At 69.0% G+C, this 53,760-nt stretch carries 59 protein-coding genes and 3 tRNA genes (1 of these 62 only partly in view); 29 read left to right on the forward strand and 33 right to left on the reverse strand.

Annotation, left to right across the window (positions count from 1 at the left end):
• Positions 1 to 249 precede the first annotated feature (249 nt).
• Positions 250 to 1,554 carry a DUF4032 domain-containing protein gene (locus RWO82_RS04910; protein ID WP_314424129.1) on the reverse strand — a complete coding sequence of 435 codons (1,305 nt, stop codon included), beginning with the start codon at positions 1,552 to 1,554 and terminating at the stop codon, positions 250 to 252.
• Between the two features lie 79 nt (positions 1,555 to 1,633).
• Positions 1,634 to 2,737, reverse strand: coding sequence for a sn-glycerol-3-phosphate ABC transporter ATP-binding protein UgpC (locus tag RWO82_RS04915; protein WP_314424132.1), 1,104 nt, complete (start codon positions 2,735 to 2,737; stop codon positions 1,634 to 1,636).
• Between the two features lie 231 nt (positions 2,738 to 2,968).
• Here RWO82_RS04915 and RWO82_RS04920 point away from each other — a divergent pair, with 231 nt between their 5' ends.
• Positions 2,969 to 3,976 carry a thioredoxin domain-containing protein gene (locus tag RWO82_RS04920; RefSeq protein ID WP_314424134.1) on the forward strand — a complete coding sequence of 336 codons (1,008 nt, stop codon included), beginning with the start codon at positions 2,969 to 2,971 and terminating at the stop codon, positions 3,974 to 3,976.
• A gap of 15 nt (positions 3,977 to 3,991) precedes the next feature.
• Here RWO82_RS04920 and RWO82_RS04925 read toward each other — a convergent pair whose 3' ends face one another.
• The gene (locus RWO82_RS04925) at positions 3,992 to 4,204 is read right to left on the reverse strand and encodes a hypothetical protein (protein ID WP_314424135.1); all 213 of its coding nucleotides are present in this window, start codon (positions 4,202 to 4,204) and stop codon (positions 3,992 to 3,994) included.
• Positions 4,205 to 4,343: 139 nt separating this feature from the next.
• Between RWO82_RS04925 and RWO82_RS04930 the strand changes: the two genes are divergently transcribed.
• From RWO82_RS04930 to RWO82_RS04945, 4 genes are all read left to right on the forward strand, one after another.
• Positions 4,344 to 4,416, forward strand: a tRNA-Thr gene (locus RWO82_RS04930).
• A gap of 83 nt (positions 4,417 to 4,499) precedes the next feature.
• The gene (locus RWO82_RS04935) at positions 4,500 to 4,892 is read left to right on the forward strand and encodes a hypothetical protein (protein WP_314424138.1); all 393 of its coding nucleotides are present in this window, start codon (positions 4,500 to 4,502) and stop codon (positions 4,890 to 4,892) included.
• Between the two features lie 47 nt (positions 4,893 to 4,939).
• Complete coding sequence (locus tag RWO82_RS04940) at positions 4,940 to 5,221, forward strand: DUF1905 domain-containing protein (RefSeq protein WP_314424141.1); 282 nt, start codon at positions 4,940 to 4,942, stop codon at positions 5,219 to 5,221.
• 150 nt (positions 5,222 to 5,371) lie between these two features.
• The gene (locus tag RWO82_RS04945; protein ID WP_314424144.1) at positions 5,372 to 5,686 is read left to right on the forward strand and encodes a hypothetical protein; all 315 of its coding nucleotides are present in this window, start codon (positions 5,372 to 5,374) and stop codon (positions 5,684 to 5,686) included.
• 58 nt (positions 5,687 to 5,744) lie between these two features.
• On the opposite strand, the gene RWO82_RS04950 is transcribed toward RWO82_RS04945, so the two are convergent.
• Positions 5,745 to 6,089, reverse strand: a complete 345-nt coding sequence (locus RWO82_RS04950; RefSeq protein WP_314424147.1) for a hypothetical protein — start codon at positions 6,087 to 6,089, stop codon at positions 5,745 to 5,747.
• 122 nt (positions 6,090 to 6,211) lie between these two features.
• Between RWO82_RS04950 and RWO82_RS04955 the strand changes: the two genes are divergently transcribed.
• The gene (locus RWO82_RS04955) at positions 6,212 to 7,165 is read left to right on the forward strand and encodes an aldo/keto reductase (RefSeq protein ID WP_314424150.1); all 954 of its coding nucleotides are present in this window, start codon (positions 6,212 to 6,214) and stop codon (positions 7,163 to 7,165) included.
• Between the two features lie 33 nt (positions 7,166 to 7,198).
• Here the strand turns inward: RWO82_RS04955 and RWO82_RS04960 are convergent, their stop codons facing one another.
• Genes RWO82_RS04960 through RWO82_RS04985 form a run of 6 tightly spaced genes read right to left on the reverse strand, consistent with a single transcriptional unit; the run spans position 7,199 to position 12,052 of the window.
• Entirely contained in the window at positions 7,199 to 7,909 is a 711-nt protein-coding gene (locus RWO82_RS04960) for a response regulator transcription factor (protein WP_314424152.1), read from the reverse strand.
• A complete protein-coding gene (locus tag RWO82_RS04965) occupies positions 7,906 to 9,183 on the reverse strand; it encodes a histidine kinase (protein ID WP_314424155.1) in 1,278 nt (425 codons plus the stop codon). The genes RWO82_RS04960 and RWO82_RS04965 overlap by 4 nt, the downstream gene beginning before the upstream one ends.
• Positions 9,184 to 9,221: 38 nt before the next feature.
• Entirely contained in the window at positions 9,222 to 10,031 is an 810-nt protein-coding gene (locus RWO82_RS04970; RefSeq protein ID WP_314424158.1) for an ABC transporter permease, read from the reverse strand.
• A complete protein-coding gene (locus RWO82_RS04975) occupies positions 10,028 to 10,939 on the reverse strand; it encodes an ATP-binding cassette domain-containing protein (protein ID WP_314424160.1) in 912 nt (303 codons plus the stop codon). The genes RWO82_RS04970 and RWO82_RS04975 overlap by 4 nt, the downstream gene beginning before the upstream one ends.
• 60 nt (positions 10,940 to 10,999) lie before the next feature.
• Entirely contained in the window at positions 11,000 to 11,395 is a 396-nt protein-coding gene (locus tag RWO82_RS04980; RefSeq protein ID WP_314424163.1) for an MmcQ/YjbR family DNA-binding protein, read from the reverse strand.
• Positions 11,396 to 11,398: 3 nt separating this feature from the next.
• A complete protein-coding gene (locus tag RWO82_RS04985) occupies positions 11,399 to 12,052 on the reverse strand; it encodes an SOS response-associated peptidase family protein (RefSeq protein ID WP_314424166.1) in 654 nt (217 codons plus the stop codon).
• 80 nt (positions 12,053 to 12,132) lie between these two features.
• Between RWO82_RS04985 and RWO82_RS04990 the strand changes: the two genes are divergently transcribed.
• A complete protein-coding gene (locus tag RWO82_RS04990) occupies positions 12,133 to 13,074 on the forward strand; it encodes a DMT family transporter (protein WP_314424168.1) in 942 nt (313 codons plus the stop codon).
• Here RWO82_RS04990 and RWO82_RS04995 read toward each other — a convergent pair whose 3' ends face one another.
• Positions 13,075 to 13,641, reverse strand: a complete 567-nt coding sequence (locus RWO82_RS04995; RefSeq protein WP_314424170.1) for a nitroreductase family protein — start codon at positions 13,639 to 13,641, stop codon at positions 13,075 to 13,077.
• A complete protein-coding gene (gene msrB / locus RWO82_RS05000) occupies positions 13,638 to 14,042 on the reverse strand; it encodes a peptide-methionine (R)-S-oxide reductase MsrB (protein WP_314424172.1) in 405 nt (134 codons plus the stop codon). Before msrB ends, RWO82_RS04995 begins: the two co-directional genes overlap by 4 nt.
• 70 nt (positions 14,043 to 14,112) lie before the next feature.
• Here msrB and RWO82_RS05005 point away from each other — a divergent pair, with 70 nt between their 5' ends.
• The 4 genes from RWO82_RS05005 to groL all read left to right on the forward strand — a co-directional run bounded on the left by RWO82_RS05005 (position 14,113) and on the right by groL (position 17,803).
• Entirely contained in the window at positions 14,113 to 15,096 is a 984-nt protein-coding gene (locus RWO82_RS05005; protein ID WP_314424175.1) for a DUF2332 domain-containing protein, read from the forward strand.
• Between the two features lie 18 nt (positions 15,097 to 15,114).
• Positions 15,115 to 15,372, forward strand: coding sequence for a DUF3263 domain-containing protein (locus RWO82_RS05010; protein WP_314424178.1), 258 nt, complete (start codon positions 15,115 to 15,117; stop codon positions 15,370 to 15,372).
• 123 nt (positions 15,373 to 15,495) lie between these two features.
• The gene (locus RWO82_RS05015; protein ID WP_314424181.1) at positions 15,496 to 16,074 is read left to right on the forward strand and encodes a LytR C-terminal domain-containing protein; all 579 of its coding nucleotides are present in this window, start codon (positions 15,496 to 15,498) and stop codon (positions 16,072 to 16,074) included.
• A gap of 109 nt (positions 16,075 to 16,183) precedes the next feature.
• Complete coding sequence (gene groL, locus RWO82_RS05020) at positions 16,184 to 17,803, forward strand: chaperonin GroEL (protein ID WP_314424183.1); 1,620 nt, start codon at positions 16,184 to 16,186, stop codon at positions 17,801 to 17,803.
• Positions 17,804 to 17,917: 114 nt separating this feature from the next.
• On the opposite strand, the gene RWO82_RS05025 is transcribed toward groL, so the two are convergent.
• The 6 genes from RWO82_RS05025 to RWO82_RS05050 all read right to left on the reverse strand — a co-directional run bounded on the left by RWO82_RS05025 (position 17,918) and on the right by RWO82_RS05050 (position 24,543).
• Positions 17,918 to 18,205: a WXG100 family type VII secretion target gene (locus tag RWO82_RS05025; protein WP_314424186.1), complete on the reverse strand. Its 288-nt coding sequence runs from the start codon at positions 18,203 to 18,205 to the stop codon at positions 17,918 to 17,920.
• A 124-nt stretch (positions 18,206 to 18,329) separates the two neighbouring features.
• Positions 18,330 to 20,024 carry a HAMP domain-containing sensor histidine kinase gene (locus tag RWO82_RS05030; RefSeq protein WP_314424189.1) on the reverse strand — a complete coding sequence of 565 codons (1,695 nt, stop codon included), beginning with the start codon at positions 20,022 to 20,024 and terminating at the stop codon, positions 18,330 to 18,332.
• 68 nt (positions 20,025 to 20,092) lie between these two features.
• Entirely contained in the window at positions 20,093 to 20,779 is a 687-nt protein-coding gene (locus RWO82_RS05035; RefSeq protein ID WP_201471433.1) for a response regulator transcription factor, read from the reverse strand.
• 102 nt (positions 20,780 to 20,881) lie between these two features.
• Complete coding sequence (locus tag RWO82_RS05040) at positions 20,882 to 22,522, reverse strand: DNA repair helicase XPB (RefSeq protein WP_314424194.1); 1,641 nt, start codon at positions 22,520 to 22,522, stop codon at positions 20,882 to 20,884.
• Positions 22,523 to 22,544: 22 nt separating this feature from the next.
• Positions 22,545 to 24,260 (reverse strand): helicase-associated domain-containing protein, encoded by a 1,716-nt coding sequence (locus RWO82_RS05045; protein ID WP_314424197.1) that lies wholly within the window; start codon positions 24,258 to 24,260, stop codon positions 22,545 to 22,547.
• Between the two features lie 10 nt (positions 24,261 to 24,270).
• A complete protein-coding gene (locus tag RWO82_RS05050) occupies positions 24,271 to 24,543 on the reverse strand; it encodes a multidrug ABC transporter ATPase (RefSeq protein WP_314424200.1) in 273 nt (90 codons plus the stop codon).
• A gap of 132 nt (positions 24,544 to 24,675) precedes the next feature.
• Here RWO82_RS05050 and RWO82_RS05055 point away from each other — a divergent pair, with 132 nt between their 5' ends.
• Entirely contained in the window at positions 24,676 to 25,056 is a 381-nt protein-coding gene (locus RWO82_RS05055) for a cold-shock protein (protein WP_241796708.1), read from the forward strand.
• The gene (locus RWO82_RS05060) at positions 25,040 to 25,732 is read left to right on the forward strand and encodes a DUF3027 domain-containing protein (protein WP_314424204.1); all 693 of its coding nucleotides are present in this window, start codon (positions 25,040 to 25,042) and stop codon (positions 25,730 to 25,732) included. Before RWO82_RS05055 ends, RWO82_RS05060 begins: the two co-directional genes overlap by 17 nt.
• Positions 25,733 to 25,821: 89 nt before the next feature.
• Here the strand turns inward: RWO82_RS05060 and serC are convergent, their stop codons facing one another.
• Positions 25,822 to 26,934, reverse strand: coding sequence for a phosphoserine transaminase (serC, locus tag RWO82_RS05065; RefSeq protein WP_314424206.1), 1,113 nt, complete (start codon positions 26,932 to 26,934; stop codon positions 25,822 to 25,824).
• A 97-nt stretch (positions 26,935 to 27,031) separates the two neighbouring features.
• Between serC and RWO82_RS05070 the strand changes: the two genes are divergently transcribed.
• The 4 genes from RWO82_RS05070 (at position 27,032) to RWO82_RS05085 (ending at position 29,753) form a co-directional block, all read left to right on the forward strand.
• The gene (locus RWO82_RS05070; RefSeq protein ID WP_314424209.1) at positions 27,032 to 27,733 is read left to right on the forward strand and encodes a metal-dependent transcriptional regulator; all 702 of its coding nucleotides are present in this window, start codon (positions 27,032 to 27,034) and stop codon (positions 27,731 to 27,733) included.
• Positions 27,734 to 27,986: 253 nt separating this feature from the next.
• A complete protein-coding gene (locus RWO82_RS05075) occupies positions 27,987 to 28,817 on the forward strand; it encodes a M23 family metallopeptidase (RefSeq protein ID WP_314424213.1) in 831 nt (276 codons plus the stop codon).
• 329 nt (positions 28,818 to 29,146) lie between these two features.
• Complete coding sequence (locus RWO82_RS05080; RefSeq protein ID WP_314424216.1) at positions 29,147 to 29,644, forward strand: HNH endonuclease; 498 nt, start codon at positions 29,147 to 29,149, stop codon at positions 29,642 to 29,644.
• A gap of 35 nt (positions 29,645 to 29,679) precedes the next feature.
• A tRNA-Arg gene (locus tag RWO82_RS05085) sits at positions 29,680 to 29,753 on the forward strand.
• A 17-nt stretch (positions 29,754 to 29,770) separates the two neighbouring features.
• Here RWO82_RS05085 and RWO82_RS05090 read toward each other — a convergent pair.
• The 7 genes from RWO82_RS05090 to idi are packed head-to-tail and all read right to left on the reverse strand — an operon-like array spanning position 29,771 to position 35,446.
• Positions 29,771 to 30,655 carry a prenyltransferase gene (locus RWO82_RS05090; protein ID WP_314424219.1) on the reverse strand — a complete coding sequence of 295 codons (885 nt, stop codon included), beginning with the start codon at positions 30,653 to 30,655 and terminating at the stop codon, positions 29,771 to 29,773.
• Positions 30,652 to 31,008 carry a lycopene cyclase domain-containing protein gene (locus RWO82_RS05095; protein ID WP_314424222.1) on the reverse strand — a complete coding sequence of 119 codons (357 nt, stop codon included), beginning with the start codon at positions 31,006 to 31,008 and terminating at the stop codon, positions 30,652 to 30,654. The genes RWO82_RS05090 and RWO82_RS05095 overlap by 4 nt, the downstream gene beginning before the upstream one ends.
• Positions 31,005 to 31,349: a lycopene cyclase domain-containing protein gene (locus RWO82_RS05100; protein WP_314424288.1), complete on the reverse strand. Its 345-nt coding sequence runs from the start codon at positions 31,347 to 31,349 to the stop codon at positions 31,005 to 31,007. Before RWO82_RS05100 ends, RWO82_RS05095 begins: the two co-directional genes overlap by 4 nt.
• Positions 31,349 to 32,944, reverse strand: coding sequence for a phytoene desaturase family protein (gene crtI, locus RWO82_RS05105; RefSeq protein ID WP_314424225.1), 1,596 nt, complete (start codon positions 32,942 to 32,944; stop codon positions 31,349 to 31,351). Before crtI ends, RWO82_RS05100 begins: the two co-directional genes overlap by 1 nt.
• Positions 32,941 to 33,846: a squalene/phytoene synthase family protein gene (locus tag RWO82_RS05110; RefSeq protein ID WP_314424228.1), complete on the reverse strand. Its 906-nt coding sequence runs from the start codon at positions 33,844 to 33,846 to the stop codon at positions 32,941 to 32,943. The genes crtI and RWO82_RS05110 overlap by 4 nt, the downstream gene beginning before the upstream one ends.
• Positions 33,843 to 34,922, reverse strand: a complete 1,080-nt coding sequence (locus RWO82_RS05115) for a polyprenyl synthetase family protein (RefSeq protein WP_314424231.1) — start codon at positions 34,920 to 34,922, stop codon at positions 33,843 to 33,845. The genes RWO82_RS05110 and RWO82_RS05115 overlap by 4 nt, the downstream gene beginning before the upstream one ends.
• Positions 34,923 to 34,924: 2 nt before the next feature.
• Entirely contained in the window at positions 34,925 to 35,446 is a 522-nt protein-coding gene (idi, locus tag RWO82_RS05120; RefSeq protein WP_314424234.1) for an isopentenyl-diphosphate Delta-isomerase, read from the reverse strand.
• 144 nt (positions 35,447 to 35,590) lie between these two features.
• Here idi and RWO82_RS05125 point away from each other — a divergent pair, with 144 nt between their 5' ends.
• Complete coding sequence (locus RWO82_RS05125; RefSeq protein WP_314424290.1) at positions 35,591 to 36,166, forward strand: MarR family transcriptional regulator; 576 nt, start codon at positions 35,591 to 35,593, stop codon at positions 36,164 to 36,166.
• Positions 36,167 to 36,212: 46 nt separating this feature from the next.
• Here the strand turns inward: RWO82_RS05125 and RWO82_RS05130 are convergent, their stop codons facing one another.
• Entirely contained in the window at positions 36,213 to 36,560 is a 348-nt protein-coding gene (locus tag RWO82_RS05130; RefSeq protein ID WP_314424237.1) for an Lsr2 family protein, read from the reverse strand.
• Between the two features lie 112 nt (positions 36,561 to 36,672).
• Positions 36,673 to 37,530 carry a LuxR C-terminal-related transcriptional regulator gene (locus RWO82_RS05135; RefSeq protein ID WP_314424240.1) on the reverse strand — a complete coding sequence of 286 codons (858 nt, stop codon included), beginning with the start codon at positions 37,528 to 37,530 and terminating at the stop codon, positions 36,673 to 36,675.
• Positions 37,531 to 37,641: 111 nt separating this feature from the next.
• Here RWO82_RS05135 and RWO82_RS05140 point away from each other — a divergent pair, with 111 nt between their 5' ends.
• Together RWO82_RS05140 and RWO82_RS05145 are read left to right on the forward strand one after the other, a co-directional pair.
• Positions 37,642 to 37,989, forward strand: coding sequence for a DUF485 domain-containing protein (locus tag RWO82_RS05140; RefSeq protein ID WP_314424243.1), 348 nt, complete (start codon positions 37,642 to 37,644; stop codon positions 37,987 to 37,989).
• The gene (locus RWO82_RS05145; RefSeq protein ID WP_314424245.1) at positions 37,986 to 39,623 is read left to right on the forward strand and encodes a cation acetate symporter; all 1,638 of its coding nucleotides are present in this window, start codon (positions 37,986 to 37,988) and stop codon (positions 39,621 to 39,623) included. The genes RWO82_RS05140 and RWO82_RS05145 overlap by 4 nt, the downstream gene beginning before the upstream one ends.
• Positions 39,624 to 39,736: 113 nt before the next feature.
• On the opposite strand, the gene RWO82_RS05150 is transcribed toward RWO82_RS05145, so the two are convergent.
• The gene (locus RWO82_RS05150) at positions 39,737 to 40,258 is read right to left on the reverse strand and encodes a methylated-DNA--[protein]-cysteine S-methyltransferase (RefSeq protein ID WP_314424246.1); all 522 of its coding nucleotides are present in this window, start codon (positions 40,256 to 40,258) and stop codon (positions 39,737 to 39,739) included.
• A 235-nt stretch (positions 40,259 to 40,493) separates the two neighbouring features.
• Between RWO82_RS05150 and RWO82_RS05155 the strand changes: the two genes are divergently transcribed.
• Positions 40,494 to 44,159, forward strand: a complete 3,666-nt coding sequence (locus RWO82_RS05155; protein WP_399540716.1) for an AAA family ATPase — start codon at positions 40,494 to 40,496, stop codon at positions 44,157 to 44,159.
• Entirely contained in the window at positions 44,156 to 44,356 is a 201-nt protein-coding gene (locus RWO82_RS05160) for a hypothetical protein (protein ID WP_314424247.1), read from the forward strand. The genes RWO82_RS05155 and RWO82_RS05160 overlap by 4 nt, the downstream gene beginning before the upstream one ends.
• A gap of 102 nt (positions 44,357 to 44,458) precedes the next feature.
• Here RWO82_RS05160 and mscL read toward each other — a convergent pair whose 3' ends face one another.
• The 3 genes from mscL to RWO82_RS05175 are packed head-to-tail and all read right to left on the reverse strand — an operon-like array spanning position 44,459 to position 45,799.
• Positions 44,459 to 44,887: a large conductance mechanosensitive channel protein MscL gene (gene mscL, locus RWO82_RS05165; RefSeq protein ID WP_314424250.1), complete on the reverse strand. Its 429-nt coding sequence runs from the start codon at positions 44,885 to 44,887 to the stop codon at positions 44,459 to 44,461.
• A 25-nt stretch (positions 44,888 to 44,912) separates the two neighbouring features.
• Entirely contained in the window at positions 44,913 to 45,185 is a 273-nt protein-coding gene (locus tag RWO82_RS05170) for an FmdB family zinc ribbon protein (protein ID WP_314424253.1), read from the reverse strand.
• A 17-nt stretch (positions 45,186 to 45,202) separates the two neighbouring features.
• Entirely contained in the window at positions 45,203 to 45,799 is a 597-nt protein-coding gene (locus RWO82_RS05175; protein WP_314424256.1) for a 5-formyltetrahydrofolate cyclo-ligase, read from the reverse strand.
• Positions 45,800 to 45,839: 40 nt separating this feature from the next.
• Here RWO82_RS05175 and galU point away from each other — a divergent pair, with 40 nt between their 5' ends.
• From galU to RWO82_RS05195, 4 genes are all read left to right on the forward strand, one after another.
• Complete coding sequence (gene galU / locus RWO82_RS05180; protein WP_314424258.1) at positions 45,840 to 46,727, forward strand: UTP--glucose-1-phosphate uridylyltransferase GalU; 888 nt, start codon at positions 45,840 to 45,842, stop codon at positions 46,725 to 46,727.
• Positions 46,728 to 46,771: 44 nt separating this feature from the next.
• On the forward strand, positions 46,772 to 47,383 hold the full coding sequence (locus RWO82_RS05185; RefSeq protein WP_314424295.1) for a GNAT family protein: 612 nt from the start codon (positions 46,772 to 46,774) through the stop codon (positions 47,381 to 47,383).
• 97 nt (positions 47,384 to 47,480) lie between these two features.
• Entirely contained in the window at positions 47,481 to 48,326 is an 846-nt protein-coding gene (locus tag RWO82_RS05190) for a hypothetical protein (protein ID WP_314424260.1), read from the forward strand.
• A 53-nt stretch (positions 48,327 to 48,379) separates the two neighbouring features.
• Positions 48,380 to 48,452: transfer RNA gene (locus tag RWO82_RS05195), tRNA-Ala, on the forward strand.
• 206 nt (positions 48,453 to 48,658) lie between these two features.
• Here the strand turns inward: RWO82_RS05195 and RWO82_RS05200 are convergent.
• Positions 48,659 to 49,441, reverse strand: a complete 783-nt coding sequence (locus RWO82_RS05200; protein WP_399540715.1) for an IclR family transcriptional regulator — start codon at positions 49,439 to 49,441, stop codon at positions 48,659 to 48,661.
• Between the two features lie 58 nt (positions 49,442 to 49,499).
• Between RWO82_RS05200 and hutH the strand changes: the two genes are divergently transcribed.
• The 3 genes in view from hutH to hutI are tightly spaced (each overlapping or abutting the next) and all read left to right on the forward strand, a layout consistent with a single transcriptional unit that may run on beyond the window.
• Positions 49,500 to 51,035: a histidine ammonia-lyase gene (hutH, locus tag RWO82_RS05205; protein WP_314424265.1), complete on the forward strand. Its 1,536-nt coding sequence runs from the start codon at positions 49,500 to 49,502 to the stop codon at positions 51,033 to 51,035.
• Positions 51,032 to 52,687, forward strand: a complete 1,656-nt coding sequence (hutU, locus tag RWO82_RS05210; protein WP_314424268.1) for a urocanate hydratase — start codon at positions 51,032 to 51,034, stop codon at positions 52,685 to 52,687. Before hutH ends, hutU begins: the two co-directional genes overlap by 4 nt.
• A protein-coding gene (hutI, locus tag RWO82_RS05215) for an imidazolonepropionase (RefSeq protein WP_314424271.1) crosses the window boundary here: on the forward strand, positions 52,684 to 53,760 show its 5' portion. The gene runs 138 nt beyond the window's last position; the window shows 1,077 of its 1,215 coding nt (coding positions 1-1,077); it begins with the start codon at positions 52,684 to 52,686; the stop codon falls past the right edge of the window. Before hutU ends, hutI begins: the two co-directional genes overlap by 4 nt.

Raw genomic sequence — 53,760 nt, forward strand, 5'->3', positions numbered from 1 at the left:
GAGCGCTTCACCGTCGGCTACTGAGGCGCGGTCTCGCGTTTCGTCTCGCTCGGCTTCGCCGTGCTCGCTCAACGACCGGGGTGGGCTGCTCGGCTCCGCCGTGCTCGCTCAACGACCGGGGTGGGCTGCTCGGCTTCGCCGTGCTTGTTCGACGACCGGGGTGGGGTCGGCTCCGCCGTGCTCGCTCAACGACCGGGGTGGGCTGCTCGGCTTCGCCGTGCTTGTTCGACGACCGGGGTGGGGTCGACGTCAGACGAGATCTCGCCAGTCGACCTCGCCCGTGTCGTCGGAGACGGGATGAGCGCCGGTGATCACGGGAAGGCTCATGGTCTCGGTGGGCGGACCCATGATCGTCGCCTCGTCGCGGCGGTGACGCAGCACATCGTTGATGTAGCTCGTGAGCACCTCGGCGAGGGGCACCGCGCGTCCTTGAGCCTGTGAGAGGTACCAGCGGTGCTCGAGCACCTGGTGGAAGACCTCCGCGGGCTCGAGCTTGGCGCGCAGTTCGTACGGGATGGCCCGCACGACGGGTTCGAAGACGCGCGTGAGCCATTCGTGCGCGTACATCTCCTCGTCGGCCCACTGCTTGGTGGACCGCACGCGGAACTCGTCGAGATCGTTCAGCAGACGTCGCGCCTGGTTCTCCTCGACGTCGAGTCCGGTGAGGCGGATGAGGCGACGCTGATGGTGACCGGCATCCACGACCTTCGGCTGGATCTCGACGACCGTGCCGTCGGACGTGGTCGACATCGACATCTCGTCGATGTCGAACCCCAGGGCGTTCAGCCGCTCGACGCGCTCGGTGATGCGCCAGGTCTCGGCGGAGGCGAACGACTCCTGCGCGGTGAGCTCCGCCCAGAGCGCGTGATACGACGAGACGATGCCGTCGGCGATGGCGACCGCGTCGACGCCGTGCTCGAGACGCCCGCCTGCTGCAAGGTCCATGATCTCGCCGGCGATGTTCGTGCGCGCGAGGTCGAGGTCGTAGGCGCGTTGGCCGTCGGTCAGACCCTCCTCGTGCAGCTCGCCCGTCTCGGCATCGACGAGGTACGCCGCGAATGCGCCCGCATCGCGACGGAAGAGCGTGTTCGAGAGCGACACGTCGCCCCAGTAGAAGCCGACGTTGTGCAGGCGCACCAGCAGCACGGCGAGTGCGTCGACCAGTCGGTTGGCGGTATCCGGTCGCAGCACGCGCGTGAACAGTGCGCGATACGGCATCGAGAAGCGCAGGTGCGAGGTCACGAGTGCTGCGGGCAGCGGTTCTCCGTCGGCATCCGTCCGGCCCGCGATCACGGCGACGCGTGACACGCACGGCACATCGAGTCGCGCGAGGTTGCCGAGCATCTCGTACTCGCGGCGTGCCATCTCGTCGGTGGTCTCCTTGACGGCGACGACGCGTCCCGAGAGGTCGGCGAAGCGCACGAGGTGGCGGGAGAGGCCCTTGGGCAGGGAGACGATGTGCTCCGACGGCCAGGAGCCCAGGGGAGTCGACCAGGGGAGGGCGAGCAGCCCGGGGTCGACGGTGCTCGCCGTGATGCGCAGCGCGTCCTGCATGAGGCTCCTCAGATGATGGCGGGAAAGACGAAGCGGCGCGGGCGCCCGAAGTCAGCCCGCGCCGCGTCTGTGGTGGTGATCAGGCCGAGACGACCGGCTTGTCGTTCAGGCGCTCGCCCGACTCGATGTCGAACGCGTGCACGTGGCCCGCGTTGGCCGCCAGCGTGACGGTCTCGCCCGCGTTGGGGTGGCTGCGGCCGTCGACACGCGCGACCAGGTCGGCGCGCTTGCCGTTGATCTCGGTGTGGCCGTACAGGTAGCCGTCGGCGCCGAGCTCCTCGACCAGGTCGACGACGACCGAGAGGCCCTTGCCGTCGGCCGGACCGACCGTGATGTCCTCGGGGCGGACGCCCACGGTGACCTGCGAGCCGTTGGCACGACCCACGGTGTCGCGGTCGAGCGGAACGATCTCGGTACCGAAGCGGATGCCGCCCTCGGCCAGGTCGGCCGAGAAGAGGTTCATGGCCGGCGAGCCGATGAAGCCGGCGACGAACACGTTGTTCGGCTTCTCGTAGAGGTCGCGAGGCGTGCCGACCTGCTGCAGCAGACCGTCCTTGAGCACCGCGATGCGGTCGCCCATGGTGAGCGCCTCGGTCTGGTCGTGCGTGACGTAGACCGTGGTGACGCCGAGACGACGCTGCAGCGACGCGATCTGCGTGCGGGTCTGCACGCGGAGCTTGGCGTCGAGGTTCGACAGCGGCTCGTCCATGAGGAAGACCTGGGGCTGACGCACGATGGCGCGACCCATGGCGACACGCTGACGCTGACCGCCCGAGAGGGCCTTCGGCTTGCGGGTCAGGTACTCCTCGAGGTCGAGCAGCTTGGCGGCCTCGAGCACGCGGCTGGCGCGCTCTTCCTTGCCGACGCCGGCGATCTTGAGCGCGAAGCCCATGTTCTCGGCGACGGTCATGTGCGGGTACAGCGCGTAGTTCTGGAACACCATCGCGATGTCGCGGTCCTTCGGCGGCACATCGGTGACGTCGCGGTCACCGATGAGGATGCGTCCCGAGTTGACCTCTTCGAGGCCCGCGAGCATACGCAGCGAGGTGGACTTACCGCAGCCGGAAGGGCCGACGAGAACGAGGAACTCGCCGTCAGCGACCTCGAGGTTGAGCTTGTCGACGGCCGGGCGGGTTCCGCCGGGGTAGAGGCGGGTGGCCTCGTCGAAAGTCACAGATGCCATTGTGTTTCTCCTTCACCGGCAGGTACGTGCCGGACGATCCGTAGTGATAGAGCGGCGGAGCGATCCGCCGTGACCCCTCATCGGGTCGGGATCAGTATGGCAGATGCGGGCGCATCTGGGTATTTCTCAGCCTGGCTGGTTAACATCGATCTCGGCCGCTTTCCTGCGGCGTTCGCCGGCCCGATCGGCGGACGGGGCCACCCTGCCCCACCGAGACTCTCAAGAGGAACGATGTCGAGCGACGATACGCCGAACGTCCCCACACCTCGCAATTCGCGTGAGGCCGTGCGGGAGAAGGCACAGAAGGTGCACGCGCAGCAGTCGAGGGTGCGCATCATGCGACGAATCATCCTCGGTGCGATCGCGATCGTCGCCGTCGGTGCGATCGGCACGGCGGTCACGCTCGCGGTCTCCGCGCAGGTGTCGAAGCCGCAGCTCACCCCGACCGGGATGGCCGACGACGGCATCCTCGTCTCCGAGATCAACGCGTCGACAGTGTCCAGCGAGCCGCTCGACGCCCGGGCTCCCGACGCCACCGAGACTGCGACCGAGGGAGAGGCAGAGCCGACTCCCGCGCCCACCACGGCCAGCACCGTCGACATCCACATCTACGTCGACTACCTGTCGCCGGATGCCGGCGAGTTCGAGCGCGCGAACGCTCGTCAACTCGTCAACTGGATCGGCGAGGGCGCCGCGACCGTGACCTATCACCCCGTCGCGCTGCTCACCGCGAGCTCGAACGGCACGAAGTACTCCCTGCGCTCCGCCGCAGCCGCCGCGTGCGTGGCCACGCACTCCCCGGCGGAGTTCTACGCGTTCAACCACGATCTGCTCGACGACCAGCCCGAGATGAACAGCGACGGGTTCACCGACTCCGAGCTCGCCGACATCGCCGGCGCCGTCGGATCGGACAACGTCAAGAGCGTGCGCTCGTGCATCGAGGATCAGGACTACGTCACCTGGGCGAAAGATGCCACGGCTCGCGCGCTCGAGGGCCCGCTCGTCGGCTCCGACGACCTGGTGCTGACCTCGGCGCCGATGATCGTCGTGAACGGCGAGGTCTACGTCGGCGCGCTCGACGACCCGAGCGAGTTCTCGCAGTTCGTGCTCACGGTCGCCAGCGACGCGTACTACGCGACGGCGACGCCGACCCCGGCGCCCACTCCGACCCCGTCGGAGACCGCCACCGACGCGCCGGTGGAAGAGACCCCGGCGCCGAGCGAGACGCCCGCGCAGTAACAGCCGACGCGATCGTCAGCTGCGGCGGTCTTCGCGCGTCTCATACGGCTGGGGTTTGTACCGACGCACGTCCTTGCCGTCGTCGACCCAGCGGGTGTGCGCACGCAGGCCGTGGAAGACCCCGAAGCGGATGACGAGATAGGCCAGCAGGAGGCCGACGATCACCGCGACGATCCAGATGACGATGCCGAGGGCTGAGGCGAGGGCGAACGAGGTCTCGAGATCCATACTGCGACCCTAACGAACGTGATCGTGCCTCCGACCGCCGCCCGGGCGGCGGAAGCACGGCCGCAGACGCTCTAGACTCGTTCATGCGCATTCGACGAGATCGGATGCGCGGAGTGAGTGCCGCGGGACACCGCGGTTCGCCGACTTGGCGCAATTGGTAGCGCACCGTACTTGTAATACGGGGGTTACGGGTTCGAGTCCCGTAGTCGGCTCAGTTGTCCGCGAGAGCGACGGATCGATCTCTCGGACGGGATCCGCGGTCGAGGGGCGGACGAGGTAGGCCTACGATGGCCCCGTGGAAGAGAAGCGGGTACGGGCGGTCGACCTCGTCGACGTGTTCGTCTACCTGGTGGTGCTGTGTGCGTTCACGCAGCTGTTCCCCGAGGTCATCAGCGAGTCGTTCCTGACATCGCTCGCGACGGCGATCCTCCTCAAGGTCGTCCTCGAGGTGATCGTGTGGGCGAAGGGGCGGGTCATCGGCCGCATCAAGGGTGCTCTCACCAGACGCGCTCGTGTCACAGCCGCACTCGCCCTTCCCGTCCTCGCTGCGGGCAGCAAGGCGCTGATCCTGTGGCTCACCGACATCGTGTTCGGCGATGCCGTCCACTTGGGCGGATTCTGGGCGGTGACGCTGCTCGTGCTCTCGCTCATGCTGGCGCGGGCCCTGGTCCGCAGGGTCGTGTCGTAGATCACCTGCGCCGTACCCGAGCGAGCAGCTCCGCCTACGCTGTCGGCATGAGCAATGATCAGCTGAGATTCCAGGCGGCAATCGGCGTGGAGGTCAAGGGTGAGGTGTGGAGCTGCGTCGAGATCCCGGAGTCGGTCGATTTCTTCGGATCGGGAAAGACGGCCCGCGTCGATGCGACGGTCGACGAGGTCCTGCTGTCGAACGTCGGCGCGATGCCGACCGGCGACGGTGGCCACATGATCTCCCTCAATGCGACGGTGAGGAAGGCGTTGGGCAAAGGCGTCGGGGACACCGTCGAGGTCACGATCTCGAAGCGCCGACCTGCTTGAACCAGCCGCGTCCGTTTCGTAAAATTCCGGTATAGCGCGGCGGGCAGGGAGTGTCCGTCGACCGATTCCGTCTCCGGATCTCGGCCGGGAACGGCGGTCCTGTCGTCAGCCGATCACGTCACGACTGATGGGAGTGCTGAGATGTCGACGATGCCCGATCCCCGGTTCGAACTCAAGAAGGTCACCGACGCCGAGTGGCTGATCCTGGATCACCGGTACGCTGCCCACGATGCGCGACAGACGGTCGCCTGCATCTACCAGGTGGACGCTGTCGAGGTCGACGTGCTGTGGTTGCGCGATCTTCCTCTGGCGACCTCGTACATGTCGCCCGTCGACGTGCTCGACGATCTGCAGGCGTTCCACAACCCGCCGAGCCGTGCCACCGCGCCGGTCGCGATCCCTCATCTTCCGCCGTTGGCGGAGAGCCCTGCGACGCGGCGTGACCGCAGGGCGATGTCGGGCTGACGCCCTCGCGCGGAGAGGTGCGGCACACGAGTGATCTCGTGACCGCGCGTCCTCGTCGTCAGGAGCGGACGTCGAGATCGAGGTCGACGCCCGTGATGCTCCACTCGTCGTCGCCCTCGGCGTCCTCATCGAGCGAACGCGGGTAGCGGTGGTGGGCACGCAGTGCGGCGGCGTGCTCCGAGAAGTCGGGATCCGTGTCGGCCGATGCGCTGGGGCCCACGAGCAGGTCGTTTCCCAGTCCGACGATCAGCTCGGCGCTCTCCACGCGGCCATCGACGACGATGGGGATCTCCAGTGCCTCGGACTCGCCCTCGTTCGCGATCGCGGCGGCGAGTGTCACGAGGACCTCCGCCACATCGTCGGTGGTCACGAGTTGCTGGGCTGCGTAGGAGACGAGTTTCATGTCCCCAGAGTGGCATCTCGCGCGGATCCACGCTGCAGGCTTGCGGTGAGCCCGAGGATTGTGACAGGGGCCGATTCCGGCGACGGGGAAATACCTCGCCGTGATCGAGGGTTGTCCCGGACATGACTCGCATCGGAAACAGTGATCTCGACGTCTTCCCGCTCTCTCTCGGCGGCAACGTGTTCGGCTGGACGGCCGACCGCGACGCATCTTTCGCCGTACTCGACGCATTCGTCGTCGGCGGGGGCGACTTCATCGACACCGCCGACTCGTACAGCGCCTGGGTGCCGGGGAACTCCGGCGGCGAGTCCGAGACCATCATCGGCGAGTGGCTCGCGTCGCGTCGGCCCTCGGGTGTCACGGTCGCGACCAAGGTGAGCCAGCACCCGGACTACCGGGGTCTCTCAGCATCGAACGTGCGGAAGGCGGCCGAGGCATCGCTTCGCCGCCTCGGACTCGACGCGATCGATCTCTACTACGCGCACTTCGACGACGAGTCCGTGCCTCTGGAAGAGACCGTCGGTGCGTTCGGCGCCCTCGTCGAAGACGGACTGGTGCGCAACATCGCCGTGTCGAACTACACGGCCGAACGCATCCGCGAATGGATCGACATCTCCGGGCGCAGCGGTGTGCCGCTCCCGGTCGCGGTGCAGCCGCACTACAACCTCGTGCACCGCAACGACGTCGAGGAGACGATCATCCCGGTCGCCAGGGAGTTCGGCCTGGGCCTGGTGCCGTACTACTCGCTCGCGAGCGGTTTCCTGACCGGCAAGTACCGCACGACCGACGCGGAGGGCCAGTCCTCTCCGCGCGCCGGCGGAGCGGCGAAGTACGCGACCGAGGCAGGGCTGCGCATCATCGACACCCTCGAAGAGATCGGCGACGCGCACGATACCTCGATCGCCGCGACGTCTCTGGCATGGCTGCGCGCGCAGCCCACGGTGGTCGCACCCATCGCCAGTGCCCGCACGCCGGAGCAGGTTCCCGATCTGCTCGCAGGAGGGCGTCTCGAGCTCGCGGCCGATGAAATCGAGCGTCTGAACGCGGTCTCGGAGTGGACACCGGCCGGGGCCTGATCGCCCGGCGCCTCCGCGCACCCGACGCCCTGCCTACGATTCCGTGGGCAGGGCGTCGTCGTCTGCCAGACCGAGCCGATGGGCGAGGATCACCGCGTGGATGCGATCGCGAGCGCCGAGCTTGGAGAGCACCCGTCCGACGTGGGTCTTCACGGTCGACTCGCTCACGAAGAGCGCGCGCGCGATCTCGGCATTCGTGCGTCCGCGTGCGATCTCGAGGAAGACATCGCGCTCGCGCTCGGTGAGCGCGGAGGTGGGGTCGGCGATACTCGGTGACCTGCCCACGGACGCGGCGGACGCGGTGTCGGCGTCCAGACTCGGTCCGACGCGCTCGAGGAGCGCCCGAGTGATGCGCGGAGCCAGCGCCGCATCGCCGCGGTGCACGGCGCGCACGGCCGAGACCATCTCCTCGCGCTGAGCGTCCTTCAGCAGGAACCCGCTCGCACCGGCGCGGATCGCCCCGAACGCGTATTCGTCGAGATCGAACGTCGTCAGCACGAGCACTCGGGTCTGCGGATGCTCATGCACGATGGCCTCGGTCGCGGCGATACCGTCGAGGCCAGGCATGCGGATGTCCATGAGCACGAGGTCCGGCGCGAGTGCGGCGGTCTGGCTGATCGCCTCATGGCCGTCCGAGGCCTCGCCGACCACGACCATGTCGGCCTCGGCCTCGAGGACCATGCGGAACCCGAGGCGGATGAGCTGCTGGTCATCGACCAGGAGGATGCTGATGGGAGAGGTCATGGGGTGTCCTTCGGTTCTTCCTGTGCCGGGGATGTCATGTCGGGAGCGGACACGGGGAGCTCAGCGCGGAGCCTCCATCTCCTGCCGTCGTCGAACGGCTCGGAGACCAGCACCCCGCCCGCATGCGCGGCGCGCTCGGCGAGTCCGCGAAGCCCGAACCCGGCGGTTCCGACCGCACCTCTGACGCCGTCGTTGACGACCTCGATCGTCACGGCGTCGCTCGTGTAGCTCAGGCGCACGGCGATCGATGTCGCGGCGGGAGCGTGCCGCATCGCGTTCGTGACGCCCTCCTGCACGATCCGCCCGACGGCGTGAGAGGCAGCGGGGGAGAGGTACTCGCCCCCGCTGACGGACAGCGTCACGGGGAACCCGGCGCGCTGCGCCTGCTCGACGGTCTCGTGAGGCGGAGTGGGCGCGAGCGGCGCGAGCGGCAGCGGAGAGTCGTCGGAGCGGAGGACCCCGAGCATCGCCCGCATCTCGGTCAGCGCGCTCCGCGCGGTCTCGGCCGCCGAGGCCGCCGCCGCACGCGCCTGCTCCCGGTCGGGGGTCGCCGCTGAGCCCTCGGACAACGCGACGATCACGGTGAGCGAGTGCGAGACGATGTCATGCATCTCCCGTGCGATGCGCGCGCGCTCGTCTGCCGCCGCGAGCTGAGCCTGCTGGTCTCGTTCGACGAGCAGCTGGCGGGAGCGGTCGATCACGGCCGCCAGATACCGCTTGCGTCCACCGACGTTGACGCCGGTCAGAGTGCCGATGAGCCCGAGCACGAGCCACGTGAGGACCGCGTTGACGGCGATCTGGAACGTGATGACGCCGGTGAGGGTGAGCGATCCGCCGAGCGCGGCGAGTGCGGCGAGACCGCTGCCGAAGCCGATCCAGGCAGCTCGTGACGAGCGATACACCGCGAGCGAATAGCAGGCCACGAACAGCAGAGGCGAACCGATGGGCTGCAGCGCGAAGAGGAATCCGACTTCGAGCGCGAAGGATGCCACGAAGGGCACCAGCGGCCTCCTGCGCCGCCACAGCAGCGTCGCGCAGGCGACGGTGACGGATGCGGGCACCAGGATCGCGACGCCGACCGCGAGCGGCATCGGCAGATCGCGTGTCATGACCCCCACCGGGACCAGAGAGAGCAACAGACACACCAGAGCGATCAGCACGTCGGCCAGCACGGGATGACGTGCCCAGAAGCGTCGCAGCACGCCGGGGGGACGCGGCAGCCGCAGCGCCTCGTCCTCGCGGACAGAGGTGCTGCGGCTGCGGGTACTGGTCACCGGCCGACTCTACGCGGCGGAGTCATGACGCATCGTGATCACGCGTCGCGGGTGCGGAGCACAGCCCAGGCGGAGAGAAGGCCGGCAACCACCCACCCGCCCAGAGTCAGATACGCGACCGGGCCCTCGAGTGCGGCGTTCTCGGGGAGGATCGCGCTCTGCGCGGCCGCGACCGGGAGGTAGTTCGCGGCATCCGTCACCCACTTCCAGGACTCGCCGGCGATCGAGAAGAAGCTCGTGACGATCGGCACCACGAACAGCAGGCCCACCGTGGCCGCGATCGCGCCGGCACCGGAGCGGAGGATGAATCCGAAGGCCACGCCGATCAGCGCGAACACGGACATCGACAGCGACGACACGACGATCGGCAGGATGGACGCTGACGGGTCGCTCCAGTCGATGCTCTGATCGCGCGGCGCGACGATGGCGGACACCGCGAGGGCGGCAGCGGCGAAGATCACGAGCGACGACACGAACAGGAACAGGCTGATCACGACGGCCTTGGCCGCGAGCACGGACCCGCGCCGTGGGTTCGCCGCGAGCGTGGAGCGGATCATCCCGGTCGAGTACTCGCCCGTGACCGAGATCGCGCCCAGGATGCCGGCGAGGAGCATCGTGAACTGGATGGGCATCACGACGGCTTGGATGGGCTCGAAGCCGGGCATGTCGACCGCCTGCGCGATCAGCACGGCGATGCCGATCGTGAGGACGGCGGCGATGCCGATCGACCACCAGGTCGAGCGGAGGGTGGCGAGCTTGATCCACTCGCCCCGGACGGTCCTGACGAACGTCAGCCGATGCCCTGTGTCGACGCGCTGCGGAGCGAGGGGAGGAGCCTGGACGGTCATGAGATCTCCTTCGTGCGGTACTCGACCGAGTCGCCGGTGAGGGCGAGATACGCGTCTTCGAGCGATCCGGTGGTCGGGGTGAGTTCGTGCAGCGGGATGCCGCGGTCTGCGGCGAGGTCGCCGATGCGTGCCGCCGGGAGTCCGACGATGTCGAGCAGATCGGGAGCCGAACTCACGATCTCGACGGAGGGACCGCCCACCGCGGCGGCGAGATCGGCGGCGCGAGGCGTGCGCACCCGCACGGTGTTCGTGGTCCATGCCCGCACCAGCTCGGCCAGCGGAGCATCGGCCAGGACCTTGCCGCGGCCCATGACGATCACATGATCGGCAGTCTGCGCCATCTCGCTCATCAGGTGGCTGGAGAGCAGCACGGTGCGCCCTTCCGATGCCGCGTGACGGACGAACTGGCGCACCCAGCGCACGCCCTCGGGGTCGAGACCGTTGACGGGCTCGTCGAGGATGAGAGTGTGCGGGTCGCCCAGCAGCGCCGATGCGATGCCGAGGCGCTGGCCCATGCCGAGCGAGAACTTGCCTGCCCGTTTGCGGGCCACCGCGCCGATGCCGGCGAGCTCGATCACCTCGTCGACGCGCGACGCGGGGATGCCGTGGGTGGCTGCCATCGAGCGCAGGTGATTGCGTGCGGTGCGCCCGGTGTGCACCGCCTTGGCGTCGAGCAGCACTCCCACCTCGGTGAGCGGCGCTCGCAGTCTGCGGTATTCGCGTCCGGCGACGGTGGCGGTGCCGGAGGTCGGGCGGTCGAGTCCGACGATCATGCGCATCGTGGTGGACTTGCCGGCACCGTTGGGTCCGAGGAACCCGGTGACGGTACCCGGCTGCACCGAGAACGACACACCGTCGACGGCGGTCTTGTCTCCGAATCTCTTCGTGAGGCCTTCTGCTGTGATCATGTCTTCGACGCTACCGAGTGCCTCCACAGCAGCGCGTCCTCCCTGGGTACCGTTCGCGCGTCAGCCGGGGTCATCCTCGCGACGGATGCCGAACGTGTCGGGATCGACCGGACGCTTCGCCCGCGGCAGTCTCTCCACCACCAGGCGATAGGACTCGGTGACGAGTTCGGAGACGAGGTCGTGTTCGAGCGAGTCGCCCGGCTGCAGGGTGATCCAGTGCTTCTTGTTCATGTGGTACCCGGGGACGATGTCCGAGAATGCCTCGCGCAGCGCGACGGCATCGTCGGGGTGCGACTTCAGCGTGACCCGTCCGGTGTCGTCGAGCAGAACCAGCAGGAACACCCTGCCGCGCACCTTGTACACATCCCACTCCGGTCCGAACGGGTTCTCGCGCTCGGCGCCGGGCAGCTCCTCGGCCCGCTCCGTCGCGACGGCGATCAGTCGTGTCGAGTCCATGGATCAGAACAGCCGCTCCGTGCCCTTGTCGTCGGATCGCGGGGCCACGCTCACCCGCTCGTCGAGGGTCGCGGCTGCGAGCAGCGCCTCATCGATGATCTCTCTGCTCGGATCAGCGGTCAGCCAGTCGTCGCTGAGCGATGCGGGCACGAGCACAGGCATCCGGTCGTGGATGTGCGCCAGGTGCTCGGGCGCCGGGCGCATCACGATCGAGTAGCAGACGAACGACTGGCCGTCGGCGGTGCGACCGTGTTGGGTGACGGCTGCCATGCCGAAGAGCGCTCCGTCGTCGACGAGGAACTCATGCCAGACACGCTCGGGCTTTTTCATCTCGTACCAGCTGGTGGCCGGCACGAGCGCCCTGCCCTTCAGCCCTCCGGGGCGGTCCTGCAGGCGCTCGGAGCGGGTGTTGATCGACGGGAACTTCGACGGCTCCCCGCCCACGAGGAAGCCCCACCACGCCGGTTCGAGAGTCGGCGCGGCCCCGCTCTGCACGACGATCGGATTGAGATTGCGCAGGTTCTTGCCGGTCGGACGGACCGTCTCGCCGGCGTTTCTCTCCGCCCATCCGCGCAGCCCCTCGAGCACCGCCTCGTCGGCCTCGGCGAGGAGCTCTGCATCGGTGAACCGGGGGTCAAGACCATAGCTCGCGCACATGCAGCCAGGGTACGCCGGGGTGCAGACATCCGGGCAGGGGCCCGACGGTGAGGCGATTCCTCCTCGGCTAGGGTCGACGAGTGATCCCGTCCCGCCGACTCTCCCCGCCCGTCGCCCTGGGTGGGGCGGTAGCGATCGGCGTCATGACGGCGATCCAGGCCCGCATCAACGGTGTGCTGGGGGTGCGGGTCGACAACGGCATCGTCGCCGGATGCATCTCGTTCGTGGTGGGGCTGCTGGCGCTCATCGCGGTGATCTCCGTCGTGCCCTCCGCGCGCCGCGGGGTCGGACGACTGCGAACCGGCATCCGCGACCGCAGCGTCCCGTTCTGGATGCTGCTCGGCGGCGCCTGCGGCGCGCTCACGGTCTCGACCCAGGGCGTCACGGCCGGGATCCTCGGGGTCTCGCTGTTCACGGTCGGCGTCGTGGCCGGTCAGACCCTGCACGGGCTCGTGCTGGATCGCGTCGGCTTCGGACCCGCGGGGGTCGTGGCGGTCACTCCCGGCCGTGTGGCCGGGGGCGCGCTCGCGCTCGCCGCCGTCGGGATCTCGCTCGGCGGCGATGTGCTGGACACGGCTCCCCTCTGGATGCTGCTGCTGCCGTTCGCGGCGGGGGTCGGCATCGCCTGGCAGGCCGCCACCAACGGCCGGTTGGCCCAGCGCGTGCGGTCGCCGCTCGCCGCGACCCTGATGAGCTTCATCGCGGGCACCGCCGTGCTGCTGATCGCCGCGGGCATCAGCATCCTCGTCCGAGGGGTGCCCGCAGTGCCGCCCGCCGAGCCCTGGCTCTACCTCGGAGGGTTACTTGGGGCCGGATACATCCTGCTCGGCGCATTCATCGTGGCGCACACCGGCGTGCTGCTGATGGGCCTCGGCTCCGTGCTGGGCCAGTTGGCGACCTCGGTGGTCATCGACCTCGTCTGGCCGGCGGCGGCAGGGCCCGCGCCGTGGCAGATCGCCGCCATGGTCGTCGTCGCCGTGGCGTCCGTCGTGGTCGCGCTGCCCCGGCGTGCACGCGGCTGACTACGTGGTCTCCGCCTTCTTCGCCTTCTTCGCCGAGGGCATCCGCGTGACGAAGGTGCGTGGGTCGACCGGCTTGCGTCGGCCCGGCTTCTTGTCCGCGGGCTTTCCGCCCACGTAGAGCCATCCGAGCAGCTCTTCGTTCTTGCCGATGCCGTGCGCCTTGGCGACCGCCTTCGACCGGGTGTAGTGGCCGGTGCGCCACAGCACACCCCAGCCGGCCTCGTCGAGGAGCAGGCTGAGCATGTGCGCGACGCCCGAGGCGACCGCCTCCTGCTCCCACCGCGGCACCTTCGAGCTCTTGCGGTAGCTGGCGACGACCGCGATCAGCAGCGGAGCGCGCAGGGGCTTCGACGACGGCGACTTGTCGCCCTCGGCCTTGGCGATCGCCGCGCCCAACGTCTCGCGGTCGGCGCCGCGCAGCTCGATGAGGCGCCACGGGCGCAACGACGAGTGGTCGGCGACGCGTCCGGCGGCAGCGACCAGGGTCAGCAGCTCGTCGTGCGAGGGCGCGTCGTCGGTGACCCTCGACCAGGACTGTCGTGCTCGGACGGCGTCGAGTGCGCTCACGACTCTTCGGGGGTGAAGTTGAGAGCGATCGAGTTCATGCAGTAGCGGTCGCCGGTGGGGGTGCCGAAGCCGTCGGGGAAGACATGGCCGAGGTGGGACCCGCACGCGGCGCAGCGGACCTCGGTGCGCACCATGCCGAGGCTCGTGTCCTCGATGAGCTCGACGGCGTCGGGGCGGATCGACTCGTAGAAGCTCGGCCATCCGCATCCGGAGTCGAACTTGGTGCCGCTCTTGAACAGCTCCGCGTCGCATGCACCGCAGGTGTAGAGGCCGGCGCGTCCCTCGTCGAGGAGTTCGCCCGTCCATGCGCGTTCGGTGGCTGCCTGGCGCAACACGGCGTACTGCTCGTCGCCGAGCTCCTGACGCCACTCTTCTTCGGTCTTGTCCACGCTGTACGACATGAGTCCTCCTGGGGGTTCCGTTCCATTCTCTCGTGTTCGCGGGGGAGTGGGGTCACGAGACAATGGGCATATGACGGATGCCGTGCAGCAGCGCTACTCCCGCTTCGCCGAGCAGGAGGCTCCCGGCCGCAGCGAGCTGTACGGAGAGTGGGCCGCGGGTGTGGCGGCCGACACGGAGATGCGCTCGCTGCTCCTGCGCATCCCCGAGAACCGGCGCCAGCCACCGCTGGTGTTCGCGGTGACCCGGATGCTCGGCGCGGAACTCGCGGACTACGCCGGCTGGCGCGCGTTCGTGATGGCCCATGCCGACGAGATCGTGGCCGAGTGCACCGCTCGACGGCTGCAGACCAACGAGCCCCTGAGGCTCGCGCCCCTGCTGCCCGTGCTCTCCGAGATCGACGGCCCGCTCGCGCTCCTCGAGATCGGCGCCTCCGCGGGGCTGTGCCTGTATCCCGATCGCTATTCGTACCGCTTCACGGATGCCGAGGGGGCTGTGCGGCTCGCGCTGGACCCCGTCGACGGTCCGTCGACGGTCGTCCTGCACAGTCAGGTCACCGGGGAGTTGCCGGCGATGCGCCTGCCGGAGGTGGTGTGGAGAGCCGGAATCGACCTCTCCCCGCTCGATGCGCGCGACGACCGCGACCGACGCTGGCTGCAGGGTCTCGTGTGGCCGGGTGAGCACGGGCGCGCCGAGCGCGTGACCGCTGCGCTCGACATCGCCGCGCAGGATCCGCCTCATCTCGTCGTGGGCGACGCCCTCGCTCGGCTCGAGGCGCTCGCCGCGGAGGCGCCGCACGATGCCACGCTCGTCGTCACCACCCCCGGCGTGCTGGTGCATATCCCGCGCGAGACCCGGCTGGCCCTTGTCGAGCGCATCCGCGGCCTGAAGGCGCGGTGGGTGACGATCGATCCGCCGGCGCTGCTGGACGTGTGGGAGCCCGCGGTCGACGCCGACACGTGGCCCGGATTCGTGGTCGCTCTGGACGGGCGGGTGCGCGCCTCGGCCGACCCGCTCGGCCGAACGTGGGAGTGGCGCACGGCTGCGGACCGATGATCGACCTACTCTGAACTCATGCTGGGAGAGCTGACCGAGCGCGATCGCGCGATCCTCACGCTGGAGACCGCGTGGCCGCGGCACAGCGGCACGAAGGAAGAGGTCATCCGCGTGCAGCTCGGCATGAGCGCGGCGAGGTACTACCAGCTGCTCGGCCGTCTGATCGATTCGGACGTCGCACTCGAATACGACCCGATGCTCGTGGGCAGGCTGCGCCGCATCCGCGATGCGCGGGCGATCCGCCGCTCGGCCCGCACGCCCGGATTCGCCGGATGACGACACCCGGATCCGCCGGGTGACGACGCGCGGATCAGCCGGGTGAGGATGCCGCACGGGCTTCCTGTGCCCCGCGGCTCGTCGTGTCGCGGATGCTCAGGCCCGAGCCAGTAGCATCGAGGGGTGTCAAAGCCCATCCGAGACCGATTCGACGACGTGCCCCGCTCCTCCGGGCGTGTGGGCGCGCACCGCGCCGAAGCCCCCGGGATGAACGGGTGGGTCGTGCTGCTGTGGTCGTTCGTGGCCGCTCTCGTGCTCGTGATCGCCGGCATCTTCGGGTCTCTCATCGTTATGGGGCGCATCACGCCGTTCCCCGAGGCGATGCCGAGCCTGACCCCGATCCCCGAGGAGACGGGCGTGGTCGACACCTCGTATTCGGTGATGATCCTCAACGCCACTGCCGACGAGGGTCTCGACGAGCAGATGCGAGAGGTACTGATCACCAACGGCTGGCCGGGAGAGACGGTCTTCGCCAGCGACAGCACGAGCGAGGACTTCACGACCACGACCGTGTACTACGTCGCCGAGGACGACGAGCTCGCCGCCATCGGCCTCGCCGGGCTCATCGGCGGTGCCGACGTGCAGCAGAGCGATTTCTACCTCGGTGAGACCGAGGAGGGGCAGAAGCAGCTCACGGTCGTCATCGGTCTCGACCGCATGTCGGGTGCGGCGACCGACGTCGAGGAGACGCCCGCTCCGTAGTCCCTCCCGCAGCTTGCACTCGAAGGGGTCGAGTGCCAGAATGGCGTTAGCACTCTCTTACTCTGAGTGCTAAACCCAACGTCTACGTCCAGGAGGGACGACAAAACTCATGGCAAAGATCATCGCTTTCGATGAGGAGGCCCGCCGCGGCCTCGAGCGTGGCCTCAACATCCTCGCCGACGCAGTCAAGGTGACCCTCGGCCCGCGCGGTCGCAACGTCGTGCTCGAGAAGAAGTGGGGCGCCCCCACGATCACGAACGACGGTGTCTCCATCGCCAAGGAGATCGAGCTGGACGACCCGTACGAGAAGATCGGCGCGGAGCTCGTCAAGGAGGTCGCCAAGAAGACCGACGACGTCGCCGGCGACGGAACCACCACCGCCACGGTGCTCGCTCAGGCACTCGTCCGCGAGGGTCTGCGCAACGTCGCGGCCGGCGCCGACCCGATCTCGCTCAAGCGCGGCATCGAGAAGGCCGTCGCTTCGATCACCGAGGAGCTGCTCGCCAGCGCCAAGGAGATCGACTCCAAGGAGCAGATCGCAGCGACCGCGTCGATCTCCGCTGCTGACCCCGCGATCGGCGAGCTCATCGCCGAGGCGATCGACAAGGTCGGCAAGGAAGGCGTCGTCACCGTCGAGGAGTCGCAGACCTTCGGCACCGAGCTCGAGCTCACCGAGGGCATGCGCTTCGACAAGGGCTACCTGAACCCGTACTTCGTGACGGACCCGGAGCGCCAGGAGGCGGTCTTCGAGGACCCGTACATCCTCATCGCGAACCAGAAGGTCTCCAACATCAAGGACCTCCTGCCGATCGTCGACAAGGTGATCCAGGACGGCAAGGAGCTCGTCATCATCGCCGAGGACGTCGAGGGCGAGGCTCTCGCGACTCTCGTGCTCAACAAGCTCAAGGGCATCTTCAAGTCGGTCGCCGTCAAGGCTCCCGGCTTCGGCGACCGCCGCAAGGCGCAGCTGCAGGACATCGCGATCCTCACCGGTGGTCAGGTCATCACCGAAGAGGTCGGCCTGAAGCTCGAGAACGCCACGCTCGACCTGCTGGGTCGTGCGCGCAAGGTCATCGTCACCAAGGACGAGACCACGATCGTCGAGGGCGCCGGTGAGGCGGACCAGATCGAGGGTCGCGTCACGCAGATCCGTCGCGAGATCGAGAACACCGACAGCGACTACGACCGCGAGAAGCTGCAGGAGCGCCTTGCGAAGCTCGCCGGTGGCGTGGCCGTCATCAAGGCGGGCGCGGCGACCGAGGTCGAGCTCAAGGAGCGCAAGCACCGCATCGAAGACGCCGTGCGCAACGCGAAGGCGGCCGTCGAGGAGGGCATCGTCCCCGGTGGTGGCGTCGCGCTGATCCAGTCGGGCACGAAGGCTCTCGATGCTCTGTCGCTCTCGGGCGACGAGGCGACCGGTGCGAACATCGTTCGCGTCGCGATCGAGGCTCCGCTCAAGCAGATCGCACTCAACGCCGGTCTCGAGCCGGGCGTCGTCGCGAACAAGGTCGCCGAGCTCCCCGCGGGCCAGGGCCTGAACGCTGCGACCGGTGAGTACGTCGATATGTTCGCGGCAGGCATCATCGACCCGGCCAAGGTGACCCGCTCGGCGCTGCAGAACGCAGCCTCGATCGCGGCGCTGTTCCTCACCACCGAGGTCGTCGTCGCCGACAAGCCCGAGAAGGCCGCTGCGCCGATGGGTGACCCGTCGGGTGGCATGGACTTCTGATCCGCCGATGAGCTGAGGCCTGTCGCTGACCAGCAGACAGCCGAACTCGGATACTGACAACAGAAACGCCCCGACCTCGGTCGGGGCGTTTCTGCGTCGTCGGACGGCGGGCGCTCAGCGGAACAGGCTCGCCGAATACTGGTCGGCGTCGGAATACTGCGTGGCCGCGCTGCCGAGGCCGGTGCCGATCGACTCGAGGGCCTGTTCGACGTGCATCTGCGCCCCGCGCCACTGCTCGGCGCAGGACTGGAAAGCCGTGGATGCGGTGCCGACCCATGTCGACTGCAGCTGTGTGAGCTGGGCCATCAGGGTGGCCGACTCGGCGCGCAGGCGCTCCATGGTGGCCAGGGCCGAGGCGTGTGCGGCGCCGACGGCGTCGGTGTCAACGGTGAAGACGGACATGTGTACTCCTTGTGTCGATGGGCTTCCGACGGTACGAGAGCGCGGCGGCGCAGGTGCGTGCAGAAGCCGCACGTCCCACCCCATGTGCAGAACCGGCGGTCGGCCGCGCGTGTGGAGGAACGCCTCAGAGATCCAGGGGCTCGAGCGGCTGCGTGTCCTCGAGCAGATGCGCGGGAGTCGCGCGAGATGGTGCGAGCGGGAACGTGACGGTGAACGTCGCTCCTCCGCCGGGGGTCTCGGACACCGCGACGCTGCCGTGCAGGGCCTTGACGATCGACGCGACGATCGCGAGCCCGAGTCCTGATCCGCCGGTCTCCCTGGCGCGCGAGGTGTCGGCGCGCCAGAAGCGCTCGAAGATCTGGTCCCGGATCTGCGGCGGGATGCCCTCGCCGTGATCGACGATCGCGATGCTGCCGGTGCCGCGCACCCGATCGGCGTCGACCACGAGCTCGATCGGACTCTCCTCGGGGGAGAAGCGCCGCGCATTGCCGAGGAGATTCGTCACGACCTGACGGACCTTGTTCTCCTCGCCGAGGATGATCGGCGGGGTGCGCACCGGGATGTCTGTCGCCTCGGTGAAGTCGATCGCGGGCACCTGCTCCGCCGCACCGCGAGGCCGCCGCCGCAGGCGCGAGAGCGTTCCGCGTGACAGTCCGCGAGGCGTCGGCTGGGCGGCCGTCGTCGTCACGGGGTTCGGACGCGTCGTGACGTCTATCAACGGTGCTTCGACCGTGCGATCTATGACGCGGACCGTGCGCGCGGGGGCGGCCGCCCTCAGATCCAGTGCTGCGTCTCGAGCGATGGGCCGGAGGTCGAGCGGCTCGATCTGCGGTTCGCGTTCCTCATCGAGGCGCGCCAGGGCGAGGAGGTCCTCGACGAGCACCCCCATGCGGATCGCCTCCTTCTCGATGCGCTCCATCGCCCGCGCTGTGTCTTCTTCGCCCTTGATCGCGCCCATGCGGTAGAGCTCGGCATACCCCCGCACGCTGACCAGCGGCGTGCGCAGCTCGTGGCTCGCGTCGCCGATGAAGCGGCGCATGTGCCGCACGGTGCGATCGCGCTGGGCCAGCGATCCGTCGACTCGGTCGAGCATGGTGTTGATCGCGTAGTTCAGCCGCCCGACCTCGGTGGTCGGCTCGAGATCGGTGAGCCGCTGGCTGAAGTCTCCCGCGGCGATCGACATGGCGGTCGATTCGACCTGGCCCAGTCGCCGGAAGGTGAGGGTCACGAGGCCGCGGGTGAGCAGCGCGGCGAGGAGGATCGTGACGAGCGCCACGGTGATGTAGATGCCGAAGTACTGGCTGATGATCCGATCGGCCGAGTCCAGCGGCATCGCCACGACCTGGATGCGCAGGTCCCCGCCGCCTTCTCCCTGCAGGCTCGCGACCGCGGCCCGGAAGCTCGCCCCCTTCGTCCCCTCAAGGGGGAAGGTGCTCTCGCTCTTCGCCTGGGCATCGAGCAGCGTGAAGGTGGAGGGGAAGAGGGGCGATCCGTTCGCCGACGCGCCCGTCGTCGTCTGCAGCGCGCCCGCACCGTCGTAGATCGCGACGAAGAAGTCGCGCGGAGACTCCTTCGGCGTGTACTGGGGCTCGCCGTCGACCATCGCGATGTCGAAATAGCGGTCGGCGAGATCGGCCGAGACCAGCGCGGGCAGCTGCGACTCGATGTTGCTGACGAGGGCGTTTCGGAGGATCGGCACGGTGCCCACGCCCGCAGCGAGCAGGCCCAGGGCGAGCACCGCCACGGTCACGCCGGTGACCTTGGCGCGCAGGCTGATGGCCCGCCACCAGCGGGTGACCGCGTCGGGCTTACGCGCCATGCGGTCCTCCTCGAGACGGATGCCGTGTGCAGCGGCGGTCGACGGCGTCGGGTTCGACGGCGTCGAGGCTACTTGCCGACCTTGAGCATGTATCCGAAGCCGCGCTTGGTCTGGATGACCGACTCCTCGGTGTGCGGATCGATCTTCCGGCGCAGGTACGAGATGTAGCTCTCGACGATGCCGGCGTCGCCGTTGAAGTCGTACTCCCAGACGTGGTCGAGGATCTGCGCCTTCGAGAGCACGCGGTTGGGGTTCAGCATGAGGTAGCGCAGCAGCTTGAACTCCGTCGGGCTGAGCTCGATCGCCTCTTTGCCGACGTGGACGTCGTGCGTGTCCTGGTCCATCGACAGCTCGCCGGCACGGATGATCGACTCCTCGTCGGCCTGCATGGTGCGGCGCAGGATGGCCTGTGCGCGCGCGACGATCTCGTCGAGGCTGAACGGCTTGGTGACGTAGTCGTCGCCTCCTGCGTTGAGCCCTTCGATCTTGTCGTCCGTGCCGTCCTTGGCGGTGAGGAACAGGATCGGAGCGGTGAACCCGGCGCCGCGGAGGCGCTTGGTGACGCTGAAGCCGTTCATGTCGGGGAGCATGACGTCGAGGATGATGAGGTCGGGCTCCTCCTCGAGCACGGCGGAGATGGTGGCCGCGCCGTTGGCGACCGTCTTCACCTGGAACCCCGCGAAGCTCAGGCCCGTGGACAGCAGGTCGCGGATGTTCGGCTCGTCGTCGACGACCAGGATGCGCGCATCAGTCATGACCCCATTATGGTGACTCCGTCGATGGGATTGCTGGTGATCCGTCGGAGCGGCGGGTACGCGGAGAGCGAAGAGCCGCCGACGTGGCGCGGGGCGGGGCGATCAGGCGGCGATCGCGTCGGCATCCATGATGGTGTAGCTGTACCCCTGCTCGGCGAGGAAACGCTGCCGGTTCTGCGCGTAGTCCTGGTCGATCGTGTCACGCGCGACGAGCGTGTAGAAGCTCGCCGTGTGGCCCGACTTCTTCGGCCGGAGCAGACGGCCGAGGCGCTGCGCCTCCTCCTGTCGCGAGCCGAACGACCCCGACACCTGGATCGCGACGGATGCTTCGGGGAGGTCGATCGAGAAGTTCGCCACCTTCGAGACGACGAGCACCGGTATCTCGCCTTCGCGGAAGGCCTGGTAGAGCTGCTCCCGCTCGTCGACAGGGGTGGCGCCCGTGATCTGCGGCGCGTCCAGCGACTGCGACAGCGAGTCGAGCTGATCGAGGTACTGACCGATCACGAGTATCCGCTCGTCGGCATGCTTCGCGATGAGCTCGCGCACCGCATCGATCTTGGCGGGTGCGGACGCGGCCAGCCGGTAGCGCTCGTCATCGGTCGCCGCCGCGTATTCCAGGCGGTCGCTCGGCGGGAGGTCGACACGCACCTCGTAGCAGACGGCGGGGGAGATGAATCCCTGTGCCTCGATCTGCTTCCACGGGGCGTCGAACCTCTTGGGGCCGATCAGGCTGAACACGTCGCCTTCGCGCCCGTCTTCGCGCACGAGCGTGGCGGTGAGTCCGATGCGGCGCCGGGCCTGCAGGTCGGCGGTGAGCTTGAAGACGGGGGCGGGGAGCAGGTGCACCTCGTCGTAGACGATGAGTCCCCAGTCGAGCGCATCGAGAAGCGCCAGGTGGGCGTACTCGCCCTTCCGCTTGGCCGTGAGGATCTGGTAGGTCGCGATCGTGACCGGCTTGACCTCCTTGGCCTGGCCGGAGTACTCGCCGATCTCGTCGGGAGTCAGACTCGTGCGCTTCAGCAGCTCGTCGCGCCACTGACGCGCCGACACCGTGTTCGTCACGAGGATCAGCGTCGTGGTCTTGGTCGCGGCCATGGCGCCCGCCCCGACGATGGTCTTGCCGGCACCGCACGGCAGCACGACGACGCCGGACCCGTCCTTGGAGAAGGCGTCGACGGCATCCTGCTGGTACGGACGGATCTGCCAGCCGTCCTCGGCCAGCTCGATCTCGTGCGGAGTGCCGGGCGTGTAGCCCGCGAGGTCTTCGGCGGGCCAGCCGATCTTCAGCAGCTCCTGCTTGATCTGACCGCGCGCCCACGCGTCCACCACGAACGACTCCGGCGTGGGGTGGCCGAGGAGCAGAGGCTGGATCCGCTTGTTGTTCGCCACCTGTGCGAGCACGGCCGGGTCGCTCGATCGCAGGATCAGCGTGCCCTCGTCGTCGCGCTCGATCACGAGCCTGCCGTAGCGGTTCACGGTCTCACGCAGATCGACCGACACCGACGGCGGCACCGGGAACCGGGACCAGCGCTCGAGCGTCTCGAGCATGTCGTCGGCGGTGTGCCCCGCCGCGCGGGCGTTCCACAGCCCCAGACGGGTGATCCGGTAGGTGTGGATGTGCTCGGGTGCGCGCTCGAGCTCGGCGAAGATCGCCAGCTCGTGGCGGGCGCTCTCGGCGTCGGCGTGGGCCACTTCGAGCAGCACGGTGCGGTCGCTCTGGACGATCAGGGGGCCATCAGACATAGCTGTCCAGCTTACCGCCCGATCACGGAGGCGGCTCCATCACGGTCGCGGCACGGATGCTCGACACGGGCAGCGTGCGTTCCACGTCGGCGGCGCGGTCTCGGCCCCGCAGCCTGCCACCGCCGAGGCCGGTCGCCTCCAGCAGCAGGTCGCGCGTCGAGCCGTCGGGCATGCCGATGGTCACCCGAAGAGTCGCGCGGGCGCGCACGGCCGCCTCCAGTTCGCGGTCGAGCCAGGCGGCGTCGGCATCGGGGCCGTGATGCGATCGCAGTGCCGCGACGAGGGGCGCGTAATCGGGGCCCGTCGTCGGGGCGGGTGGTGCAGCCGCGTTCCGCTCGCCCGCCTGGGGCTCGCCCGACTCGTCCACGAGCGTGGCCGGGTACCGCGCGTCCACCAGCGCCCAGTAGACGGTCTCGCGACCCACACGGGTGGTGAGGGAGCCGACGTGCGCGGTGAGGCCGAGCGGCCGCAGCGACTGATCGACCGACATGGCGTCGAGCAGCGTGCCGTCGGTGCTCTCGATGCGGGTGCGTCCGGTCTCCGCATCCGTCGACACCCGCACCAGCCCGTGACGCTGGGCGGTCTGTGCCACGAGGTAGCGGAGCGGCTGGGGGATGCCGGTGAGGGAGATGCTCTCGAGGAAGTCGACGATCGACTGCTCGTCCTCGCCCGTGACGAGGGCTCTCGCCACCGACTCCGGTGTGAACCGGTACGACGACGCCTGCGCCGCGGATTCGCGTGCGGCCATCGTGCGCAGCCGCACGTCGAGTGCCGGTGCGAGCGGGCCCGGCGCGATCGCGCTCAGGTCGTTCTGCAGGAAGATGCGGTCGACCTCGCTCGGCAGCAGTCGGGTGAGCGGCGCGGGATCGATCGGCTCACCGCGGCGCACCGGTGCCGCCCACGCGGGCTCGCTGCCGTCGTCGGCGACGAGTCCGAGCAACCGGGAACGCTCGAGCCACATGTCGCTGCGCTCGCGCCACGATGCGTCCCAGGGGTGGGCATCCGACCACTCCGGAGTCGGGATCCACCCGCCGCTCTCGGTGCGCACACCTCGGGGGAGGGCGTCGCGGTGGCCGGACACGAGAGCGCTCCACCTGTCGGCCACCGAGGAGCGCAGCCAGTCCTCCGAGCGCGCCGTCACGCGCAGACGACGGTCGTCGACCGCCACGAGGCCCGCGCTCGCGGCGATGTCGACAAGGGCGTCGGCGTCGAGGTCGAGTCCCGCGTCGGCGAGCTGCCGCTTCTCACCGGCGCTCAGGGTGCCGCCGGTGAGCAGGGTGAACGGCCGATCTCTGGCGAGGAGCAGCAGATCGGCGACGGCTGACACCGTGGTGAAGGCGCGTTCGGCGGCGTGCGCCTGTGCGCTCTCGTCGGACGGGGCTGGAGCAGACGGCGCCGAGGCGGGGGGCATCGCGCGATCGCCGACCGCGACGGCGACGGCCGGCCACGGCATGCCGTCGGGTCGCACCAGTGCGAGAGCCTCGAGCCGCGAACGCTCCGCGGAGGGCGGCACCGCCGATCCGGTGGAGACCGCCGTGCTCAGCGCCGCGGCCTCGGGACGGGTCAGTGTGGGCAGCACCCGCGCGAGCGAGGGACTCTCGAGCAGCGCCTCGGCGGCATCGAAGAAGTCCTGCCACCCGGCGTCGGCGCGCACGCCACGTGCGGCGAAGAGCGAGACGAGGTCGCCATCACTCGCCGCGGCCAGCCATTCGGCCAAGGGGCGAGCGTGCGTCGTCATGCCGATGGCCTCACGATCGCGATGCGCGACCCTTGCGGACGAAGCTCATCGACAGGAGCACGATGATCATCACGAACGCCGCGGGGAGGCCCCAGTAGGGCACCGCGGCGACGAGCGGCCACGCGCCTGAACCGAAGTCCTGCTGCTGCATCCCGACGGCCGTGCCGATGATGATGGCGAAGAAGCAGATGATGGAGGCCGCAGCGAGGCCCAGTGCCGTGAACGCCAGAATGCGGTCGACGCGGCGCACGGGGACATCCGGCTCGGGACTCTTCATAGTCATCGCTCCCAGCCTAGTCGGTGAGCGCCGAGGCGGTTCCGCTCGGAGCCTCGGCGTCGACGCGTGCTGACCGGTAGGCTGGGGAGGCGCACCATGCGCCGTTCAGCTCCACACCGACTCAGCGAGGTTACTCCCATGCCCACCGGCAAGGTCAGGTTCTACGACGAAGACAAGGGTTTCGGCTTCATCGCCGCCGATGACGGCCAGGATGTCTTTCTGCACGCCTCGGCGATGCCCGCCGGGACGGCCGTCAAGGCCGGTGCGCGGGTGGAGTTCGGCGTCGCCGACGGAAAGCGCGGGCTCCAGGCGCTCTCTGTCCGCGTGCTCGAGGCGCCGCCGAGTCTGGCCAAGGCCAAGCGCAAGCCGGCCGACGACATGGCGATCATCGTCGAGGATCTCGTGAAGCTCCTCGACGGAATCGGCGGAGACCTGCGTCGCGGCCGCTACCCGTCGTCGTCCCATGGTCGCAAGATCGCGGCCGTTCTGCGCAAGGTCGCTGATGACCTCGAAGCCTGACGTCGACCAGCGTCTCGTCGACGCTCATGATCTCGCGCTCGCCGCGCTGCACGAGATCACGCCGCCCTCGACCGTGGGTCCGGCGGCCGGCTACCTGCCCGAGGACGACGGCTCGGTGTCTCTGCGGTTCGAGAACCGTCTTCCCGGCTACCCGGGGTGGTACTGGACCGTCACGGTCGCACGAGTCGACGATGCCGACCCCACGGTCCTCGAGGTCGAGCTGATGCCGGGCGACGGTGCTCTGCTCGCGCCGGAATGGGTGCCGTGGGCCGAGCGGCTCGCCGAGTACCGCGCTCATCAGGCCGAGCTGGCCGAGCAGGCGGCCGGTGCCGTCGAGAGCGACCCCGACGCGGACGACGCGGACGGGATCGACGACGACGAGCTCGACGACATCGACGAGGACGAGGACGACCTCGACGACGATTCGGACGACGACGACGACGATGACGACGATGATCTCGACGAGGACGAACTGGCGGCGGAGCCCCGGGTGCTGCACGCCGGCGATCTCGACGGCGTCGACATCGACGAGCTCGATGATTCGGTCGCCGCTGACGAGGATTCCGAGCCCGCGGACGACGACGAGCAGGGCGACGACGAGTCGGACGACGACGAGTCGGACGATGACGAGTCGAGCGACGACGATGACGACGAGGACTCCGACGACGAGGAGTGATCTCGGGTCCGCGGCTCTCCCGTCGCGACCATGAGAAAAGGGGCCGCGTGCGATCACGCGGCCCCTTTTCTCGTCGTCCTGCGCGTCGGTCAGTCGCCCTGACGCTCGAGCACGTAGTCGACCGCGCGCGTCAGCTGGCGCACGTCGTCGGGGTCGATCGAGACGAAGGTCGCGACTCGCAGCTGGTTCCGGCCGAGCTTGCGGTAGGGCTCGGTGTCGACGATCCCGTTCGCGCGCAGCGTCTTCGCGATCGCGGCGGCATCGATCGCATCGTCGAAGTCGATCGTCACGACGACCGGAGAGCGATGCGCGGCATCCGTCACGAACGGGGTGGCCACGGCAGAGGCCGCCGCCCAGTCGTACAGGACCTTCGAGGACTCGGCAGTGCGCGCTCCCGCCCACGCGAGCCCGCCGTTGCCGTTGATCCAGCGCAGCTGGCTGTCGAGCAGGTGCAGAGTGGTGAGCGCGGGAGTGTTGAGCGTCTGATTGAGGCGCGAGTTGTCGAGCGCGTTCTTCAGGCTGAGGAACTCGGGGATGTATCGCTCGGATGCGGCGATGCGCTCGATGCGGTCGATCGCGGCGGGGGACACGGCCGCGAACCACAGGCCGCCGTCGGAGCCCAGGTTCTTCTGCGGCGCGAAGTAGTAGACGTCCGCCTGGGTCGCGTCGAAGTCGATGCCGCCGGCCGCGCTGGTCGCGTCGATCACCGTGAGCGCACCGTCTGCGGCCACGCGCTCGACGGGTGCCGCGACGCCGGTCGACGTCTCGTTGTGCGGCCAGGCGTAGACGTCCACACCTTCCACGGCCTCGGCCGCGACCCGTGAGCCGGGCTCGGCCTTGCGGACGTCGGGCGTCTCGAGCCATGGCGCTGCTGCCGATGCGGCGAACTTCCCGCCGAACTCGCCGAACACCAGGTTCTGGCTGCGTCGCTCGATGAGGCCGAAGGCCGCGGCATCCCAGAAGGCCGTCGATCCGCCGTTGCCGACGATGATCTCGTAGCCCTCGGGAAGACGGAACAGTGCGGCGAGCTGCTCCCGGACGCTGCCCACGAGGTTCTTCACGGGTGCCTGCCGGTGCGAGGTGCCCAGCAGCATGGGTGCTGCAGCCAGCAGTGCCTCGAGCTGCTCGGTGCGCACCTTCGAGGGGCCGCAGCCGAAGCGGCCGTCGACGGGCAGAAGGTCACGGGGAATCTCGATCGCCATGCGTCGAGTCTAGGCCGTGTCGATTCGTCGCCCGACCTCATGACGCCTGATGTCCCCGCGGGAATGTAGGCTTGCCTAAGAAGACTCGGAGGGTCGCATGACGGACTTGATCGACACCACGGAGATGTATCTCCGCACCATCCTCGAACTCGAGGAGGAGAACATCGTGCCGCTGCGCGCACGCATCTCCGAGCGCCTCGGCCACTCCGGTCCCACGGTCTCGCAGACGGTGGGTCGCATGGAACGCGACGGTCTCGTCATCGTATCGGAGGACCGCACGCTCGAGCTCACCGATGCGGGTCGCCGCAAGGCCGTCGACGTGATGCGCAAGCATCGCCTCGCCGAGCGGCTGCTGTCCGATGTGATCGGCCTCGACTGGGCCTATGTGCATGAAGAGGCGTGCCGGTGGGAGCACGTGATGAGCGAGCAGGTCGAGCGGCGTCTCGTCGAGCTTCTCGGTCACCCCACCGAATCCCCGTACGGGAACCCGATCCCGGGGCTCGACCAGTTGGGCGACATTCCGGCCCGTACGTTCGACGAGGGTGTGATCGGCCTCGTGCAGAAGCTCAACGCCGCCGGTGCTCCGATCGAGGGCACGGTGCGTCGTTTGGCGGAGCCCGCCCAGGTCGATCCCGAGCTGCTCGAGCAGCTCCGCGATGCCGGAGTCGTCCCGGGAGCCAAGGGCGACTACCGCTTCAACGAGGGATACGTCCTCATCCAGATGGAGGGCAAGGACGACGGGCTCGAGCTTCCGGTCGAGCTCGCCTCGCACATCTTCCTTGTCGGCGAGCCTGCCTGAAATCCGCTCTGATCAGGGGCGAATCGGCCTCTGCGGCGATTGCCAGTTTCGCAGGGTGACAGTTTCGTTATCTTCCGGTAACCTCGGACAGGTCGTCGCGAAAGCCCGCTGACGATACCCGAGAGGATCGCCTTCCAGGCTCGTCGTCCTCGCGGTAGGAACGCACAAAGTACCCGAGCTACATTCGTGCCACGAGAGCAGAGTGCCGACGAGTCAGCGCAACCCGAGCGCGCAGGCGCAGGAGGATCACGTTTTGGTCAGAGACATCGAATCACCCGCGAAGACATCTGAAGATCGAGCAATCGCCCGCAGCACACGCGCGGCAACGAGTGCACGCAAGGCCGTCAAGCCCCTGCGTTCGGTCGCCATCTTCGGGGCAGTCGGTGCTCTCGTCGCTGCGGTCGCTCTGCCGGCCTACGCATCCACGACGCCGACCGAGGCTGCGGCGACGACTCTCCAGCAGCTCGCGGCCGACGACTCGCAGTCTCTCGTCGTGGCTTCTGCCGCGACGGCGGCGTCGCTCAACCGCGGCACCTTCACCGCCACGACCCCCGACGAGATCGCCAAGAAGAAGGCCGAAGAAGCCGCAGCGGCACGCGCGGCCGCTGCAGCCTCCGCGGCGGCGGCATCGCTCGCATCATCCGGCGGCAACTTCAACACCGGGAACTACGCGCTCGTCTCGCCCGGCTCGGGCGAGGTCCGCTACCCGCTGCCCCAGGGCTCGTACAACGTCAGCCGCACGGTGGGCGGCGCGCACCAGGGAGCCGACATGCTGGCTCCTGCAGGCACGCCGATCTACGCCGCCGCTGCAGGCGTCGTCCGCGCATCTGCGGAGAGCATCGGCGGCTACGGCGTCGCGGTCATGCTCGACAGCGTCGTCGGTGGTCAGCGCGTGCAGACCACCTACGGTCACATGATCTACGGCTCGCGTCAGGTGCAGGCGGGTGACACGGTCGCCGCAGGACAGCTGATCGGCTTCGTCGGAAGCACCGGTCGCTCCACCGCGAACCACCTGCACTTCGAGGTCTGGGTCAACGGCGGTCTCATGGAGCCGATCGCCTGGCTCGGTGCCAACGCAGGCTGAATCCGCATCGCATCGCACCCGCCGCACGGACACACCTCCGACTGTTCACCCGGAGTTGGGCCCCACCACCTCGGTGATGGGTTAGCCTGAACCCGTTGTCGTAACAGGCGGGAGAAGCTGATGGTGCGAATACCGAGCATCCGAACCATGGATGCCCTCGGTCGTCACGTCCTTCGGCATCGTCCGCAGGGATGCCACGGTGCGGTCGTGCGCGAAAGGCGCTGTCTGTAGACAGCGCCTTTTTTCGTCCCTGCGTGCGCTCACGACCTCCGCGGCGCGTGTGAGTCGAGAGTGCCGGGAAGCCGTCCCGGCGGATCGAGAGGATGGCGATGCGCACACTGGTACTGAACGCGGGATACGAGCCTCTGGCGATCGTGTCGTTCAAGAGAGCACTGGTCCTGGTCATGAACGACAAGGCCTCGGTGATCGAACGCGTGGAGGACGACCCCGTCTGGGGGACCCACGGCGTCTACGACCGGCCGGCGGTGATCATCCTGTCGCGCTATGTGCGCATCCCTGTGAGCAGACGTGTCCCCGTGACGCGACGGGGAGTGCTGCGGCGTGACGACCACCGGTGCGGCTACTGCGGCAAGGCGGCCTCGACCATCGATCACGTGTTGCCGCGATCACGCGGCGGGGCCGACTCGTGGGAGAACCTCGTCGCCTGCTGCCTGCGATGCAACAACGTCAAGAGCGACCGCACTCCGCAGGAGATGCGGTGGGCCTTGAGGTTCACGCCGCGGCCACCGCACGGCACGGCGTGGACGGTCCGGGGGAGCGAACGCAGCGATCCCCGATGGGAGCCTTATCTGGCACTGGCCGCGTGAGTGGGGCGCGAGGGTTCCTCTAGAATGGAACCCTCGCCCCCGTAGCTCAGCAGGATAGAGCAGCCCTCTCCTAAAGGGCAGGTCGCTGGTTCGAATCCAGTCGAGGGCACCGCATCCGTCCCGGCCTCACGTCAACCAGGCGAGGATGAGGATCATCGTGGCGAGGAATCCCGCGAAGTAGTTCAGCGCGATGAACCGGCGCCATGCGCGGTTGGTGCGTGCTGACGTCTCGTCGGTCACGTTCCACCACGGCGCGGCGTTCACGATGTACGGCACGGCCAGCGCGGCACCGAGCGGAGCGGGCCATGAGGTGAACAGCATGGCGATGCCGGCCAGGGTCCACAGGACTATGGACAGTCGCACCGTCGAGCGCGCTCCGATCACGGTCGCGATCGAGCCGATCCCTCCCTCGCGGTCGGGGCCGATGTCCTGCACCGCGCCGAACGCGTGGGCGGCCATGCCCCACAGGAAGAAGGCGACGAGCACGATCACCACGGTCGGCGTGATCGCCCCGTCGGCGAGAGCGAGCCCGACGATCGCGGGCGTCACGAAGTGCAGACTCGACGTCGTCGAATCCAGGAACGGCCGTTCTTTGAAGCGCAGGCCCGGCGCCGAGTAGGCGATCACGGCGAACACGCTCAGCGCGAGCCAGAACCATGACACGGGATCGCCGACCGCGATGAGATAGACGAGGAACGGCACGTTCGTCAGGACGGCCGCCCACAGCGTCGCGCGGTGGATGCGCGGCGACAGGAGAGCGCCCTCTATGCCGCCCTTGCGGGGGTTCGCGAGATCCGAGGCGTAGTCGAACACGTCGTTGATGCCGTACATCGCGAGGTTGTAGGGCACGAGGAAATACAGCGTGCCGAGGATCAGTGTGAGGTCGACTTCGCGTGTCGCCAGGAAGTAGGCGGCGGCGAACGGGAATGCCGTGTTGATCCAGCTGATCGGGCGCGACGAGAGCACGATCTGGGCGAGATCGCTGCGCGCCGGGGCCGTGGCTGCGTTCACGAGTGATCCTCCTCGGCGATCGCGGCACCGGCCGGATTCGCGTCGTTCCTTCGGCGACGTGCTCTGAGCGCCGCCCACAGCGACGGCAGGAGCACAGCGCCCGCGAGCGGATACGCGAAGTCCTCGAGCGGCGCGAGTCCGATGTGGATGCCGAGCAGGTGGCCGGCCGAGTAGTGGAAGAGCCCTGTCGCGATCATCAGGGTGTCGAAGACCGCCGTGAGCACGAACAGCACGGCGATCGTGAGGGCGATGCCGAGGAGGCTCGCACGCCGCCGACCCGCCACGAGGGAGGCGAGTGCCGCACACACGACGGCTGCGGCGACGAACAATGCCGACAGTTCGAGGTAGGTCACGCCGTCTCCTCCGCTCCGGATCGTGCGCGCAGGCGCGCCAGGACGCGCATCGCCCCCGTGTAGACGACCATGGTGCAGATCACGAGGAAGACCAGGAAGATCGGCTCCTCGAGGGGCAGCTCCGGGGCGAGCACGATCCCCGTGGCGACGATGGCCTCTCCGCGGAAGAAGATGCCTCCCGCGATTCCCGCGATGTCCCACAGCAGAAAGAACGTCAGCCCCGCGACGGTGACGATGGATGCCGACACGGCGTCGCGCCAGAAGAAGAGGCGGTAACGCCAATCGAGAAGCAGCATGCACCCGAGGGTGGCGAGCAGGATCGCCAGATACACGGCGCCCATCACGGGACCTGCGTGGCCGTCGCGGACGTCGTGGTCGGGAGAGGCCCGCCCGAGTGGTCGCCGCGGATGCGCTTGAGCACGATCTCGGCGCTGATGAGGCACATCGGCACCCCGACGCCCGGCGCGGTCGTCCCTCCCGCGTAGTACAGGCCGCTCACACGCCGTGAGGCGTTCTGCGCCCGGAACATCGCACTCTGCGACAGGATGTGCGCGGGGCCCAGCATCCCGCCGCGCCACGAGTTGTAGTCGTCGCGGAAGTCGGCGGGTCCCTTGGTCTCGCGCACCACGATCCGCTCGCGCAGATCGTCGATGCCGGCCCACCGCGAGATCATGTCGATCGCCGCGTCCGCGGCCTCTTCGATCGCCGGAGCGCCGGCGCCGTCGGATCCGCCGCCGCCGAGCTCCGTGTCGGCCGGAATCGGGACCAGGACGAAGAGGTTCTCGTGGTCGGCCGGTGCGACCGTGTCATCGGTCGCACTCGGACGGCAGACGTAGGTGGACGCAGGGGAGGGGATCGCGGGATCCTCGCCGAAGATGGCGTCGAAGTTGGCGTCCCAGTCGTCGGTGAAGAACAGGGAGTGATGCGGCAGTTCGGGAAGAGAGCCGCGCACCCCGAGCATGACCAGCACGGCGCCGGGGCCGCTCGTGCGGCGCTCCCACCAGCTCTCCGGGTACGTCCGCAGTTCGGCAGGCAGCAGCCGCGTCTCGGTGTGATGCAGATCGGCGCCGGAGACGACGATGTCGGCGTCCTCGCGATGCAGGGTGCCGTCGGCGTCTCGCCACTCGATGCCCGCGGCGACGCGCTCGCCGCCGGCATCCCGAGTCCGGATGGCCGTCACGTCGGCCTCGGTGACGATCGTCACCCCGGCTGCCCGGGCGAGGTCGGCGATGCGCTCGACGACCCGCCAGAAGCCTCCCTGCGGATAGCTCACGCCCTCGTCGAGATCGAGCGCGCTCATCAGGTGGTACATCGCGGGGGCGCTGCGCGGATCGGTTCCGAGGAACACGGCGGGATAGCCGAGGATCTGTCGGAGCACAGGATCGCGGAAGCGGCGGGCGGCGAAGGACTGGAGACGGGTGCCCAGCAGTGACGCCAGCCTCGGCAGGGCTCGCAGCACCTCGGGGCTCAGGAGCGTGCGCAGCCGTGTGAACGGGTTGTAGAGGAAGTACTTCTCGGCCATCGTGCGGGCCTCGTGCGCGGAGTCCAGGTAGGCGTCGAGCGCGGAGGAGGACCCCGGCTCACGGGATTCGAACAGTTCGGTGACCGCCGCCCGCCCGCTGGGCACCGTGACCGTCGTCGGAGCTCCGTCGGGCTGCGGCTCGCGGAAGACGCGGTAGCCGGGGTCGAGCACGGTCAGGTCGAGCTGCTCGTCGGTGGACGTCCCCATCATCGTGAAGAAGTGATCGAAGACTTCGGGCATCAGATACCACGACGGCCCCGAGTCGAAGCGGAATCCCTCGCGTTCGATGGTCCCCGCTCGTCCTCCGACGCGAGCGTTCTTCTCGTAGACGGTCACGTCGTGGCCGTCGCGAGCGAGCAGACCGGCCACGGCCAGGCCCGCCACGCCTGCACCGATCACCGCCACGCGGCTCATCGGTCGCGCTCCAGGAGGGTGACCGCCACGGCGCGCGCGGCGAGCAGGGCTTTGAGCGGATCGGGGACCCGCACGCGTCGGCGGTAGAGCTCGCTCGCGGGTGTGCGTGCGACCCTGCGGTTCAGCGCCTCGAAGAGGGCGAGGGCGCTGCGCACCGCGGCCCGCGCATCTTTCGGGAGCAGCGGGATCGAGCGTCGGGCGTCGTCGAGCTGCCCGTCGATGCGGCGCACCCACTCGTCGCGATCCGCATCGCTGAGCCGTCCGGATTCGGCCAGGTAGCCGCGCTGCAGGCGGTCGGTGTCGTCGGCGAGGTCGCGCAGGAAGTTGACGTTCTGGAACGCGGCGCCGAGCTGTCTGGCACCGTGCACCAGCGCGGCATGCTCCTCCTCCGTGCGCACCGCTCCGCGCAGGAACACCCGCAGGCACATGAGCCCGACCACCTCTGCCGATCCGTACACATAGCGCTCATGCGCGTCGGCGTCGTAGGCGGCGAAATCGGTCGTGCTCGTGATGTCGGCCCTCATGGAGTCGAAGAACGGCTGGGTCAGGTCCTCGCCGATCCCGGACTCCCGCGCCGTGCGGGCGAACGCGTGCAGCACGAGATCGGTGCTGTAGCCCGTGCGCATGGACCGGTGCGTCTCGGCGACGTACGACGCGAGCGCCTCCGTCTGCGCCGAGGCGTCCAGCCCCGCCTGCGCGGCGACCCCGTCGACGATCTCGTCGGCGATGCGCACCATGGCGTAGATGTTGCGCACGTGCTGACGGTGACGTGCGCCCAGCAGCCGCGTCGCGAGTCCGAACGACGTCGAGTAGGTGCGGATGACGTCGGTCGACGCCGTGTCAGCGGCTCGGCTGAAGCGTCCGAGGCTGTCGCCCCCGGCCGGCGCCGCAGCCGAGGTCACGATCGCCGCCCGTCGAGACGCGTCGCGACGGCGGCGATCGTGGCCGCCGCATCCGCGCTGATCTCGCCGCTGGCCTCTGCCTCCGACAGCAGCGTCTGCACCGCCTCGCGTTGATCCGCGATGAGTCCCGTCACGAACGCCTCCGCGCCGCATTCGCGCAGCCGGTCGCGGATCTCCGTCGCCTGCTGCATGGTCAGATCATCCGACCCGAACGCGCGTTCGATGCGCGACCACGCCGGTGTCGACCGGGCGTAGGCGATGATCGCCGTCTCCTTGCCTTCGCGGAGATCGGAGAACGCGTCCTTGCCGTGCACCCGGTGGTCGCCGAACACGCAGAGCAGGTCGTCCTGCAGCTGGTAGGCGAGGCCGAGATGCCTGCCCACCAGGTGCAGGGCGTCTTCGGCGGAGCTGGATGCCCCTGCCAGCATGGCGCCCGCTCGCAGCGGCAGCGAGAACGAGTAGGTGGCGGTCTTGTACACGCTCATGTTGAGCACGGTGTGCAGGTCGGGCGCGACGATGCCGTGACTGAGCGCCACATCGGTGTGCTCGCCCGCCACGGTCTCGAGAATCGTCTGTTCCACGAGGTCGAGCAGCCGCAGTCGCGTCGGCTGCGAGAGGTCGGCGCGGGCGAACCCCATCACGGCGGCGGACAGCAGGAGATCGCCCATGAGGATCGCGCTCGAACGCGCCCAATGCAGCGAGGCCTCTTCCGTCGACCCCGGGCTCTCAGCGGCGAGAGCCCCGATCAGGTTGGGACCCCTGCGACGGGTCAGGTCTCCGTCGATCACGTCGTCGTGCAGCAGGAAGGCGTAGTGCAGGAGTTCGATGTGCGTCGCCACGTCTATCGCGGCCGACGCCTGCTCGATCGTCGGAACCGGGGCGAGCGCGCGATGGATGTCGAGCAGGAGCCGCGGCCGCACCAGCTTGCCGCCCAGAGCATGAGTCGCCGCGGATCGCCACAGCGAGGCGAACTCGCTGCCGTATGCCTGGGCGTTCTCACTGTGTGCCGTGAACCGCTGTCGCAGCACCTCTTCGACCTGCGTGCCCATGTCTTCGTGGGTCACCGTCGAGGTCATGGTCAGACCGCCCCGGATGCGCGCAGCTGAGGCAGTTGCTCCACGAGCCAGGGGCTGAAGGCGAAAGGCGCTGCGGCGACCGCCTCGGCGAACTCGGCGGGGTCGACCCACGTCCACTCGGCCACCTCATCGGGATCGGGCGAGAGTCCGCCGGCGACCCTGGCGATGTGCACGGGGCAGATCTCGTTCTCCACGATTCCGCTGGCATCGACTGCGCGATACCGGAAGTCGGCGAGCACCATCGTGACGTCGGTCACGGACAGGCCGAGCTCATCCTTCGCGCGTCGGTGCACGGCGTCGGTCATGTCCTCACCAGGTCGCGGGTGGCCGCAGAAGCTGTTCGTCCAGACCCCCGGCCAGGTGCGCTTGCTGAGGGCCCGGCGGGTCACGAGGAGCCGCCCGTTCTCGTCGAGCACATGGCAGGAGAAAGCGAGGTGCAGGGGAGTCTGCGTCGTGTGCACCTGGTCCTTCGGGAACACGCCGATCGCATCTCCGTCTGCGGAAAGGAGGGTGACCTCATCCAACGGGGAACCTCCAAGATTTCGCTAGCCTAGCTAATTATCAACATAACATGAATCAATCGTGTGTAGCATGATCCCATGAACAACGGATCTGACGCCAGCCCCCGGGGGAGCGGCTCGTCGGATGCGATCCCTCCGCGGGGCGTGATGTCTCCCGACGGGCTGGCGCACTCGGCGATCTACGACGTCGAGGCGAGCGACCCGCGAAGCGTTCTCATCGACCGTTCGGGGGTCGGGCCCGAGGATCTCCAGCAGATCGCCGTCCTCATGGGAGCGCTCGGCGACCTGCGGGACGCGGAGCAGAAGCTCTCGCTGGCGTCGCGCCGGTACATGCGCCTGAACGAGACGGACATGAGGGCGCTCCATTACCTGATCGTCTCGGACAACCGCGGCGTCACCGCGACGCCGGGCGGCATCGCCACGCATCTGGGCATCTCGACGGCGTCGACCACGAAGCTGCTGGATCGGCTCGAGAAGGGCGGGCACATCCGTCGTGCTCCGCATCCGACCGATCGCCGGGCACTCGCCATCAGGATCACGCCCGAGACCAGGCAGGCGGCGATGGACACCGTGGGGAAGCAGCAGGCGAAGCGGTTCTACTCGGCCGCTCGATTGACCTCCGCAGAGCGCGACGTCGTCATCCGATTCCTGTCGGACATGGCCGATCAGATCACTCTCCGAGACGAAGTCTGGGCGCAGGACGCGGGGCCGGCTTCCGCCTGAGTGCCGTCCGCGCGGCGGCCGCCGCGACGAGGGTCCGTATGACCGGTCAGTGCGCGGCGTTGTACGCCTCGACCACGGGGGCGGGGATGCGCCCGCGCTCGGACAGCGTGTAGCCGTTGTCGTTGGCCCATGCCCGGATGGCGGCCACCTCGGGATTGCGCGCAGGGCGCTTACGCGTCGTGGCGGCGGAGCGCGCCGCGGAGGAGGATCCTGCACGCCGGCCGGCGGAGATGTAGGGCTCGAATGCCTTGCGCAGTTCCTCGGCGTGATCTGCGCTGAGATCGATCTCGTACGAGGTTCCGTTCAGCGAGAAATGGACCGTCTCGCCGTCGCCCACTTCGAGAATGCTGCCGTCGATGTCGTCAACCAGCTGGTGCACAATTCGTCTCGCCATGCAATAGACAATACATCTCATTCGCGAATGTGATGAACAATTCGCCCCGCGCGCGACTCGATGCGACAACTCGACGCGACAGCGGGATCGACGTCGGGACGATCTTTTGCGCTCAGGGCAGCAGACCGGCGCGGCGCGCTTTCGTCACCGCGGCATGACGGGTGGACGCGTCGAGTTTGGACATCGCGGTTCCGAGGTATGCCTTCACGGTGCCCTCGCGCAATCCGAGTTCGGCGGCGATCTCGGCGTTGGTCGCCCCGAGGGCGGCGCATGCCAGCACATCGGTCTCGCGCCGGGAGAGGTGCACCGTCGGAATCGGGCCCGTGAGCGCGGCGGACGTGTCGCCCGCCAACTCGACCAGCCGGCGCTCCACCTGTGCGATGCGGGCGCGCAGGTCGGCGTCGTCGACGGATGCGGCGATGCTGCGCAGCTCGGCGAAGCTCTCGCGGAGCTCTTCCCGCTCGCGGGGGGCGACCGAGGTCGGCCCGGGACCCGCTGCACGCAGACGTCGATCGACCTCGTCGCGGATGCGCAGCTCCTCGGCGACGGAGTGGGCGACCTGCATGGCTGGGGCCGTCGTCACGCCACCCACCGGCGTCCGCTCCCACGCTCCGGCGTACAGCACGCCGCGCGGGCGACCGGCGACGATGATCGGCAGGGCCAGGAGCGTGCGCAGACCCTCGCCGAGCACGAAGACGTCGTAGTCGTGGGTGATCTGGCGCGACGAGCCGTAGTCGTTCGTCATCCGAGGGCGCAGCTCCATCATCGCCCGCCCGCCCAGGCCGCGCTCAGGACGCACGCGCAGGCCGTCGAGGCTGCGCGTGCGATTGCCGACGATGCTGGTGACGCTGACGACGCCCTCGTCGATCAGGCCCCCGAAGGTCACCGGGAAGCGGGTGCGCTGAGACAGCTCGCGCACAGCTCTGGCGACGAGCTCGGTCTCGGATTCCTGCGTGGTCGTTGTGCTCATGACGACTACCTACTTTCGGGGGTGACGGCGCCGTTCCCCGTTTCGTAGCGTCGACCCTATCACTCGCGCGGCTGGCCGCGGGAGCCGAAGAACATGTGGCAAGGAGGCCCCATGACCGACCATTCACCTGCGGTCTCGGCGGACGGAATCGACTACATCGCCGTCGAGGAATCGGAGCGTTTCCGCACGCTCAAGCGCACTCAGAGATCATTCATCTTCCCGATGGCCGCATTCTTCCTGATCTGGTACTTCGTATATGTGCTGTTGGGCGCATTCGCGACCGAGTTCATGGCACAGCGCGTATGGGGAGATATCACCGTCGGACTGCTGCTAGGACTCGGGCAGTTCGTCACGACATTCGCGATCACGATGGGATATGTCGCGTTCGCGAACCGAAAACTCGATCCGATCGCGACGGACATCCGTGAAGAACTCGAGAAGGCGCAGGGTCAGGCATGAACGTGCGCTTCGCAACGGGCGAGACCCTCGCGGTCGAGAGCAATCCCGTGCTGAACATCTCGATCTTCCTCGCATTCGTCGCGGTGACGCTGTTCATCGTCATCCGGGCGAGCCGCAACAACAAGACCGCGGCCGACTACTACGCGGCGGGTCGATCGTTCACCGGTCCTCAGAACGGATTCGCGATCGCCGGGGACTACCTCTCCGCGGCATCGTTCCTGGGCATCTGCGGAGCGATCGCGATCAACGGCTACGACGGTTTCCTCTACTCGATCGGATTCCTCGTCGCCTGGCTCGTGGCGCTCCTGCTGGTCGCCGAGCTCATGCGCAACACCGGCAAGTTCACGATGGCCGATGTGCTCTCCTTCCGGTTGAAGCAGCGTCCCGTGCGCATGGCCGCCGCCATCACGACCCTCGCGGTCTGCTTCTTCTATCTGCTCGCGCAGATGGCGGGAGCAGGCGGGCTCGTCTCTCTGCTCCTCGGCATCGACGGGCGACTGGGTCAGTCGATCGTGATCGCCGTCGTCGGCGTGCTCATGATCGTGTACGTGCTGATCGGCGGCATGAAGGGCACGACCTGGGTGCAGATCGTCAAGGCGTTCCTGCTGATCGGCGGTGCGATCGCGATGACCGTGTGGGTGCTCGCGATCCACGGCTTCAACCTCGACACCCTGCTCGGGGCGGCCGTCGCGAACTCCGACAAGGGCGACGCGATCCTCGCCCCCGGTCTGCAGTACGGCGCCAACCCGTGGGACTTCCTGTCGCTCGGCATGGCGCTGGTGCTCGGCACGGCGGGTCTGCCGCACGTCCTGATGCGCTTCTACACCGTGCCCACCGCCAAGGAGGCGCGTCGTTCGGTGGTCTGGGCGATCTGGCTGATCGGCGGCTTCTACCTGCTCACTCTCGTTCTCGGATACGGGGCGGGTGCGCTCGTGGGCGCCGACGTCATCGCAGCGGCGCCGGGCGGACCGAACTCCGCGGCACCGCTCCTCGCCCTCTACCTGGGCGGCCCGGTGCTGCTCGGGTTCATCTCGGCAGTCGCGTTCGCGACGATCCTGGCGGTCGTCGCGGGTCTCACGATCACGGCGGCGGCGTCGTTCGCGCACGACATCTACGCCAACGTGATCCAGAAGGGGAAGAAGGATGCCGCCGGCAACCCCGTGGAGCCGGATCCGAACGGCGAGGTGCGGGTCGCACGACGCACCGTGATCGTGATCGGCATCCTCGCGATCATCGGCGGAATCGGCGCGCAGGGGCAGAACATCGCGTTCCTCGTGGCGCTCGCGTTCGCGGTCGCGGCATCCGCGAACCTGCCGACGATCCTGTACTCGCTGTTCTGGCGGCGCTTCACCACGCGGGGCGCGGTGTGGAGCATGTACGGGGGACTCGGCGCGGCGATCATCCTGATCGTGCTGTCGCCGGTGTTCTCGGGTTCGCCGACCTCGATGATCCCCGGGATCGACATCGTGCTGTGGCCGATGAACAACCCCGGCATCGTGTCGATACCCATCGGCTTCTTCCTGGGCTGGCTCGGCACCGTCACGACCAGGGAGAAGGAATCGCCGATGCTGGCGGCCGAGATGGAGGTGCGCTCGCTCACCGGATTCGGTGCGGAGAAGGCGACCGACCACTGACGACCTCCAGGTGGTGACTCGAGCCACCACACCCGTGGACCCCTGCGGCCTACTCGCAGGGGTCCACGGGCATGTTCAGGGTCAGCGCGGCGCGGTCGGTCCCGCGCCGAGCGTCATGACCGTGCCTGGGCCTCGAGATCGAGGAGGAAGGTCTTCCGCTCGGGGTGAGCGCCGTACTGGCCGGCGGATCCGTCGGAGCGCACGACGCGGTGCACCGGCACGATGATCGAGAACGGCGTCAGGCGGCAGGCCGTGCCCACGGCGCGGGCGGCGCCGGGGTGGCCCGCGAGCACGGCGACATCCCCGTAGCTGAGGGTCTGGCCCCAGTCGATCGTGCAGATGACCTGCAGCGCCTCTCGGGAGAATCCCTCGATCAGCCGCCAGTCGAGCTTCAGATGCTCAGTGAAGGCGATCGGCTCGCCGTCGAAGTAGGCGTCGAGCAGCTGCGACAGTTCTGCCGCTGCCCCGGGGTCGGGCTCGGGGACGGCGCCGAGTCGGCGCGAGACGTTCTCGAGCAGCCAGGGGACCGAGGGGTCCGCCGACTCCGAGAGATCGAAGTGCACGATCCCCTCGTCGGAGAACACGGCGAGAGCGTCTCCGAACGGAGTCGGGGCGAAGTCGTAGCGGAAGGTCATGGATCCATCCTCGCCCGGACGGCGGTGCGGTGCTGTTCGGAAGGACGGGGGCAGGGGAGGGCCTGCGCCGTGCGAGGATCCGTGGAGGAGAGGTGAGGGGAGCACGCCGGCGCCCGGAGAGCCGGAAATCCCGCGAAAACCCGCCCGGGATACCGACGACGCGACGTGACGCGCTTAGTGTGTGAGGGTGTGGCGACGTGATGGCAAGGCTGCGGAAGCGGCGAACGATGCCCGGGTGGACCTGGGCGAGCTGCACGTGACCCCGGCGCGCATCGAGGTCGCGCACGCAGCCGAGGCGGAACGCACACGTCTGCGTGCCGAGGCCGCTGATCTGGGCGGTGCGTCGCCGCTCGTCACGTTCCGCGACACGGTCGAGTCCGGCATCGACATCTCCAAAGCGCATCCCGGCAGCCTGCCGCAGTTCATCACCGGCAAGTCGACGCTCCTCTCCAATCTCTTCCGCGACGAGGTGGGCCTGCGCACGGCGCGGCTCGCGGCCGAGCGGATCACCGCCAAGAACACCGAGCTGCGCACGGTGCGCGGGATCGAAGCCGTCCACCTCGCCGTCGGCGTGGCCGGCTGGCGCATCGGAGGAGCCGACTTCTCGGCCCCCGTGCTGCTGCGCCCTCTCGCCATCCGCCGACACCACACCGATTTCGAGCTCAAGCTGCAGGGCGGCTTCGACGTGAATCCCGAGCTCGTGCGCATCGCCCGCGAGCACTTCGGCATCACGATCGATGCGGCAGCCCTCGCCGCGCTCGCCTACGACGGCGGTGTGTTCAAGCCGCAGCCGGTGATCGACAGCCTGCGCGCCACGACGCGTTCGATCGACACCTTCACGGTGCTGCCTCGCCTCGTCGTGTCGACATTCGCCGATGTCGGCGGGGCCATGTCCCGCGACGGCGGCACTCTCGACCACATGGTGCTCAACGCGCTCGCGGGGCACGTCGGCGATCGGGAGCAGGTCTCGGCGCGACGACCTGCACCGCATCACGTCGGGCCGGACGACCGGGCACCGGCATCCGACAACCTGCTGCTCGATGCGGATGCCGAGCAGGAGGCCGTTCTCGCCCGGATCGCCGCCGGGCAGTCGATCACCGTCGCGACGCTGCCGGGCACGGGCGGCACGCAGACCGTCATCAATGCCGTGGGCGAACTGGTGCGAGCGGGCAAGCGCGTGCTCGTGGTCTCGGCGCGACGTTCGACCCTCGACGGCGTGCGCCACCGGCTGGCCGGCATCGGGCTCGACGGACTGGCGATCTCGAGCCAGAGCGTGCGCCGCGACCTGGTGCGCGCGATCGGGCGCAATGAGAAGGCGTCCGCGCCGAAGGTGAGCGACGTCGACGATGCGCTGGTGCGCCTTCGCAGTGTGCTCATCGACTACCGTCGCGCACTGACCGCGCCCGTCGCCGGCACGGGTTCCTCTGTGCTCGACGCCACACGTCAGCTGACGCGGCTCGCATCGCTGCCGACGCCCCCGTCGACCACCGCTCGCCTCAGCAGCGAGACCCTGCGGCGCCTGGCCGGCGATCGCTCTGCCGCGGCCGAGGCGCTCGCGCAGGCCGCACGTCTCGGGGAGTTCCGCTTCGGTCCCGACGACTCGCCCTGGTACGGCGTCACGTTCTCGAGCACGGACGCCGCGCGTGCCGCGCATCAGCTCGCCGGGCGACTGCACTCCGACAGCGTTCCCGCGCTGCTCGAACGGGGCTATGCGCTGATCGCCCAGACGCACATGCGGCCGTTCGCCACGATCGATGAGCTCGGCGAATATCTGCGGCTGCTGCAGGGCATCCGCGACTCGCTCGACCGCTTCAGTCCGACGGTCTTCGAGCGTCCGCTGGGCGAGCTCATCCAGGCCCATGGTTCGCGCCGTGACGCTCCCGGCATGTCGAGCGCCAATCGTCGTCGACTGCGGCGCCTCGCGAAGGAGTACGTACGCCCCGGGGTGCACGTGACCGAGATGCACGAGTCGCTGCTGCGCATCCAGACGCAGCGCACGCAGTGGCAGCGCTGCGTGGAGGCGGGCGTCGCACCCGAGATCCCGCTGGGACTCGCCGATGTCTACGCCTCGTGGGAGCGCGTGGTGGCCGAGCTGTCCGAGCTCGATGCGGCTCTCGGCAGACGTGAACCGCTCGCATCGCTTCCCGTGGCACGGCTCGTGCGGATCCTCGCCGGTCTCGCGGCCAAGTCGGACGTCTTCGACAACCTCGTCGAGCGCGCCGAGCTGCGCGACCGACTGGCCGATCTGGGCCTCGAGCCGCTGCTGACCGAGCTGTCGGTGCGTCACGTCTCCGAGGCGCAGGTGGGCGAGGAGCTCGAGTTCGCATGGTGGCAGTCGCTCCTCGAACGCGCGCTGCAGGACGATCGCGCGCTGCTCGGCGCGAACACCGCCGTCGTCGACCGTCTCGAACGGGACTTCCGCCTCGTCGACGAGGCGCACGCCGCCATGGCCGGCCCGCTGCTCGCGTGGCAGCTCGCCAACCAGTGGAAGATCGCGATCGTCGATGAGCCCGAGGAGTCGCAGCACCTGCGCAAGGCGCTCACGCAGAAGTCCACGACGACCGCCGAGATCGTCAGCGCCGCCCCCACACTCGTCAGAGCTCTGGCCCCGGTGTGGATCTCGTCGCCCTATCTCGTGCCCGAGATCCCCGACTCCGTGGAATTCGACACGGTTCTGCTGGTGGATGCCGCGGCGATCAACCTCGCCGAAGCAGCCCCGGCGATCCGCCGTGCGCGTCAGGTCGTGGCGTTCGGCGACCCGGTGACCCAGCGGCCGACCGCATTCGACGTCGCCGTGGGGACAGACCCGGAGTGGGAGCCGGAGGTGCCGTTCGACGAGGTGTCGGTGTTCGAGCGCCTCTCGGAACTGCTGCCGGTGATGACCCTCACGCGCAGTTATCGAGCCGGCGGCGAAGACCTCGCCGAGCTGATCAACGACGCGTTCTACGGAGGAGAGATCGTCTCGCTGCCGTGGGCCGGCTCGTACCTCGGCCGGGGCAGCCTGACCGTCGACTACGTCGAGGGCGGCACGGGCGCTCCGGATCCGATCTCGGGTGCCGTCGAGAGTCCGGATGCCGAGGTGGCTCGCGTGGTGACCCTGGTCGTGGAGCACGCGGTGCATCGCCCGAACGAGTCGCTCATGGTGGTCACCGCGAGCCGTCGTCACGCCGAGCGCGTGCGCGCCGCGGTCACGTCGGCCTTCGCCGGACGCTCCGACGTGGCCGATTTCGTGGGCCGCGACACCGCCGAACCTCTCGCCGTGCTCACGCTCGAGGAGTCGGTCGCCGAGAGTCGCGACCGCGTGATCTTCTCGCTCGGATACGGCCTGACCAAGCACGGCCGTGTGCTCAGCGACTTCGGTGACCTGTCATCGCCCGACGGAGAGCGCCTGCTCACGGTCGGCATGACCCGTGCGCGCCGCTCGATGGTGATGGTCTCGTCGATCAGACCCTCCGCGTTCGACGACGGACGGCTGGAGTACGGGGCGGCCACGCTGATGTCGATCCTGGGTGGCCTGGCCGCGCGGGGACGCGAGGCGCGACTGGAGGACCTGGCCGACCCGCTGACCCTCGCACTCGCGAGAGAGCTGCGGCGTCTCGGTGCCGCGGTCGACGTCGACTATCGCGGTCTGCTGCCGCTGGTGGCGCAGCACGCCGGCAAGGCTGTCGTGATCGAGTCGGATCCGGAGACACGCGGAGAGTCTCTGCGCGAGACGCTGCGCCTGCGGCCGAACGTGCTCCGCCGTCTCGGATGGCACTACGTGCGTGTGCACGCCTTCGACCTGTACAGTGACCCGGCGACCGTCGCGTCGCGCATCGCGGAGGTGCTGGGGATCTCGGCATCCACCGTGCGCGCCGACAACGACACGCAGCCGCTCGATCTCGACGACGCGCAGGGATGAACGACGACGACACCCCCTCAGCTCCGCGTCAGAAGGTGGTGCGGGTGACCGGTTCGCGGCGCGCTCGTCTCACGCCGGTCGAGGGCACCGACACCTCTCCGGAGCGCGCCGCGGGGGAGAAGCCGCCGGCATCCGCGCCCCGAGACAAGGGCCCCAACGACGACCGGCTGATGCAGGACGTCCCTCCGCACTACTGAACGCGCGGACGCGTGAGAAACGGCGAACCGCCCGAGATCCGGAGAATCGGTGCGATTCTGTACGGATCTCGGGCGGTCGGCCGGATCTCGGGCGGGGGATGCTCAGCCGCGAGGCGCCTGCTGCTTCGCGAGCAGGTCGCGGATCTCGATGAGCAGCTCGGTCTCGGTGGCGGCTGCCGGCTCTTCTGCAGGCTCTTCGGCCGCGGTGCCCTTGCGGGCTTCGACGTGCGCCTTGAACGTGTTCATCGGCAGCACGAAGACGAAGTAGACGACGGCCGCGACGGCGAGGAAGCTGATGATCGCCGAGATGAGGTCGCCGAGCGGGAAGGTGACGTCGTTGCCGTAGATGTTCGTGACCGTGGGGCCGAAGTTGCCCGCCGCATCCGCCTCGAAGAAGAGCGAGACGAGCGGGTTGATGACGCTGTTCACGACGGCGGTGACGATGGCCGTGAACGCGGTGCCGATGACCACCGCGACAGCCAGGTCGATGACGTTGCCGCGGAGGAGGAATTCCTTGAAGCCTTTGAGCATGGTGATCTCCGTGTTGTTCGGTGAGTCAGGACGATGCGGACGTCGCCGCGGGCGCGGGCTTCGAGCTCGTCGACGATTCTGACTTCGATGATGCCAGGGCGGCGGACGATCCGGCGGAGCCCGAACGCGAGTCGGTGCGATAGAAGCCCGAGCCGTTGAACGTGACGCCGATCGAGCCGTACTGCTTGCGCAGCTCGCCGCCGCACTCGGGGCAGACGGTCAGTGCGTCTTCGGCGAAACTCTGCACGGCGTCGAAGGCGTGGCCGCAGGAGCGGCAGGCATAGGCATAGGTGGGCATAGGGGTCCTCGTGAGGGTCAGCGCCGGGTGGGCGACAGGAGAAGGGTCTGCGTGGGGGTCACGACGCCGGTCACCGGCTGATCGTGCACGTCCCTCGGCAGGAGGTCGAGTATCTCGGAATCATAGATGACCGCGTAGACCGGAGGGCATTTCTGCATGGATCCGATGGTCTTGTCGAAGTAGCCGCGTCCCCAGCCCATGCGCATCCCGCTCCGGTCGACGGCTGCGGCGGGGATGATCATCAGGTCGACATCGTTGACCGCGATGGGGCCCAGCAGCTCGCCGGTCGGCTCGGGGAGCCCGAAGAGCCCTTCGGCGATCTCGTCGTCGTCGGTCGCGACGGCCCAGTCGAGCAGGCCGTCCGCACGGGTCACCGGGAGCAGCACCCGGATGCCGCGGCGCACTGCCTCGCGCACGAACGTCCTCGTGCCGGGTTCGGTCGTGGTCGAGAGGAAGCAGGAGATCGAGCGCGCGCCGAGCGAGTCCACGAGCTGGTCGAGTCGTTCGGTGAGGGCTGCGGCCAGGGCGTCGCGTTGGGATTCGCTCAGCAGCTGCCGTCGTTCGCGGAGTTCCGCACGCAGTGCGCGCTTCTCGTGCTCGACGTCGTTCGCCATGCCTCCGAGTCTACGGCGGCTCCACCGCTAGGCTGTGGGGATGGGTCATCAGAAGATCAAAGCTGTCATTCCCGCTGCAGGACTGGGGACGCGATTCCTGCCCGCGACGAAGGCCATGCCGAAGGAGATGCTGCCTGTCGTCGACAAGCCGGCGATCCAGTACGTCGTCGAAGAAGCGGCGGATGCAGGGATCGACGACATCCTCGTCATCATCGGACGCAACAAGAACGCCATCTCGAACCACTTCGACTCCGTGCCGGAGCTCGAGGTCAAGCTCACCGAGAAGGGCGACATGGGGCGCCTCGAGCACGTCATGAAGTCGAGCGACCTCGCCGACATCCACTTCGTGCGCCAGGGGGAGCCGAAGGGCCTCGGTCACGCGGTGCTGCGCTCTCGCACCCATGTGGGCGACAGCTCGTTCGCCGTGCTGCTCGGCGACGACCTCATCGACGCGCGCGACCCGCTGCTGACCGAGATGATCGCGGAGCACGAGCGTACCGGCGCCGCGGTGATCGCCCTCATGGAGGTCGATCCGTCGAGCATCCACATGTACGGCGCCGCAGCCGTCGAGCCCCTCGAGGGCTCGGACGCCGTGAAGGTCACGGGCCTCGTCGAGAAGCCCCCGGTCGAAGACGCCCCCTCGAACCTCGCGGTCATCGGGCGCTACGTGCTGCCCGCCTCGATCTTCGAGGTGCTCGAGCGCACCGAACCGGGTAAGGGCGGCGAGATCCAGCTGACCGATGCGCTGCAGGTGCTCGCGACGGACGCCGATGGACCCGGCGTGGTGGGAGTCGTGTTCCGCGGACGCCGCTACGACACCGGCGACCGCGTCGACTACATCAAGGCGATCGTGCAGCTGGCCTCGGACCGCGATGATCTGGGGCCGGAGCTGCGGCCGTGGCTCAAGGAGTTCGCAGAGCGCCTCTAGGCGTCATGCTGCGGGGAGCGCGCAGGATGGAACCGGTGACGGGGATGCGGCACGGGGCGATCGAGCTGCGCCTCGTGCGCCCGCGCGACGCGAGAGCGCTGCAGCACGAGCTGCTCTCGAACAGGCAGTGGCTGCAGCCGTGGGAGGCGACCGTGCCCTACGGCTCGGTCTCGTTCGACATGCGGCTCAGCATCCGGCGTCTGCTGCAACAGCACCGCGAGGGCGCCGGCTATCCGTTCGTCATGGAGTACGAGGGCGAGATCGCGGGGCAGCTCAACGTCTGGGGTGTCGCACGAGGGTCGCTGTGCTCGGCCACGATCGGCTACTGGGTGAGCGAGCGGTTCGCCGGCAAGGGGATCACTCCCACGGCCGTCGCTCTCGCCACCGACGCCTGCTTCACCGAATACGCGCTGCATCGCATGGAGATCTGCATCCGTCCCGAGAACGCGGCGAGCCTGCGCATCGTGCAGAAACTCGGCTTCCGCTACGAGGGGCTGCGGCGCCGGTACATCCACATCGACGGGGACTGGCGCGACCACTACGCGTTCGCGCTCACGAGAGAGGATGTGCCGCAGGGGGTTCTCGCGCGATGGGTGAGCGGGCAGGTGCCGCCGGACGCCGCGACGATCCCGCCGGCAGACCGCATGATCATCTGATCGTCGCCATGTCGCCACGTCGTCGCGAGCGGAACTCGTCGCGACACGCGCTCGCGCAGAGCCTCGTCGTCGCCGCTGTTCCCGTACCGTTGGGGACATGGACGGGCCGGTGCTGAGCGGGGGAGTGATCGTGCTCGTCGCTGCCCTCCTGTGGATGCTGTACCTGCTGCCCTCGTGGCGCGGCAGGTTCCAGTACGACGCCGCCGAGCGCAACGCCGTCAGACTCAACCAGGCCCTCCGAGTGCTCGCCGAGACGAGTGAGACCCCCGACGAAGTGCGCCTCGAGCTCAACGCCCGCACGGCTCTCGCACAGCAGAAGCTCGCGAAGCGCGTGCAGTCCGAGCGTGAGGCGGCAGAACTCGAAGCGCTCCGTCAGGAGCTCGCCGCGACCAGGGCCGACCCCGTGATCCGTCAGGCGCGTGCACGCCGGCGCGTGCGGGTCACCGCGACGGCCCTCGCTCTGGTGGGACTCGCGATCGCCGGCCTCGGAGTGTGGCAGCTGCTCATGGCACAGACGCAGCTGCTGATCTGGATCGGCGGCGCCCTGACGATCGGGTCGGCAGTCGTGCTGCAGCGCATGGCGTCGGTCGCGTCGCGCGCGGCTCGTCGCCCGGCTCAGGTTGCCGAGGCGCCGGCTCCGCGCGTGGCTCCCGCTCTGCACGATCAGGGGCCCGCGACGTGGACCCCTCGTCCGCTTCCCGAGCCGCTCATGTCGGTCGCGGGTTCTCGTGCCCAGGCCGCCCGTGCGGAGATCGAGGCGCAGGAGGAGCGTCGCAAGGCCGCTCGTCTCGCAGAGCTCCGCGAGCGCGCCGAGCGGATGGCGCCGGATGCTCCGGTGCAGCTGCCCGCGGCCTCGTCGCCCTACGCGCGCATGGGCTTCGTGGACGACGCCGAGATCGAGGCGCACGTGCGCGATCTGCTCGTCAAGCGGGCCGCCGGGTGACCTGCGGGTGACGCGGACACCTCGTCGATCGTGATAACGTAGACGAGGTTCACGGGCCTATGGCGCAGTTGGTAGCGCGCCTCGTTCGCATCGAGGAGGTCAGGGGTTCGAATCCCCTTAGGTCCACACCGTGAAGAAGGCCCCGCGCTTACGCCCGGGGCCTTCTTCGTGTCCGGCTGCCTCGGTCGGCGCCTCGTGTCGGAATCGCGGGCGGATGGCGACGACACGTGCCACCCGAGCTCGCGGGTGTGCCGCGGCGTCTGCCTCGGTTGGCGCCTCGGGTCGGAATCGCGGGGGGATGGCGTCAACGGGTGCCAATTGAGTTCCGCGGCTCACCGGGCCACCCGTGATTCGAGCACCGCGGCGGTCTCGCGCACGGCATCCGCGAGCGTCAGCTCATCGAGGTCGGAACCTGCCCAGGTCACGGCGACGGCTGCAACCGGCCAGCCCGTGTGATCGCGCAGGGCGGCGCCGACCGAGCGCAGTCCGTCGGCCACCTCGCTGTCTTCCGTCGCGTAGCCGCGGGCGCGCACCTCTCGCAGCACTTCGCGGAGCGCGCTCGGCGTGCGGGGTCCCCTGCCCGTGCGGTCGGGGAACGCCGAGGCGCTGGGGTAGAGCGCCCGCACCTGTTCGCGCGGAAGCGCCGCCAGCATGGCACGCCCGGATGCCGTGAGGTGGGCGGGCAGCCGGACGCCGACATCCGTGACCAGCGCCGGGCGTCGAGGCGCGCGCTCCTCGACGATGTAGAGCACGTCGCCGCCGCTCATCACCGCGAGATGGGCGCTCTCGCCGAGGCGGTCGGACAGTGCGGCGATCAACGGCCGTCCCAGGCGGGCGAGGGGCTGTTGGCGCGAGTAGCCTCCCGCGAGCTCGAAGGCGGAGGTGCCGAGTCCCCACCGTCGCTCTTCCCGTAGATGCATCACGAAGCCGTGGGCGGCGAGGGTGGTCAGCAGGTGGTAGACGGTCGAGCGGGGGAGGGCGAGCTCGCGGGCGATCGCCGACGCCGCGACGGGCGCCGGGCGGCCGGCGAGGTAGCGGAGGATGCGCAGGGTCTGATCGGCCGCGGGGACCTGCGCGGCCCCGGGCGAGGGACCGGCGCTATTGTCTGGGATCACAGACACAGCCTGCCACGCCCCTCTGCCGAGAGCGAGCCTCGGGGTGTGGAATCGAGACATGAGTCATCCGTCCCCCGTTCTCGTCGGCGCCGCACCCCTGAGCCCCGCGGATGTCGTCGCCGTCGCCCGGCACGACGCTCCCGTCACCCTGACGCCAGAGTCGATCGAACGCGTCGCCGAGACCCGCGCCGTGATCGACGGGCTCGCGGCCGACCCGCATCCGCACTACGGGGTCTCGACGGGGTTCGGCGCGCTCGCCACGACCTTCATCGCACCGGATCGTCGTCTGCAGCTGCAGGCGAGTCTCATCCGCTCGCACGCCGCCGGGACCGGGGCCGAGGTCGAGCGCGAGGTCGTGCGCGGCCTGCAGCTGCTGCGCCTGCAGACTCTGGCGTCGGGTCGAACCGGTGTGCGACCGGTCGTCGTCGAGACCTACGCCGCGCTGCTCAACGCCGGCATCGTGCCGGTCGTGCGAGAGTACGGCTCTCTCGGATGCTCTGGCGACCTCGCGCCTCTCGCCCACATCGCGCTCGCCGCGATGGGGGAGGGAGACGTCCGCGACGCGGAGGGTGCGCTCGTTCCGGCAGCCGACGCCCTGGCCGCCGCGGGGATCGAGCCGCTCACGCTGGTCGAGAAGGAGGGGCTCGCGCTCATCAACGGCACCGACGGGATGCTGGGCATGCTCGTGCTGGCGCTGCAGGATCTCGCGGACCTGCTGCTGACGGCCGACGTCGCCGCCGCCATGTCGGTCGAGTCGCAGCTCGGCACGGACGCCGTCTTCGCCGCCGATCTCATGGCGCTGCGTGCGCAGACGGGGCAGGCGGAGTCCGCGGCGAACCTCCGTGCGTTCCTGCGAGACTCGCCGATCGTGCACAGCCACAAGGGGCCGGAGGACGGCCGGGTGCAGGACGCCTACTCGCTGCGCTGCTCGCCCCAGGTGCACGGAGCCGCGCGCGACACCATGACGCACGCCGCGATGATCGCCGACCGCGAGCTCGCCAGCGTGATCGACAACCCGGTCATCACGGTCGACGGGCGTATCGAGTCGAATGGCAACTTCCACGGGGCGCCGGTCGCGGCGGTGCTCGACTTCCTCGCCATCTCGGTCGCCGATGTCGCCTCGGTGTCGGAACGCCGGACCGACCGCGCGCTCGATCCCGCACGGAGCCACGGACTGCCGCCCTTCCTCGCGGACGAGGTCGGCGTCGACTCGGGGCTCATGATCGCCCAGTACGCCGCCGCCGGCATCGTGTCGGAGCTCAAGCGGCTCGCCGTGCCCGCATCCGTCGACTCCATCCCGTCGTCGGCCATGCAGGAGGACCACGTCTCGATGGGCTGGGCGGCTGCCCGCAAGCTGCGTCGCGCGATCGACGGTCTGGGTCGCATGCTGGCGATCGAGATCCTCACGGGCGCCCGTGCACTCGATCTGCGGGCGCCACTGCAGGCCGGCCCCGCGACCGGCGCCGTGCGCGACCTCGTCCGCACGGTCGCCGCCGGGCCGGGCCCCGACCGATTCCTCTCACCCGACATCGAAGCCGTGACCGCGCTCGTGCAGTCCGGCGCCGTCGCCCGCATCGCACAGGAGCACGCATGACTGACACGACATCCCGGATCGTCCGCGCCCCTCGGGGAAACCAGCGCACCGCCAAGAGCTGGGGCGCCGAAGCCGCCAAGCGGATGCTGATGAACAACCTCGACCCCGAGGTCGCCGAGCACCCCGAAGATCTCGTCGTCTACGGCGGCACAGGCAAGGCGGCACGCAGCTGGGAGGCGTACGACGCGATCGTGCGCACGCTCGACGAGCTCGAGCCCGACGAGACGCTGCTCGTGCAGTCGGGCAAGCCGGTCGGCGTCTTCCGCACGCACGAGTGGGCGCCCCGCGTGCTGATCGCCAACTCGAACCTCGTGGGGGACTGGGCGACGTGGCCCGAGTTCCGCAAGCTCGAAGAGCTCGGCCTGATCATGTACGGGCAGATGACCGCGGGCTCGTGGATCTACATCGGCACTCAGGGCATCCTGCAGGGGACCTACGAGACGTTCGCGGCCGTCGCACGCTCGTTGGGCAGGGACTCGCTCAGGGGAACGCTGACGCTCACCGGAGGTGCGGGGGGAATGGGTGGCGCGCAGCCGCTCGCCGTCACGCTCAACGAGGGCACTGTGCTGATCGTCGATGTCGACGAGTCGCGACTGGCCCGCCGGGTCGAGCACGGCTACCTCGACGAGTACACCGCCGACCTCGATGCGGCGGTCGCACGGGTCGTCGCCGCGAAGGAGGCCGGTGACTCGCTCTCGGTGGGCGTCGTCGGCAATGCGGCAGAGGTGTTCCCCGAGCTGCTGCGTCGAGGCGTGCCGATCGACATCGTGACCGACCAGACCAGCGCGCACGACCCGCTCGCCTACCTGCCGGTCGGCATCTCGGTCGCGGACTGGAGGGCCGAGGCAGAGCGCGACGCCGAGGAGTTCACGCGGCGCTCGCGCGAGTCGATGGCGCAGCACGTCGCCGCGATGGTCGCGTTCCAGGATGCGGGCGCGGCGGTCTTCGACTACGGCAACTCGATCAGGGCCGAGGCGCAGCTGGGCGGCTTCGACCGCGCCTTCGAGTTCCCCGGCTTCGTGCCGGCGTACATCCGCCCGCAGTTCGAGGAGGGTCGCGGACCTTTCCGCTGGGCGGCGCTCTCGGGCGACCCGGAGGACATCCACAAGACCGACCGGGCGATCGCCGAGCTGTTCCCGGAGGACAAGGCGCTGCACCGCTGGCTCGAGAAGGCCGGCGAGAAAGTGCACTTCGAGGGCCTGCCCGCGCGCATCTGCTGGCTCGGATACAAGGAGCGCCACCTCGCGGGCCTCAAGTTCAACGAGATGGTGGCCTCGGGCGAGCTCGCCGCGCCGATCGTGATCGGGCGTGATCACCTCGACTCGGGATCCGTGGCCTCGCCGTATCGCGAGACCGAGGCCATGAAGGACGGCTCGGATGCGATCGCCGACTGGCCGCTGCTCAATGCGCTGCTCAACACGGCATCCGGTGCCTCATGGGTCTCGCTGCACCACGGCGGAGGCGTCGGCATCGGTCGCTCGATCCACGCCGGGCAGGTGACGGTCGCCGACGGGTCGGCGCTCGCCGCCGAGAAGCTCGAACGCGTGCTCACGAATGACCCGGGCACCGGGGTCATGCGTCACGTCGACGCCGGCTACGAGCATGCGCGCGATGTCGCTCGCGAGCGCGGCCTGAAGGTGCCGATGCTGTGAGCACCGTGTTGATCACGAACATCGGCGAGCTGACGACCAATGTCCGCTCGCTCCACGGCGACCGATTCGGCACTCTCCACGATGCGGCGGTGCTCATCGACGGCGGGAGGGTCGCCTGGGTCGGCTCCGCCCCCGACGCGCCAGCCGCGGATGCCGTCATCGACGCGGCAGGACGAGCCGTGATCCCGGGGTTCGTCGACAGTCACAGCCATCTGGTGTTCGGCGGCGATCGCGCCGACGAGTTCGAGGCGCGCATGGCCGGACAGAAGTATGCCGCCGGCGGCATCCGTTCGACCGTCGCCGCGACCCGAGCCGCGAGCGACGACGAACTGCGTGCGCGACTGAGAGGGTTCCTCGACGAGATGCTCGCCCAGGGCACCACGACCGTCGAGATCAAGAGCGGGTACGGCCTCAGCGTGCGAGACGAGGAGCGGGTGGTGCGGCTCGCGGCCGAGGTCACGCCCGAGGTCACCTTTCTCGGAGCGCACGTCGTGCCCGCGGAGTATGCCGACCGGGCGGACGAGTACGTCGACCTCGTGACGGGGCCGATGCTCGACGTCTGCGCTCCCCATTCGAAGTGGATCGACGTGTTCTGCGAGACCGGTGCGTTCTCGGTCGAGCAGTCACGACGAATCCTGGAAGCAGGCATCGCGAAAGGCCTGACGCCCCGCGTGCATGCGAGCCAGCTCGGGCCCGGCGGCGGGGTGCGTCTCGCGGTCGAGCTCGGCGCTGCGTCCGTCGACCATGGCACCTACCTGACCGACGACGACATCGAGGCTCTCGCGGCGTCCGACACCGTGCTCACGTTGCTGCCCGGCGTCGAGTTCTCGACCCGGCAGCCGTATCCGGACGCGCGTCGGCTGATCGATGCGGGCGTCACCGTCGCGATCGCCTGCGACACCAACCCGGGGTCGAGCTTCACGTCATCCATGCCGTTCTGCATCGCGATCGCGGTACGCGACATGGGTATGACTCCCGCCGAGGCCGTGTGGGCAGCGACGGCCGGGGGAGCGCGGGCACTGCGACGCGACGACATCGGAGTGATCGCGGTGGGAGCGCGTGCCGACATCGTG

This window comes from uncultured Microbacterium sp., assembly GCF_963521645.1.
Lineage (GTDB): Bacteria > Actinomycetota > Actinomycetes > Actinomycetales > Microbacteriaceae > Microbacterium.

Excerpts from the sequence above, each read along its gene's own strand:
- RWO82_RS04910 (WP_314424129.1), bottom strand. The coding sequence starts at position 1,554 with ATGCAGGACGCGCTGCGCATCACGGCGAGCACCGTCGACCCCGGGCTG.
- RWO82_RS04915 (WP_314424132.1), bottom strand. The coding sequence starts at position 2,737 with ATGGCATCTGTGACTTTCGACGAGGCCACCCGCCTCTACCCCGGCGGA.
- RWO82_RS04920 (WP_314424134.1), top strand. The coding sequence starts at position 2,969 with ATGTCGAGCGACGATACGCCGAACGTCCCCACACCTCGCAATTCGCGT.
- RWO82_RS04925 (WP_314424135.1), bottom strand. The coding sequence starts at position 4,204 with ATGGATCTCGAGACCTCGTTCGCCCTCGCCTCAGCCCTCGGCATCGTC.
- RWO82_RS04940 (WP_314424141.1), top strand. The coding sequence starts at position 4,940 with ATGAGCAATGATCAGCTGAGATTCCAGGCGGCAATCGGCGTGGAGGTC.
- RWO82_RS04945 (WP_314424144.1), top strand. The coding sequence starts at position 5,372 with ATGCCCGATCCCCGGTTCGAACTCAAGAAGGTCACCGACGCCGAGTGG.
- RWO82_RS04950 (WP_314424147.1), bottom strand. The coding sequence starts at position 6,089 with ATGAAACTCGTCTCCTACGCAGCCCAGCAACTCGTGACCACCGACGAT.
- RWO82_RS04955 (WP_314424150.1), top strand. The coding sequence starts at position 6,212 with ATGACTCGCATCGGAAACAGTGATCTCGACGTCTTCCCGCTCTCTCTC.
- RWO82_RS04960 (WP_314424152.1), bottom strand. The coding sequence starts at position 7,909 with ATGACCTCTCCCATCAGCATCCTCCTGGTCGATGACCAGCAGCTCATC.
- RWO82_RS04970 (WP_314424158.1), bottom strand. The coding sequence starts at position 10,031 with ATGACCGTCCAGGCTCCTCCCCTCGCTCCGCAGCGCGTCGACACAGGG.
- RWO82_RS04975 (WP_314424160.1), bottom strand. The coding sequence starts at position 10,939 with ATGATCACAGCAGAAGGCCTCACGAAGAGATTCGGAGACAAGACCGCC.
- RWO82_RS04980 (WP_314424163.1), bottom strand. The coding sequence starts at position 11,395 with ATGGACTCGACACGACTGATCGCCGTCGCGACGGAGCGGGCCGAGGAG.
- RWO82_RS04985 (WP_314424166.1), bottom strand. The coding sequence starts at position 12,052 with ATGTGCGCGAGCTATGGTCTTGACCCCCGGTTCACCGATGCAGAGCTC.
- msrB (WP_314424172.1), bottom strand. The coding sequence starts at position 14,042 with ATGTCGTACAGCGTGGACAAGACCGAAGAAGAGTGGCGTCAGGAGCTC.
- RWO82_RS05005 (WP_314424175.1), top strand. The coding sequence starts at position 14,113 with ATGACGGATGCCGTGCAGCAGCGCTACTCCCGCTTCGCCGAGCAGGAG.
- RWO82_RS05010 (WP_314424178.1), top strand. The coding sequence starts at position 15,115 with ATGCTGGGAGAGCTGACCGAGCGCGATCGCGCGATCCTCACGCTGGAG.
- groL (WP_314424183.1), top strand. The coding sequence starts at position 16,184 with ATGGCAAAGATCATCGCTTTCGATGAGGAGGCCCGCCGCGGCCTCGAG.
- RWO82_RS05025 (WP_314424186.1), bottom strand. The coding sequence starts at position 18,205 with ATGTCCGTCTTCACCGTTGACACCGACGCCGTCGGCGCCGCACACGCC.
- RWO82_RS05030 (WP_314424189.1), bottom strand. The coding sequence starts at position 20,024 with ATGGCGCGTAAGCCCGACGCGGTCACCCGCTGGTGGCGGGCCATCAGC.
- RWO82_RS05035 (WP_201471433.1), bottom strand. The coding sequence starts at position 20,779 with ATGACTGATGCGCGCATCCTGGTCGTCGACGACGAGCCGAACATCCGC.
- RWO82_RS05040 (WP_314424194.1), bottom strand. The coding sequence starts at position 22,522 with ATGTCTGATGGCCCCCTGATCGTCCAGAGCGACCGCACCGTGCTGCTC.
- RWO82_RS05045 (WP_314424197.1), bottom strand. The coding sequence starts at position 24,260 with ATGACGACGCACGCTCGCCCCTTGGCCGAATGGCTGGCCGCGGCGAGT.
- RWO82_RS05050 (WP_314424200.1), bottom strand. The coding sequence starts at position 24,543 with ATGACTATGAAGAGTCCCGAGCCGGATGTCCCCGTGCGCCGCGTCGAC.
- RWO82_RS05055 (WP_241796708.1), top strand. The coding sequence starts at position 24,676 with ATGCCCACCGGCAAGGTCAGGTTCTACGACGAAGACAAGGGTTTCGGC.
- RWO82_RS05060 (WP_314424204.1), top strand. The coding sequence starts at position 25,040 with ATGACCTCGAAGCCTGACGTCGACCAGCGTCTCGTCGACGCTCATGAT.
- serC (WP_314424206.1), bottom strand. The coding sequence starts at position 26,934 with ATGGCGATCGAGATTCCCCGTGACCTTCTGCCCGTCGACGGCCGCTTC.
- RWO82_RS05070 (WP_314424209.1), top strand. The coding sequence starts at position 27,032 with ATGACGGACTTGATCGACACCACGGAGATGTATCTCCGCACCATCCTC.
- RWO82_RS05080 (WP_314424216.1), top strand. The coding sequence starts at position 29,147 with ATGCGCACACTGGTACTGAACGCGGGATACGAGCCTCTGGCGATCGTG.
- RWO82_RS05100 (WP_314424288.1), bottom strand. The coding sequence starts at position 31,349 with ATGGGCGCCGTGTATCTGGCGATCCTGCTCGCCACCCTCGGGTGCATG.
- crtI (WP_314424225.1), bottom strand. The coding sequence starts at position 32,944 with ATGAGCCGCGTGGCGGTGATCGGTGCAGGCGTGGCGGGCCTGGCCGTG.
- RWO82_RS05115 (WP_314424231.1), bottom strand. The coding sequence starts at position 34,922 with ATGACCTCGACGGTGACCCACGAAGACATGGGCACGCAGGTCGAAGAG.
- RWO82_RS05125 (WP_314424290.1), top strand. The coding sequence starts at position 35,591 with ATGTCTCCCGACGGGCTGGCGCACTCGGCGATCTACGACGTCGAGGCG.
- RWO82_RS05130 (WP_314424237.1), bottom strand. The coding sequence starts at position 36,560 with ATGGCGAGACGAATTGTGCACCAGCTGGTTGACGACATCGACGGCAGC.
- RWO82_RS05135 (WP_314424240.1), bottom strand. The coding sequence starts at position 37,530 with ATGAGCACAACGACCACGCAGGAATCCGAGACCGAGCTCGTCGCCAGA.
- RWO82_RS05140 (WP_314424243.1), top strand. The coding sequence starts at position 37,642 with ATGACCGACCATTCACCTGCGGTCTCGGCGGACGGAATCGACTACATC.
- RWO82_RS05145 (WP_314424245.1), top strand. The coding sequence starts at position 37,986 with ATGAACGTGCGCTTCGCAACGGGCGAGACCCTCGCGGTCGAGAGCAAT.
- RWO82_RS05150 (WP_314424246.1), bottom strand. The coding sequence starts at position 40,258 with ATGACCTTCCGCTACGACTTCGCCCCGACTCCGTTCGGAGACGCTCTC.
- RWO82_RS05160 (WP_314424247.1), top strand. The coding sequence starts at position 44,156 with ATGAACGACGACGACACCCCCTCAGCTCCGCGTCAGAAGGTGGTGCGG.
- mscL (WP_314424250.1), bottom strand. The coding sequence starts at position 44,887 with ATGCTCAAAGGCTTCAAGGAATTCCTCCTCCGCGGCAACGTCATCGAC.
- RWO82_RS05170 (WP_314424253.1), bottom strand. The coding sequence starts at position 45,185 with ATGCCCACCTATGCCTATGCCTGCCGCTCCTGCGGCCACGCCTTCGAC.
- RWO82_RS05175 (WP_314424256.1), bottom strand. The coding sequence starts at position 45,799 with ATGGCGAACGACGTCGAGCACGAGAAGCGCGCACTGCGTGCGGAACTC.
- galU (WP_314424258.1), top strand. The coding sequence starts at position 45,840 with ATGGGTCATCAGAAGATCAAAGCTGTCATTCCCGCTGCAGGACTGGGG.
- RWO82_RS05185 (WP_314424295.1), top strand. The coding sequence starts at position 46,772 with ATGCGGCACGGGGCGATCGAGCTGCGCCTCGTGCGCCCGCGCGACGCG.
- RWO82_RS05190 (WP_314424260.1), top strand. The coding sequence starts at position 47,481 with ATGGACGGGCCGGTGCTGAGCGGGGGAGTGATCGTGCTCGTCGCTGCC.
- hutH (WP_314424265.1), top strand. The coding sequence starts at position 49,500 with ATGAGTCATCCGTCCCCCGTTCTCGTCGGCGCCGCACCCCTGAGCCCC.
- hutU (WP_314424268.1), top strand. The coding sequence starts at position 51,032 with ATGACTGACACGACATCCCGGATCGTCCGCGCCCCTCGGGGAAACCAG.